Below are 57671 nucleotides of genomic sequence, written 5' to 3' on the forward strand. Positions count from 1 at the left end.
ATTACCAGGAACAACGCCTTCCATGGTTACAGCTTCGGTATTATCTCTTTCTGAATACGTAAAAACGTGCAAATACGAAATATCCATTTCATTCAGGAAATGGTAGGTTTCCAAGAAATGCTCGTCGGTTTCACCCGGAAATCCCACAATCACATCTACACCTATACAAGCGTGTGGCATGACTTCCCGAATTTTGTTCACTCTTTCGGTATAGACTTCGCGCAAATAGCGACGTTTCATCAATTTCAAAATGTCATTACTTCCGGATTGCAGCGGAATATGAAAATGAGGCACAAAAGTCCTGCTTTTCGATACAAACTCTATTGTTTCATTCTTCAATAAATTTGGCTCAATCGATGAAATACGCAATCTTTCAATTCCTTCTACATCATCTAAAGCCTGAACCAATTCCAGAAAAGTATGTTCGTGTTTTTTATTCCCAAACTCTCCTTTTCCATAATCACCAATATTCACTCCGGTAAGAACTATCTCTTTGATGTTTTGCTTTGAAATTTCGTAGGCATTCTTCAAAACATTTTCTAACGCATCACTTCGAGAAATTCCACGAGCCAAGGGTATGGTACAATAGGTACATTTATAATCACAGCCGTCTTGCACTTTCAAAAAAGCACGAGTTCTATCTCCAATGGAATAACTGCCAACATAAAAATCGGCTTCGGCAATCTCGCAAGAATGCACTTCTCCAAAATCATTCTTCGATAAATCATTGATATAATCGGCTAGTTTAAATTTTTCGGTAGCCCCCAAAACCAAATCAACTCCATCAACATCTGCCAATTCTTCTGGTTTTAACTGAGCATAACACCCTACTGCTGCAACAAATGCCTTATCATTCAATTTCATCGCTTTGCGTACGACTTGCTTGAATTGTTTATCTGCATTTTCTGTAACCGAACAGGTATTAATCACGTACATATCGGCAACTTCCTCAAAATCAACACGATCAAAACCTTCATCTTGCAAATTACGAGCTATCGTTGATGTTTCCGAAAAATTCAGTTTGCAACCAAGCGTGTAAAAAGCAACTTTTTTTCTATTTTCCATATTTTAACTTAAACTAATGAAATCGTTGTCAAAAAATTTAAGGTTGCAAATTTACGAACAAAAATCTATACTATAAAGCCGATGATTATTTATATTTAACGCATTTTCAGCAACTGAGTAAAATTGAGTGCATTTTTATTTTCTTTACATAAAAAACGATTAACTCTAATTGAAAATATTTTTCTTTAGAGGGTTTTGTTCTTATTTAATTAAGTATTAATTTCACAACTCCAAAAACAATTAACGATACTTAGCTTTAGTATATACCAAATAAAACTACCCTTTATCGTTATGAAAAATTAAAAGATAATTATTCCAAAAATATTTCAATAAGAACGAAATATTAAATGATTTTATCTGTTTAATACAATAGCGTTAATTCCGTCACAAAAGAATTCGCTATGGGTTTCTTATTTACAAGAGATCAAACTTTTAAAAAAACTATTTTAAAAACTATAAATGGGATTACCGAAAACCATAAAGAGTAGGTCAATTAAATAATATAATAACAAATAAAAAAAAATGAAATCATTCTGCCTCACAATCTCCCTACTATTTATTACACTTTGCTCACAAGCACAAAATGCACCAACAATACCAACTAAAAATCCTTTCCCAACGATTGTTACATTAACTAATTGGGCTAGCTATAATTCTCAAGAAAAATTCAATCTAGACATCAGAAGTCTTGGTTTTAAATTTGAAGAAAAATCAGTTGAGGCTGCTTCTACTTCATTCACTTATATCAGAAAAGTTTCGGTAGACAACATCAATTATACGGATAGAATTGTATATCGAATTGCAAATGATAATTCTGCAAGCATTATTTCATTGGTAACTGCTTCTACCGATTTGGTTTCTCTTTACACGCCACAATTAGCAGGATATAAAACTGGTAAATGTGACAATGAAATGTCAAAAGACAAAAAAACGACTTGTACTTGTTATGATAATGGCAAATTTACCATTGACGTTTGTGATGAAAGAGTAAAATTGACCATGGGTGACGGAAATAATTATTTCATTTCGGTGGCAAAAAAATAATATTTAAAATTTTCATTAAAAAAATGCGTCTCTTTCCAAATAAAGAGACGCATTTTTTTAGGAAACAAAAGTAGAAACTACAAATTCGGATTTCGCATTTCATATTAAGTTACTATTTGTTTTTTATTGGAATATGGTATCGCCATTCTTCATTCAAATTTACGGTTTGGAATCATGGCGATTTCATACCAAACTTCTTCTTCTCCATCATATTCAAAGGAATTCACATAATGCATTCCAAGTTTTTCGAGAATATGTCTAGAATTTACATTTCCAGCATCTGCATAAGCATACAGCTTTTCTACTTTCAATTCATTAAAAGCAAAATCAACAAATGCCAATCCTGCTTCAGTAGCATATCCTTTTCCCCAATGCTTTTGAATAAAACGATACCCAATCTCATAAAAATTTTGATGCTTGTTTATGGTCTGTTTTATTAATTTAATTCCGGACCAACCTAAAAACTCATCCGTATCTTTTAGAATAACTGCCCAACGTCCTATTCCGTTGTCTGCATATTGCTGTCTAATATTCTCAATATAAGCACGACTTTCATCTATATGTTTAACTGGTTTATTCCCAAGAAAACGATGTACTTCGGGATTTGAATCCAATTCGAACATTCCTACCTCATCGGTTAGTTGCAGTTCTCTTAAAATAAGCCTTTTGGTTTCTATAAAGGTTTTCATTGCTTCAAAATATATCGCTTAATCACCTCGGCAACACCATGATTATTATTAGATGCCACTATAACATCTGCTTTGTGCCTCAATTCTGGAGTTACATTATCAACCCAAACCCCCAAACCTGCATATTCAATCATAGTTAAATCGTTACCAGCATTTCCAACAGCAATAATTTCAGTTTGATGAATGTTTAATTTTTCAGCTAATTTTTTCAAACTATACGCTTTGTCAATTCCGTGTTGTGCTACTTCTAGAAAAAATGGTTTTGACATGGATACACTCAAATGTGGCATAGCCAGTTTCAAATCGGCTTCAACCGTTTTGAGGTAAGAAGGTTCTTCTAATAAAATACATTTAACTGCATTAGTTTGTACTGTTTCCTTAAAACTAACCACTTTATTATGTGGCAAACCTGTAATGTGTTTTTCAACATCAATGTATTCCGAATCGGTTTCACTTACAATGGCATCATTAATATAAGTGATAATATGTGTTTTACTTTTCAAACTGTAATCATACAATTCGTGAATTTGTTCTTTCGTCAAGGTTTGTTCAAAAAGAATTTTATCTTCCTTCAGATCGGTAATTACGGCACCATTATAAGAAAGCATAAATGAATTATAGAAATCCATTTTTAATTCTTTGGCATAAGAAGTCATCGCCGAAGTTGGTCGGCCAGAAGCCAAAACCACATAAACCCCCATCTCTTGGGCTTTAAAAATCATTTCAACATTCTCATCAGATATAGTGTGTTCGTCTGTCAAGAGCGTATCATCCATATCTAAAACAATCATTTTGTATTGTGCTTCTTTCATTATAAAAATATTACATTATAAAAAAACCTTGACACTAAACAAGCGGCAAGGTTTTTCAAAAAAATTAAAATCAACTTACTTTAACTAGATACTTAACCTAAATTCCTCTATAACTGGATTAGCTTTTGCAAAATCAGTTTCTTGAATAAACACTTCAACTGCTGAGTCTAAGTTTGGAAAACCAGACATTCTAGCCGATTGAATGTTATTTTTAATTTCAGTTTCCACTCCTGCAGCCTCAATTTTCTCTTGTAAAGCCAGAGCCAAAATTTCACTTCCCGAAAATACTTTCATTAATCCCATGATTCTTTTATTTTTTAAATTATTTTTAACTCAAACCATTAAACTAAAAAGCGTTTAAATCTTGTCTGTTTTCTGAATTCTGCTTCTCAATTTCCCTCAACTCTATTCTTCCTCATCACCATCAATTTCTTCCTCTTCTTCTTCAAAATCATCAATATCATCGTTGTCTATTTCTTCATCAAGGTCTTCCTCATCTTCGTCATATTCTTCATCAAAATCAAACACATACGGTTCTAATAGCATTTTGTCAGCCAAAATTTCAATTCTTTCGGTCATTTGATCCGTAAAAATAATGCGCTGTGTTTTGGCAATACTGTTTGAAATTCGCATGATTTTTGTTTCGTGACGTAATTTCAAAATAGGATCTGCGTCATCAAGAATAAACATTCTCAATCGGTTTACATTATACCCTGCTGTGGTAAACATATCGCTTAATTTATTGGGAGTCCCAATGAGGACATCTATTCCGGTTGAAATATAATTTTTATCATATTCCATATCTCCTTTATCGTGAACACCGTAAACTCTAAGATTGGTAAATCTTCCGAATTTTTCAAAAAGTTCTTCCATTTCAAGTACTTTGGCTTTGTCTTCAACAATAATCAAAGCTCTAGGTGATTCTTCCCCTTCACAAACCAGTTGCTGGATCACATTTATTACAATAGTTGTAGATTTCCCAGAACCAGGAGCAGAAATAATAATTGCATCAGAACCACTTTTAATAGTCGAAAAAGTTTCTTTTTGCATGGCATTAGCCTCTGTTAATCCACAATCTATAAGGGCTTCTTGTAATACTTGATTTATTTTTTTTAGTTTCATCTTATTTAAATTGAAAAAATAAAAAAGGAATAAAGTAATTTACAAACCAATTCACTTTTAAAAATTCCTGCTCTTTTTATTCTTTATATTTTTATTTTTTTTAGCTTTTTCTCTTTATTATTTACTGGCAAAGACTCGTACATCATTTTCAGAAATTTCATTTCCACCAAGTATTATCAATCGTTCAATCACATTTCTTAATTCTCGAATATTTCCAGTCCAATCATATTCTTGTAATAAAACGATAGCTTTTTTAGAAAAATTTTTCACCGTATTCCCGTGTTCCTCAGCAATTTTGCTAGCAAAGTGTTCAATCAATGCAGGAATATCAGTTCGTCTATCATTCAACGATGGCACATTAATCAAAATAACCGCTAATCTATGATATAAATCTTCACGGAAACGACCTTCGGCTATTTCTATTTTTAAATTTTTGTTGGTTGCTGCAATAACACGAACATCTATTTTAATATCGGAATCAGCACCAACTCTGGTAATTACATTTTCTTGTAACGCTCTCAATACTTTGGCCTGTGCAGACAAACTCATATCGCCAATTTCATCTAAAAAAATAGTCCCTTTATTCGCTATTTCGAATTTCCCAGCACGATCTTTAACAGCTGATGTAAAAGCACCTTTGACATGTCCAAAAAGTTCACTCTCAATTAACTCACTTGGAATAGCAGCACAATTCACTTCGATCATAGGAGCACCAGATCGATCACTTTTTTCATGTAATTGATGAGCAACTAATTCTTTACCCGTACCATTAGGCCCAGTAATTAAAACTCTTGCATCCGTTTTTGCTACTTTATCAATCATCACTTTTACTAGATTGATAGCATCGCTTTCGCCAATTATTTGATATTTTTTATTGACTTTTTTCTTTAAAATTTTATTCTCAACTACTAATTTTTTTCTGTCTAATGCATTCCGAACCGTGTTTAATAATCTATTCAAATCAGGTGGTTTCGAAATATAATCGAATGCACCCATTCTCATTGTGTTGATAGCGGTCTCCATATCTCCATGTCCCGAAATCATTACAATAGGAATTTCGGTATCAAACTTTTTTACAGCTTCAAGTAATTCAACACCATCCATTCTTGGCATTTTTATATCGCATAACACTAAATCATAGTCGTTTTCTTTGATTTTTTCAAGTCCTATAACGCCATCCTCAGCTTCATCAACTTCATACGATTCATTTTCTTCTCTAAGTATTTTAATCAATACTCTTCTTATTGAATCTTCATCCTCGATAATTAGAATTTTACTCATATTTTAATATTAATAATCTGAGAATCTAAGTTAGTAAGATTCTATGATTTTTTTAAGTATTTTAGAAATTAAGTTATTAATTATCATTTATTTACAAAACCCAACAACCCATTTTCCAATAATCTAAGAAGCTACTAATATTTGAGCCACTTATATAACTCTTTCCAACTAGGTTTTTTTCCGTACATCAAAATTCCAACTCTGTAAATTTTAGCAGCAAACCAAACTACACCAAAAAAGCTGGCAAACAACAAAGATACGGAAATTGCAATTTGCCACCACGGCACTCCAAAAGGAATACGCATAAGCATTACAATAGGAGAAGTAAGTGGAATCATTGAGAATACAACTGCAATTGTTCCATGAGGATCGTTAATTACAGTAAAAAATCCAATATAAACACTCAACATCAAAGGCATTATAATTGGCAAAAGAAATTGTTGCGAATCTGTTTGATTGTCTACTGCTGCACCAATAGCTGCATAAAAAGAACTATAAAGGAAATATCCTCCTATAAAATAAACCACAAAACCAAATAAAATACTGGCTATAGGTAAATTCCATAATTCTTTGATATACATTTGAGCAGTCCCCGAAAATTCTTGTTGAGCAACTTGCATCATCTCTGGAGACACTCTGGAAGTAGGTCCAATATTTACACCAAAAAAGGCAGAGGCTGCAAACATTAAAGACAAACCAATAACAGTCCAAATCAAAAATTGCAATAAACCAGCCAAAGACGTGCCAATAATTTTGCCCATCATTAATTGAAATGGTTTTACAGAGGATATGATAATCTCAACGATACGATTTGTTTTTTCTTCTATTACAGAACGCATGACCATATTACCATAAATAATAATAAACATCATGATCAGGTAACCAAAAGCTCCTCCTATTGCAATTTTTATTTCGTTAAGTCCCCTGATACTTTCTTCTCCAGAAGCTTTAGAAAGATGTAAAACTACTTCAGCTTTAGCATTTTTTATAGCCAAAGTATCTAAGTGTGCCAATTCTAGATTATCTTTCGTTAACTTATCGGCAATAATCCCTTGTGTTTTTTCGATAAAAATAATACTGGGACTATCATTAGATATCAATTCAATTTTATTTTCTAAACTTTTATTGGTTGCCGCTTTTGGGACATATAGTAAAGCTTCAAAATTTTCTTTAACAATACTATCTTTTAGAAACTGAAGATCAATTTTAGACAAGTCCAAGTATTTGTATTCACTACCTTTATTATTCTGAGTCAAAAATTCATTGACAAACAAACCAGACTCATCATGAATGGCAATACGTTTCGTTTCGGCTTTCATCGAACTTAAATAAGCAACAAAACCCGCAATACCAACAAATAGCAACGGACTTAAGAAAGTCATGACAATAAATGACTTGTTTCGAACTTTGGCAATAAATTCTCTTTTTATGATTAATGAAATAATACTCATTTATATAGATAATTGGATTTTAAATTATTCGATTGTTAAATTTTTAGAAAAGTGGATTATTTAGATTTAATCCAAAATTTTAATTCTCTAAGCATTTTCTTTTGTTACTGTTTGAATAAAAATATCATTCACGCTTGGAATTTTCTCTACAAAATGCATCACCTGACCACGTTGCGACAAAATATTCAGCAATTCATTTGGCGTGGCGTTTCCTAATTGGATTTCTAGTTTTATTTCGTCATTTAAGGATTTAAAATTAGCCTGTCCTACCTTAAATTTTTGAGTAAGATCAAACATCAAACCTTCTACATTATCCGATAAAATACCAACTTCAAAACTGTTAGTTTTAAATTGTCTTTTAACATCAATCAGCTTTCCTTCTATTAACTTATTCGATTTGTGAATTAATGCAATATGATCACATAATTCTTCAACACTTTCCATTCTATGCGTGGAAAAAATAATAGTTGCTCCCTCCTCTTTTAATGCCAAAATTTCATCTTTAATAACATTAGCATTAACAGGATCAAAACCAGAAAAGGGTTCATCAAAAATCAATAATTTAGGTTTATGCAACACACAAACCACAAATTGAATTTTTTGCGCCATTCCTTTAGACAATTCTTGGATTCTCTTATTCCACCAACCTTGAATTCCTAAACGATCAAACCAATATTCGAGTTGTTTTTTGGCTTCAGCTTTAGACAAACCTTTCATTTGTGCCAAATACAAACATTGTTCACCCACTTTCATTGTACTATATAAGCCTCTTTCTTCTGGAAGGTAGCCAATATATTGTATGTGTTTAGGTTGAAGTTTCTCACCATCTAAAATGATTTCGCCTTTATCTGGCATTGTAATCTGATTGATGATTCGAATTAGTGAAGTTTTTCCTGCTCCATTTGGACCAAGAAGCCCATAAATACTCCCTTTTGGAACGGTCAATGACACTTCGTTAAGCGCTACATAGTCTCCATATTGCTTTACGACTTTATTTACTTCAAGTATGTTACTCATGCTGATTTTTTAATTGGCGTAAAAGTAAATAATTTCAAAACGAAATTCTCTTAATTAACCAATAAAAAACCCATCCTTATCGAATAAAGGATGGGTTTGTATTTTTTATTTTTAAAAAAGATTAAGAAAACATATCTTTTACTTTTTCAAAAAATGATTTGTCTGATTTTTCAGGGTTCGGAGTAAAATTATCATCCGTTAAGGCTTTTTCAAAAAACTGTTTTTGTTCTTTGTTTAAGGTTTTTGGAGTCCATACATTTACATGAACTAATAAATCTCCACTACCATAACCATTGATACTTGGAATCCCTTTCCCTTTTAATCGTAGAATTTTACCCGATTGAATACCTTCTTCCAGTTTGATTCTGACTTTTCCATTTACGGCATCAATATCTTTTGAAATTCCAAGAACGGCTTCTGCAAAACTGATGTAAAGATCATAATGAAGATTTTCGCCTTCGCGTTTCAAGTTTTCGTGTTCGATCTCCTCGATAACAACTATTAAATCACCTGGAACACTGTTTCCTGGAGCGTCATTTCCTTTACCGGAAACTTTCAATTGCATACCATCAACCACACCTGCAGGAATTTTTATAGAAACAGTTTCGTCCTCTACCACCATTCCTTGAGAGTCTGCATTGTTTGGTTTTCTGTCCAAAATTTGACCAGAACCTCCACAAGTAGGACAAGTTGAGGCAGATTGCATTCTACCCAAAATCGTATTGGTAACACGCATTACTTGACCTTGACCATTACAAGTCGAACAAGTTTTATAAGAAACTCCTTGAGCTTGAACTTTGCGTTTTACTTTTACTTTTTTCTCAACACCATTGGCAATTTCTTCCAAAGTCAATTTTACTTTGATACGTAAATTACTTCCTTTCACGCGACGAGGACCTCCGCCTCCGCCTCCGCCAAAGCCTCCGAAACCACCACCAAAAATATCTCCAAATTGACTAAAGATATCGTCCATATTCATTCCGCCATGACCGCCACCAAATCCTCCAGAACCATCAAATGCTTGATGACCGTATTGATCATACTTTGCTTTTTTGGCAGGATCACTTAATATTTCATATGCTTCAGCAGCCAACTTGAATTTTTCTTCTGCCTCTTTGTCGCCAGGATTCTTGTCAGGATGATATTTTAATGCATTTTTTCGGTATGCCTTTTTAATTTCGGCAGCATCTGCACTTTTTGAAATGCCTAATATTTCGTAAAAATCTTTTTTCATAATAATTTAAAGTAAATTCCAAATTTTAATCCCAAAATAGTCTGGGAGTCAAACCCAATTGTCACACCAATACGGATTTATGATTTGTAATTTGATTTTTTAGTTGCCAATTACCACTTTTGGAAAACGAATAATTTTATCCCCAAGTTTATATCCTTTTTCAAGAACATCCACAATTTTACCTTTTAAGGCATCAGACGCCGCAGGAATTTGAGTGATAGCTTCAGCAAAATCAGCGTCAAATGCATCACCAGCCTTAACATCAACTACTTCTAAACCTTTACCTACCAAAGTACTTTTGAGTTTTTCATGAATTAACTCTACTCCTTTGGTTAACAACTCATCGTCTGACTTATTAATTTCTACAATAGCTCTGTCAAAATCGTCTAGCACAGGAAGCATCGCTAATAACACTTCTTGATTGGCTGTTTTAAACAATTCAATTCTTTCTTTTGTAGTACGTCTTTTGTAGTTTTCAAATTCTGCAAATAATCTCAAAAACTTATCTTTTTCTTTTGCTAAATCTTGTGTTAACTGCTCTTCAACACTTAATTCTTCAATAATAATTTGCTCGCCATTTGCATTATTTTCTAATGTCACATCATCTATTTCTTGATCGAATTCTGTATTTTCTGTAGTCATATTGCTTTTATTTTTAAAAAAATTCTTAAACATAGTTTTATTCATTAAATTCGATTGCAAAAGTACTGCCAAAACTTATAAATTGTCAAATTGTCATCTTTTTTTAGAAATAAAATTTATAAAAAATTACAAACTGTTATTCTGACCAAAAAATTTAATATAATTTTAAGACTATTACGTTGTAGTTTGTTTATTTTTGACTCAGATTTATATTAAATCCCCTAACGATACAACTCTACAGAATTTGAAATTAAGGTTGTCTTCTATATAATTATTAATTCAGCAATGCCTTATATTAAAAAAAGCTTCGTTTTTCTATCGAAGCTTTTTTTTTGTTTTTATTTTATCCAATTATTTTAATCGCACACTCCATTCAAAATCCATTTCAGAAACTTGGATTCCTTCTTCATTAGTTCCGATTGATTTCATCCAAAACGTTTGGCCTTCGCCATTGGCAATTGTTTTTTGAATTGCTTCTTCTATCAAATGCCCGTCTTGGCAGATAAACGTAATTCTACCCGTTGCTTTTTTAGAAAAATTAGATTTATTATTAGCCACCAACATGGATATTTTCTTGCCACTTTTCTGGATTTTATCAATCACCATTGCTCCTGTTGACAACTCTGCCGCCATTGCTTGAACAGCAAAATACATAGAATTAAAAGGATTCTGATTGATCCAACGGTGTTTTACAGAAACGACACATTTATTATTGTCAATGTGTTTCGCGCGAACTCCACATATAAAAGCCGAAGGCAATTTGAAAAGCACAAATCGATTCAATTTTGATACCGTTAATTCCATATTTAATTATTTTTTTTGCTAAAATACAAAAAATACTATGCGTACATATAAAAATTCAATAATTAAAGCAAATATCCTTTTCTGATTCTTAAAAGCCTAATTATAAAAGCAATTATAAACTAAACCCAAACAATTTCATTTATACAATAGAACCAGTATAACCGATAAATAACAAAAGGAAAAGGCTGAGTTCAAAATTCCTGGACTTTGCCATTATAAACGCGATAAAAAACACTATAAACCATTCAATACGTTTGATATAAAAATTTCAGTATAATAACCAATTGCTATAAACGCATTGCTTTTAGAGGTATTTTCATTCAAACATAGTTGTTTTTGTTAATATTTTGTTAATATATACTACTATGCGATACAAGATACTCTCCTTAAGACATATATTTGCATAAGAAATTACTAGGTAAGTCATTTATTCAATCATCAATCAAAAAATCAAAAAAATCAAAAATGGAAACTTCAACCGAAAGAAACACAGCAGCACTTACACACTTAAGTACTTTTAGCCAATATTTAATTCCGTTTGGAAACTATATTTTTCCAATCATTATTTGGACTTCAAAAAAAGACCAATCACAATTTATCGATCACAATGGCAAGCAAGCATTAAATTTTCAATTAAGTCTATTAATTTATTCGTTGATTTTGGCAATGATTGCTATTCCAATCTTTTTATATACTGTTTTAAAAAATGTGTCTTTCAATGATTTAGTAAACAACAATGACATTATTTTTGAAAATTTTGATTATGGCAATAGCATCGGAATTTTGACAGTTGGAGTTTTGGCGCTTTTTGGATTTGCCTGCATAAAAATAGCCGAATTCTTTTTGGTGATTTATGCTGCTGTCAAAGCATCAAATGGAGAAGAATACAATTATCCATTGACCATTCCTTTTATAAAGTAAATTACAATTCATAAAAGTTCTTATACATTCTAAATATCTCGTTTTACTGGAATCGCGTGAGGGATAGCAATAAGCTACCGAAGTAGCATGGATAGCCCGACCCTGTTGAGAAAAGGGGCTGAATGAGCGGCGCAATAAGTAAGCCCCTTTTCTCAACGGGGTCACGCCCAAATCATCATTATATTAATCAATCATCAATCAAAAAATGAACAGTTTCATCAACAAATCAAATCAACTCAAATTAAAAAATTATGAACATTGAAAACACAAAAGCCCAGATGCGTAAAGGTGTTCTTGAGTTTTGTATCTTATCGGTTTTAAAAGAAAAAGATGCTTATACCTCAGAAATATTAGATACTTTAAAAAACGCAAAACTATTGGTCGTAGAGGGAACCATTTACCCGCTTTTGACACGACTAAAAAACGACGGATTACTCAATTATCGTTGGGAAGAATCCACATCGGGACCACCTAGAAAATACTACGGACTAACCGAAATAGGACAAACATTTTTAAAAGAACTAGATGGCACTTGGACAGAATTGTCGGATGCTGTAAACTTAATAACCAACCAAAAACTATAGTCATGAACAAAACTGTAAATATAAATCTAGGTGGAATGTTCTTCCATATTGACGAAGATGCATACCAAAAATTAACTCGATATTTTGACGCTATAAAACGTTCGCTGTCAAAATCATCTGGACAAGAAGAGATTATCAAGGATATTGAAATGAGAGTTTCAGAATTGTTGACTGAGAAACAAAAAACAGAAAAACACGTAGTTACACTTAGAGAAGTTGACGAAGTGATCGCTGTGATGGGGCAACCAGAAGATTATATCATAGAAGAAGAAGCGGGAACAAATTCTAGTTTTAACAATTATGCTACTCCAAGCGGAACCAAAAAATTATACCGTGACAAAGAAAACGGAATGGTTGGTGGTGTATTGGCTGGATTAGGACATTATTTTGGAATTGATAAAGTTTGGTTACGCATATTCCTTTTAATACTAATTTTTGCATGGGGAACTGGAGTATTAGCCTATATCATCCTGTGGATTGTAATGCCAGAAGCGGTTACTACATCAGAAAAATTGGAGATGACTGGTGAACCAGTTACAATTTCGAACATCGAAAAAAAAGTTCGTGAAGAATTTGAAAACGTTTCAGAAAAGATAAAAAATGCAGATTACGACAAATTTGGAAATCAAGTAAAAACAGGTGCCGAGAAATTGGGAAATAGCTTTAGTGATTTTATCATGACCGTTTTTAAAATTTTTGCTAAATTTTTGGGAGTGATTTTAATAATGTCGGGGTTAGCTGTACTTGTAATGTTACTTGTAGGAGTATTTACATTGGGAACTAGTGTTTCTATGAATTTTCCTTGGCAAAGTTTTATAGAAGCGGGGAACTTTACGGATTATCCTGTTTGGGTTTTTGGACTAATAATGTTCTTTGCTGTAGGAATTCCGTTCTTTTTCATGACATTATTAGGTTTCAAATTGTTGGCTCCCAATATGAAATCCGTTGGAAATATTGTTAAATACACCCTATTAGCACTTTGGTTAATTGCAGTTTCATTGGCAATATCTATTGGAATCAAACAAGCAACTGCATTTGCGGTAAATGGAAGATCGGTACAAAAAGAAACCATTAATTTAAAACCAGCTGATACGCTTTTGATCAAATTCAAGCACAATGATTATTTTGCGAAAGATGTAGATGATAGAGATGAATTTTTAATTACTCAAGATTCCTTGAAAAATGACATCATTTATTCGAATGATGTAAGCATTAAAATCGAGAAGTCGGATGAAAAATATGCTTATATAAAAATTGAGAAAGAAGCTAAAGGAAAATCATTGTCTGAAGCTAAAAACAGAGCCAGCGCCATTAAGTATGGTTATAAAATCGTAGGCAATCAATTGATCTTAGACAATTATTTGATTACCGATTTGAAAAACAAATTTAGAGATCAGGAAGTAGAAATTACATTGTATTTACCTGAAGGAGTACTTTTTAAAACCGACTCAAGCGTTGAAAATTACGATCGATCTGATGATGAGTTTTTTAACTTACATTATAGCTCAGATGATTATGTTTATAAAGTTGGAAACATAAAAGCAAAATGTTTGAATTGTCCAGCCGATGAAAATGAATACAATGATGTTGACACTAATGACAATGAAACTAATGTCACTATTAATGAAGATGGTGTAACGGTTGAAAGTGATTCGACTGTAAAAACTAATAAAAAATTCAAAGAATTGAAAATCAACAAAGATGGTATAATTATTAAAACAGAATAGTCATGATAAAAGTCATCACATTAATCACTCAGTTTCTAATTGTAACGTTAGTGGCTTTATTTTTCGGATCTTGTACTAATTTGAATTCTATTACAGGAAGTGGAAACATAACCAAGGAAAAAAGAACTGTTGAAGGTAATTTTAAAAGCGTTGAAGTAAACAATGCTATAGATCTTGTTATTGAACAATCGGATAAAACAGAGATAATTGTTGAAGCAGATGATAATTTACATAACGAAATTATCACAAAAGTAGAGAATGGTGTTTTGATCATTACGTGTAAATACAGTAACTTTATTAATATTAAATCAAAAAAAGTAATTGTAAAAATGCCCGTAATAGAAGGCCTAGAAGCCACATCTGCAGCGACAATAAACAGCAATAACACTTTGAAAGGTGACAATTTAAGCATTTCTTCTTCAAGCGCTTCCTCTATTAATGTAAGTGCCGAATATGAGGCGATTCAAATTGAAGCTAGTAGTGGAAGTTCTCAAACTATCAATGGAAAAGCAATCCGTTTAGAAAGTCATGCATCAAGTGGAGGGACTATAGATGCCAGTAAACTACTTGCTAATGAAGTGGTAGCTGACGTATCGAGTGGTGGTTCAATTCAAACGCACCCAATAATCAGTTTGAAAGCAGAGGCTTCTAGTGGAGGAAGCATTAACTATGAAGGTACTCCAAAATCGATTCAAAAAGAAGAACATTCTGGAGGAAGTATTCATCAAGATTAAACCATTTAAATACTAAATATTTCAAAAATCATCCATCAAAAGTGGGTGATTTTTTTATATTTGCATCCAACCCAAATTTAACATAATGAAATTTCAACACTTACTTGTATTTTTACTACTGGCAACAAATATTACTTTTGGTCAAAACAAGGAACGCATAAAAGGCTCTAAAATAGTTGTCGAAAAACCGAAAGAAATTGGTGAATTTACAGCACTTGAAATTGAAGATAACTTGACTGTATTCTTGGAAAAAGGTTCTAAAAATGAAATAAAAATAGAAGCTGACGATAATTTGCATGAAAATATTTCTTTTGATTTAAAAGAAAAAACACTTCGAATTTATACTCCTAAAGAATCCAGTAGTTTCAAAAAATTGATAGTACGCATAAAATATACAAATGATTTAAAGTCTGTTGTTGCTAAAAACATTGCTATTGTAAATGCTATTGAAGCCATACAACTGGAAAACATTACCTTTACTTCATTGGATTTTGCTAAACTATATCTGAATGTCAATTCAAAAAATTTCGGATTAATTGCAGATGACAAATCAAAAATTGAATTGAATTTAAAATCCGAAAAAGCAAAAGTTCAACTAAGCAAAAACGCTCAAATAAAAGCATTAATTTCTACTGTAGATTTAGCGTTTGATATGTATCAAAAAGCAACTTCAATTATAGAAGGAGATGCAGTAAATGCCATTATAAGACTAGACAACAACAGCATATTCAATGGTTTTAATTTTACAATAAAAAATGCAGATGCCACTACCGAAAGCAATTCCATTTGCAATATTATGACAGACACTACACTAGTTGTAGATGCAAATGATAATTCTAAAATTAACTTATTGGGAACCCCAAAAATCGAAATACGCAAATTTCTAGGCGAAGCGCAATTGATCAAAAAACTAAAATAAAATCACACCGAGTTTATTTATTTTTTCGTATAAAAAAAAGTCCCAAAATTTTAAAAATTTTGGGACTTTTTTATTTTAAAACAAAAATTAATCTTTAGAAGCTAAATATCTCTCCGCATCTAGTGCAGCCATACAGCCAGTACCTGCAGCAGTAATCGCTTGACGATACACATGATCCGCAGCGTCACCCGCTACAAAAACTCCACTTACATTTGTTTTGGAAGTTCCTGGAGTATTCACAATATAGCCCGTTTCGTCTAACGTTATATATTCTTTGAAAATTTCAGTATTAGGCTGATGACCAATTGCTACAAAGAAACCAGTAGCCGGAATATCAAACACTTCACCTGTTGTTTTGTTTTTGGCTTTTACACCGGTCACTACTTGTTCATCTCCTAAAACATCAACTGTATCGTGGTTCATCAAGATGGTAATGTTTTCGGTTTTACGAACACGTTCTTCCATGATTTTTGAAGCTCTAAATTTTTCGCTCCTTACCAACATGGTAACTTTTTTGCAGAGTTTAGACAAATAATGTGCTTCTTCGCAAGCAGAATCACCAGCTCCAACTATAACTACTTCTTGATTTCTATAAAAGAATCCGTCACAAACTGCACAAGCCGAAACTCCACCACCCATTTTTAGATAATGCTGTTCAGAATCTAATCCTAAATATTTTGCTGAAGCTCCTGTAGAAATAATAACCGTTTCGCAATGCAATTCGATTTTATCATTGATCCAAACTTTGTGAATATCACCAGAAAAATCAACCCTAGTAGCCCATCCATCACGGATATCTGCTCCAAAGCGTTGCGCTTGACTTTGCAATTGCACCATCATTTCTGGACCTGTAACACCGTCAACATATCCTGGAAAGTTTTCAACTTCATTTGTAGTTGTCAATTGACCACCAGGTTGCATTCCTTGATATAATACAGGATTCATATTTGCTCTAGCTGCATATATAGCCGCAGTATAACCAGCTGGGCCAGAACCTATAATAAGACATTTTATTTTTTCAATTGTATCTGACATGATATTTTATTTTTTGATGTACAAATGTACTCTTTATTATAAAAATTTCACGCTCTAATAAATCCTAAAAAGTGATATCGAAATAAATTTTATTTATTTTACAAATTTGCTTTGAAAAGCAGAAATAAACACTATATTTGCACTCGAATTACGGGGTGTAGCGTAGCTCGGTTATCGCGCCTGCTTTGGGAGCAGGAGGCCGCAGGTTCGAATCCTGCCACCCCGACAAAAAAGCCGAACAGCAATGTTCGGCTTTTTTTGTGGAATAAACCGTTTAATACCATCATAAAAAAAACTATTTTTACAACTTCAACAAAACACTTATATTTTATGCTTATCATAGGAATTGCAGGAGGAACAGGATGCGGAAAAACAACCGTGGTACATCAAATCATGAACGAATTACCCGAAGCAGAAGTTGGTATTATTGCTCAAGACTCCTATTATAAAGAAACTCACGATCTGAGTTACGAAGATCGTTCCAACATCAATTTTGACCATCCAAGAGCTATTGATTTTGAATTATTAGTAGAACATCTTAAAGAATTAAAGGCAGGCAATACTGTAAATCAACCCGTCTATTCTTTTGTACAACACAACAGAACCGATGATGTTGTGATCACGCATCCAAGAAAAGTAATGATTGTAGAAGGCATCTTAATCCTAACAAATCCAGAATTAAGAAAACTTTTCGATATCAAAATATACGTTCATGCCGATTCAGATGAACGTTTAATTCGCCGTTTAAAAAGAGACATTGCTGAACGTGGCAGAGATATGAATGAAGTTTTAAACCGTTATCAACATACGTTGAAACCAATGCATGAACAATTCATAGAACCCACTAAAGCTTTTGCAGATATTATAATCCCAAACGACAAATTCAATACAGTTGCTATAGATGTAGTTCGTGCCGTAATTAACCAACGTATTTTATAATTTTGTTGTAATTTTATATCCTGTTAACAAGCGCTTTTTTTTCAATAACATAGAATAGAAGAGATGCTCCATAAATTGACTTCTCCCATTTAATTGGATTAAAAAATATTCCCAATGAAGAACCCATTCAAAGACAAAACATGGTTTAAATTTTTAAGTAACAAATACGTATGGGTTTCTTTATCGTTTTTTACATGGATGGTATTTTTAGATAATTATTCTTATTTTGAACATCGTTTTTTAAACAAACAGATAGATGAACTAGAGGATAATGCTACCTATTACCAAGGTGAAATAAAAAAAGACGAAGAACACATCAAACAACTTAAAAATCCCATGCAAGTTGAAAAATATGCCCGTGAAAAATACTATATGAAAAAAGATAGTGAAGATATTTATATCGTTGAATTTGACAGTGATTCTCTTAAAAAGAAATAATACAACCACATTTTAATTTAATTAAAAAATAAAGATGGCTAAGAATTTATTCGATGATTTCAGCCCTGTTTCAGCCAAACTCTGGAAGCAAAAAATTCAATTTGAACTCAAAGGAGCCGATTATAATGAAACTCTAATTTGGAATTCTCCAGAAGATATCAAAGTAAAACCTTTTTATGATAAAGAAGATTTTACTAAAAAAAATACCGTTTCAACAAAAGCTACTCAATTCAAAATTTGTCAAAATATTTTTGTTTATGATTTGGAGAAATCTATCGAAAAAGGGTTAGATTCAATCCATCGTGGTGCCGAAAGTTTACGTTTTACTATTCCAGAAGAAAATGTGAACATTACAAAACTATTGGACAAACTTCCTCTAGAAAATATTCCAATATACTTTCATTTTACTTTTCTCTCAATCGATTTCGTAAAAAAGATAGATGCTATTGCTAAAGAAAAAAAAGCAACGATATATTGCCTTTTGGACCCCATAGGACAATTGGCAAAAGATGGAAATTGGTATAAAACCCAAGAAAAAAACAATTTCGAGACAATTGAAAAACTTTCAATAGAAACCAATTCACTTTCTATAATCAGTATAAATAGCAGTTTGTATCAAAATGCAGGCGCTAATATGGTACAACAAATTGCCTATAGTATGGCGCATGCCAATGAATATTTCAACAGAATTTCGACTATAAATCACCCAATTGTTTTCCAAATTTCCGTAGGCGGGAATTACTTTTTTGAAATTGCAAAATTAAGAGCTTTCCGAATCCTTTTCACCCTAATAGCTAAAGAATACAATCACAATTTTGATTGTCATCTATTGGTGACTCCAACAAAACGCAACAAAACCATTTACGATTATAATGTAAATATGTTGCGTACCACTACCGAATGTATGAGTGCCATCCTTGGCGGAGCTGATACTATTGCCAATTTACCTTATGATGCATTGTACCATAAGGACAATGAATTTGGCGATAGAATAGCTCGAAATCAATTACTGATTCTAAAAGAAGAAAGTTATTTTGACAAAGTTGACAATCCTGCTGATGGCAGTTATTACATTGAAAACCTTACCAATCAATTAGCCGAAAAAGCATTATTATTATTCAAAGACATAGAGGCTAATGGTGGTTTTTTAAAACAATTGAACGATGGTTTAATTAAGAGAAAAATCCAAGAAAGTGCTGATTCCGAACAGGCATTATTTGATTCTGGAAAAGAAACATTGTTGGGAACCAATAAATACCCCAACAAGAATGATAAAATGAAGGGTGAATTAGAATTATTTCCTTTTATAAAAATAAAACCCCGAAAAACATTGATTACTCCAATAATCGAAAAGCGATTGGCAGAAAAACTAGAACAAGTACGACTTTCAGAAGAGTAATCAGATTGTAGAATTCAGTCTTCACTAAACAATAAAAATCAATTTGGTAATAAGACAACGAAATTGATTAAAGGCTAAAAAAATGAAAAGAAAAGATTTACAACATATAAAGCTTAAAGTAGATTTACAGTCTGCAGACTACAGTTTGCAAACTAAGAACTTCCTAACTGCTGAGGGAATTGAATTACACCAAAACTACACTGAAAAAGATATTGAAGCAATCGAGCATCTTGAATTTGGAGCGGGTTTTGCGCCTAATTTACGTGGTCCATATGCCACAATGTATGTGCGCAGGCCCTGGACAATTCGACAGTATGCCGGTTTCTCTACTGCCGAAGAAAGCAATGCTTTTTACAGACGAAACCTTGCTGCAGGCCAAAAAGGACTTTCCATCGCTTTTGATTTACCCACGCACAGAGGCTACGATTCTGATCATGAACGTGTAGTTGGCGATGTTGGAAAAGCGGGAGTAGCAATCGATTCTGTTGAAGATATGAAAGTCTTATTTGATCAAATTCCGCTTGACGAAATGTCGGTTTCAATGACCATGAATGGAGCTGTTTTACCGATTATGGCTTTTTATATAGTGGCTGCCGAAGAACAAGGTGTAAAACCAGAACAACTTTCGGGAACGATACAAAATGACATCTTGAAAGAGTTTATGGTGCGTAATACCTATATATACCCTCCAACGCCGTCGATGAAAATAATCGCCGATATATTTGAATTTACCAGCAATAAAATGCCGAAATTCAACTCCATATCTATCTCAGGCTACCACATGCAAGAAGCAGGTGCAACCGCCGATATCGAATTGGCTTACACACTGGCCGATGGACTAGAATACATTCGAACAGGACTGGCAACCGGTATGAAAATAGATGATTTTGCTCCTCGCCTATCTTTTTTCTGGGCTATCGGAATGAATCATTTTATGGAAATTGCCAAAATGAGGGCCGCAAGAATGATTTGGGCAAAATTGGTAAAACAATTTGATCCAAAAGACGATAAATCATTGGCCCTGAGAACGCATTGCCAAACTTCGGGTTGGAGCTTAACAGAACAAGATCCTTTCAACAATGTGGCGCGCACTTGTATCGAAGCAACTGCCGCCGCCTTTGGAGGAACACAATCCTTACATACTAATGCTCTTGACGAAGCAATTGCTTTACCTACCGATTTTTCTGCCCGAATTGCACGAAATACCCAAATCTATTTACAAGAAGAGACCAAAATCACCAAAACAGTAGACCCTTGGGCTGGTAGTTATTATGTAGAATCTTTAACCAAAGAAATTGCCGAAAAAGCATGGAAACTCATTGAAGAAGTAGAAGAATTAGGTGGAATGACAAAAGCCATTGAAACCGGAATTCCAAAAATTAGGATTGAGGAAGCAGCTGCCCGCAAACAAGCCCGAATTGATAGTAGCCAAGATATAATTGTTGGAGTCAACAAATACCGTCTTGAAAAAGAAGACCCACTGCAAATTCTAGATGTAGACAACCAAATGGTTCGCCAACAACAACTCGAACAACTTGAACGTATTAAAGCAACTAGAAATACAGACAAAGTAAAAGAATCACTTCAAAAATTAACACTTTGTGCTCAAACAGGCGAAGGAAATTTACTGGAATTTGCCGTTGAAGCTGCAAGAAATCGCTGTACTTTGGGTGAAATTAGTGATGCTTTGGAAACAGTTTTTGGTAGGTATAAAGCACAAATTAAATCTTTTAGCGGTGTGTATAGTAAAGAAATAAAAGACGACAAGAGTTTTGAAAAAGCAAAACAACTGGCTGACACCTTTGCCAAACAAGAAGGTCGTCGTCCAAGAATCATGATTGCCAAGATGGGACAAGATGGTCACGATCGCGGAGCCAAAGTGGTAGCAACAGGATATGCAGATGTAGGTTTTGATGTGGATATTGGCCCACTTTTTCAAACACCTGCGGAAGCTGCCAAACAAGCAGTAGAAAATGATGTCCACATACTTGGTGTTTCATCTCTCGCTGCAGGCCATAAAACATTGGTTCCGCAAGTAATTGAAGAACTAAAAAAATACGGCAGAGAAGATATTATGGTTATCGTAGGTGGTGTTATTCCTACGCAGGACTACCAGTTTTTATTTGACGCTGGAGCGGTAGCCGTTTTTGGTCCCGGAACCAAAATAAGCGAAGCTGCCATAAAAATACTGGAAATTTTAATAGAAGACTAAACAAACAAAAGCGTCCAATTGAAGGAATCAAATGGACGCTTTTTCATTTACCTTTTTAGAATATACAAAGACTATAATACTCTAGCACTACTATCAGGAACGATAAAAGAAGTATCATAACCTCCAAAACGTTTCAAATAACTCCTCAAAGAAGTACCATAAGCATCTTTAAAATAACGCTTGCCTTCATAGCGGAAGTACTTTTTAACAGATCCAACACCAGCAAGGTGTGCAGCTGCCAAAATACCTGATTCAGTAATATGAGTACCGTTTAACACAGTCCCTTCATACTTCTCAATTACTTTTCTCAATTCCCATTTGTTTTTGGATAAAAGAGCAATAAAAGCTTTTTCTTGCATTTTTGGACTATTTAGGAAAGCATTACTATTGTGAACACCAATAGATTTTAAAGTTTCAATACCAAATTGGTATTTTCCTAAATAACCAAGAGAATTAATTTTTTTGTATTTTCCTTGTGACTCTTTGAAGCCGATTGCTTCTTTATAACCAATAAAAAAGTTTCCAGTATAGGGAATCTCAGAATTGGTATAATCGTTCACATTTAATGATGGTAGTAAGTAGGATGTATCATCTGTTTCATCTATTAAAAACCATGGGGTAGTTTCTAATTTGGAGGGTTTAAAACCAGAGCTTAAAAAAGCTACTACAACAATCAAACTTGTGTAAAAATACCATTTTTTTATCATAATTTAGTTTTCTTCAAAACGCTGTCCCGTTAAGAAATTTCTATGCGCAAAGATACGACTTAAAAAATAAAGCTGAAAATCAAGACTTTAAACTTATCAACTTTTCAAAATTAACATTCGTAAGTAACTAGTATTACGGGGTTTCTAGTTTTTAAAAAAAATACCAGAAAATAAAAAAACGACAAAAATCAGTCCATATTTCATAATCTTTATCTTACTTAAAAAATGCAAAAACGTCTTGAAAAAGCAAAATAACACTGCAATGATTACAAAATCTCTGAAAATACGATATCGTTTGATATAAAATTCAATGAATAAATAAATGGGTAGGTCTTTTTTCAAGGGCATATCCCTTAGTCCCGATAGCTATCGGGAGGGCTGTCCATTATATTCCCGATTAACAAAATTTTCGACAAAAAGCCCTGTTTTTCTAAATCGGGAGATGCGATTTCCAATCCTTATGCAATCACATTTTCAGAGTAACCTTTTTGTATAAATTCAATAAAAAAAAGGCTTCAAAATTATCCTTAAAACAATTTCGAAGCCTTTTTTAAATACTTTTTATGGCTATAAAAACCTAACGTTGTACCCCTTGACTATTAATCCAATCGGAATATTTTTTGGCATTTACATTATGTTCTGGCAAAGTAGCAGCAAATTCATGGTACCCAAAACGATCAACACTAGCGCAAAAATAAATGTAATTGTTTTTTTCTGGATTTAAAACTGCTTCCAGGGCCGTGATATCAGGCATTGCTATTGGCCCTGGCGGTAAACCAATATTCACATAGGTATTATAAGGATGCTTCATAATTAAATCATTATAAAAAACCCTCTTAATCACTTGATTAAAATCATTCGATTTCTTTTTCATTGCAAAAATAACGGTCGGATCGGCTTGCAATGGCATTTCTAATCTCATTCGATTCAGATAAACACCTGCAATTCTCGGTCTTTCGTCTTTTTTTACGGATTCTTTATGCACTATAGAAGCCAAAATTGTGGCTTGAATTGGCGTTAGACCTTGAGCAGCAGCTTTTGCCGTTCTTTCTTTATTCCAAAACTTATGATACTCTTTAATCATTTTATCTCGAAACTTCTCCGCCGAAGTATTCCAATAAATATCATAGGTATTTGGGATAAACATTACCAGAACATTCTCTTCAGTAAATCCATTTTCTTTCAAAAAAACAGTATCCTTAAACGTATTCAATAACGCTAAACTATCAGGCTCAATTTGAGAACCTACACGACCAGCAAAATTTTCCAAACGCTCTTGATTGTTAAAAGCCAAACTTACTGCATCGTTAATCCGCATCGTTTTAACCAAATCATAGCTATTCATTCCTTTTTTGAACAAAAAACGTCCTGGTTTTACGTTTTCTGGATAACTTGTTTTTCCGGCTACCATTTCAAAACGTCCCATATCTTCAACATAAGGAGCAATTATTTTTTTTACATCCTCATAATTGGATCCTGTTGGTATATAAACGTACAACTCTTTCTCTTCAAATTTTGTGTTACCACTAAAAATTTGATACATCAAAACAAATCCGTAAATAATTAATACTGAAATTAATGCTACAGATACTAATGATACTATTTTTTTTAGATTCAAAATATAAAAATTTAAAATTACTGCGCCAGTTCGCTGTCGCTCGCATGATTATTAATTAATTGAAAAATAGCTTCGTCTTTGTAAACTCCATTGACAAAAGTCCAATCTTTTTTTACACCTATTTTTTGGAAACCAAATTTAGTAAAAAGAGCGATACTAGCGGTGTTTTCGGTTCCGATATTTGCATATAATTGATGTAAATTAAGATTGTAAAAAGCATACTGAATCAATAAGTCCAATGCCTCGGATCCAATGTTTTGATTTCTGTTCTGTTTTCCTTGAATTACAATCCCCACACCAGCTCTATTGTTCTTTGGATCAAAATCAAATAAATCAATTAATCCTAAAGCTGGAAAATCTTCATCTTGACAAATAGCCAATCGCAATTGCTTGGCTTCATAAATATCCTGATGGGCATTTTCTAAATATTGCTTCACCAAAAAACGACTGTAGGGTGTATGCGTATTACTCACTTCCCAAATACTTTGGTCATTTTCTATGGCATAAATAAACTCCAAATCATTGGGTTCAAGTGCTCGAATGTATATGTTATCGCCTTTTAATGTCCTCATATTAGAATTACGAATTTGAAATTATGAATTACGAATTGATTTTTGAATAGAACCTATTATTTTTAAAATATCTTCTACATCCTTTAATAAATCATCTGACTGTTCTATTGTTAAATAATCCGAATCTCTCAAAAGTCTTATCCAATATTTTGACTCTCTAGCCTCTTTATAAGCAATTGTTAATTTCGCAAAAAAATCAGCTTTTGATTGACCTCCTATTGCTTCTTCAATATTAGCTCCAACAGAAGTTCCACTTCTTAACAACTGTTTCGACAAAACAAATTCTTTTTTCTCTTGACTTAAGTATCTATAAACTTTAACAATCCTCAAAGCGAAATCATAACTTTTATTTTGAACTACATTGTCTGACTTCATTTATATAAATAATTTTGGATTTGAAATGACAAATTATGAATTACAAATTTCGTAATTCATAATTGATAATTCGTAATTAGATCTCTATAGTTCCTTTAAACACAAATTCAGCAGGACCTTTCAAGAAAACATTTGCAAAACCATTTGGAGTTTTATCAAAAGAAACGACTAATTTTCCGCCTTCAACATTTACATTAATACTTGTAGCGTTGGTTTGTCCAGTTGCATTCATTGCGATAGCGACTGCTGTAGCTCCTGTTCCGCAAGCCAAAGTTTCGTCCTCCACTCCTCTTTCATAGGTCCGAAGTCTAAAAGTGGTATCGTCTATTTTTTTTACAAAATTGATATTACTTCCCGCAGCTCCATACAATTCACCATAGCGGATAGCCGAACCATTTTCTTTTACATTGTAGTGTTCCAAATCTTCCACCATTTGCACATGATGTGGAGAACCCGTATTCAAAAAAGAATAATCCTTCTTAATATCGATTTCCGGAACATCAATCATTTGCAAAGAAACCAATCCATTATCTTCAAAAGATGCGTGATGCAAACCATCCGTTGCAATGAAAGTAGTTTCATTTTCAATCACATTCAAATCTTTGGCAAAAGCCACCAAACATCGCCCTCCATTGCCACACATCGAACTTTGATTTCCATCGGAGTTGTAATACACCATTTTGAAATCAGTATTTGTATCATTTTCTAGTAAAATAAGTCCGTCTCCACCAATACCGAAACGTCTGTCACAAAGATGTTCAATCAATTGTGTATTCTCTTTAGGAAAAAAACCAGAACGATTGTCAACCATAACAAAATCATTTCCAGCCCCTTGATATTTATAAAATTCTAATTGCATTTTTATTTTCATTTTAGTGATACAAAAATACAAACTATTAATGAATTGTTAATCATTGTTAAAGAGCGTTAAAGCATATTGCGCGAAAAAAAAAATCCTCTAAATTCGTAATCAAATAACTAATAAAAACTTTATTGCTATGAAACAAATTTCAAAATTATTCTTGGTTTCCTTGTTGAGTGGCGCAACTACACTTGGTGCCTACAAATTATTATTTGACAACAATGGCTATTTTTCGTCCAACAAAAACGGAATTACAACACTTGCCCCTGAATCTTATGCAAGACAAACTAGTTTGGGTGCAGAAAATATCGATTTTACGGTTGCAGCAGACAAAACCATTCATACTGTAGTACACGTAAAAAACGTATCGGTACGAACCATTTCCAATCCTATAATGGAATATTTTTATGGATACGGAGGACAGCAACAACAAGAACAAGTAGGAACTGGATCAGGAGTTATAATTTCAGAAGATGGTTATATTGTTACCAATAATCATGTCGTAAAAGAGGCGAAGGATATCGAAATAACATTAAATAACAAAAAATCATATAAAGCAAAACTAATAGGAACCGATTCTAAAATGGATATTGCTTTGTTAAAAATCGATGCCGATGAAAAATTACCGTATTCCACTTTTGCTAATTCCGATTCGGTTAAAGTAGGCGAATGGGTACTCGCTGTAGGGAATCCATACAACTTGACATCGACTGTTACAGCTGGAATTGTGTCGGCCAAAGCTAGAAATCTGGATACTAAAGGAATTCAATCCTTTATACAAACTGACGCTGCCGTAAACCCTGGAAACAGTGGAGGAGCTCTTGTAAATATTCGAGGCGAATTAATTGGAATCAATACGATGATTTCGTCAATGACAGGTTCTTATGTTGGATATTCTTTTGCTGTTCCTTCTAATAATGCCCGCAAAATAATTGAAGACATTATGGAGTTTGGAAATGTACAAAGGGGTATTCTAGGTGTTGAAGGAGGTGAATTAAATGGTACTGCATCCAAAGAATTGGGTGTTTCTCAAACACAAGGCTTTTACATTAATAAAGTAAGTAAAAACTCTGGAGCTGAGAAGGCTAAATTGCAAAAAGGAGATATTATCATCAAATTAGACAATCAAGATATTGCCACATTTGCGGACCTTTCGGGTTATGTAAATACCAAAAGACCAAACGATAAAGTTCAAGTAACTATTATTCGAGACGGAAAAAATTTAGTTGTTCCAGTCGTTTTAAGCAAAACTGAAAATTTCAATAGTGAATTCAAAGGAATCGAAATAGAAAACATTGATGTTGCGGACAAAAAGAAATTCAAAATAGATTATGGTGTAAAAATCAAATCAATAAACAATGAAAATTTGGCAAAATACAGCGATGAATTAACTGGAAATATCATCTTAAGCATTGATAACGTCAAAGCAACAAACGTGGAAGCAGTTTCTAAACTTTTGAATAATAAAGACGAAAAACAAAGTACCCGTATCGAAATGATAAACAAAAATGGTGAAGTCATCCGAATCATTATCTAAATTGTTAAATCTATAAATCCAAAGTCGGCTTGCAATTGTGAGCCGACTTTTTTTATTCTAAAAAAAACGTAAAAAAAGTTACGAAATCGATTGAAATAAGTACTTTTGCACCAAATTTAAAAAAATTGCACTAAATTACATTTCAAATTTTCAAGATGAATAACATGGATTTATACGAAAAAGAGGTTTCGTTTCAAGCCGAAAGAAGACGTTCAGGAGTAGAGTTAATCAAAACAATTAGTGATTTATGGTATGATAAATCAATCGAATTGGTTTTGTTTCGCAACCAATTAATTGATCGAAACGTAAGCGAAATCATCAACTTACATGAATATGCAGGTAAATTTGTAGGCAAACCCATTTCAGTTTCGGATTCAGTAGAAATAGCCAATGTTATTCTTTCATTAGACTTACCTCCTTCAAAATTAGACATCGGTAAACTTACCTATGAATACCGTTTAGAAGACGAAAAATATCCAGATGCCAGACATTTTGTCTTAGACAAATTGAAAGAAGCTAAATTTTCAGAAGAAATACAACCCAAAGATGTAGTATTATATGGCTTTGGTCGTATCGGACGTTTATTAGCTAGAGAATTAATGTCAAAAATGGGCAAAGGGGAACAAATGCGTTTAAGAGCCATCGTTACAAGAGACAAGAATGACGCTACTAGTTTAGAGAAAAGAGCTTCTTTGTTACGATACGATTCCATTCACGGAGATTTTCAAGGATCTGTTATTGCAGATGCAAAAAACAATGCTCTAATTATAAATGGAACAACCGTTCATATCATTACAGCCAACACTCCCGAAGAAATTGACTATACCAAATACGGAATTGACAATGCACTAGTGATCGACAACACAGGCGCTTTCACTACCAAAGAAGCTTTGAGTCGCCATTTAATCTCAAAAGGTGTAGACAAAGTTTTACTAACCGCACCTGGTAAAGGCGTACCAAATATTGTTCATGGAGTCAATCAGAATGACTATAATCCAGACGAAATCGACATTTTCTCCGCCGCATCTTGTACTACCAATGCCATTACTCCAATCCTAAAAGCGATTGAAGATACTTTGGGAGTAGTAAAAGGTCACTTAGAAACGATTCATGCCTACACAAACGATCAAAATTTGGTCGATAACATGCACAATAAATACCGCCGTGGTAGAGCCGCTGCACTCAACATGGTTATTACAGAGACTGGTGCGGGTACTGCAGTTGCCAAAGCATTACCATCATTAGAAGGAAAATTAACTTCAAATGCCATCCGTGTTCCAGTACCAAATGGCTCATTAGTAGTATTGAATCTTGAAGTAAAAAAACAAACTTCGATTGATGATATTAATGCTATTATGAAAAAATATGCCCTTGAAGGTGAACTTGTAGAACAAATCAAATACTCTTTGAATAACGAATTGGTTTCCTCTGACATCGTAGGAACTTCGGCACCATCGATTTACGACAGCAATGCCACCATCGTTTCAAAAGACGGGAAAAACATAGTCCTTTATATATGGTATGATAACGAATACGGCTACAGTCATCAAGTTATTCGCTTAGCCAAATACATTGCCAAAGTAAGACGTTTTACGTATTACTAGCCAATAATTTACAGGTTGGAATAACTTTTTAAGTTTACTATTAGTTTTTCAGATGACGAATTCATCCAACCTGAATTGAATAAAAATCCGCCAAGTTCTAAAACAAGGCGGATTTTTTATTTTAAATAATCTGAACATGATTACTATTATCTGGAGCAGACACATTAGGCATATTAGGTAATATCGTCCCGCTATCCGTTACAATCTTTGTGTGCTGAACCCCAGCCCACAAAGGATTTTCACTTCTATCGGGGCTAAAAGAAACCATTTTATTTTTTTGTCATCATTCAAAAAAAAAAAAAAAAACATTCTAAAATCCAACTACAGCCAATGGTTTCAACTTAATTAAAAAATAAAAATTGTTTTAAATTGGCAAAACCGTCGTACTCTTTACTTCGGAGATAATAAAAAAACTGTTTATCAAAGACACTTCGGGCAAAATAGATAATTTCATTTGATGAAAATGATGATAACTTTCCATATCCGGTAATACAATTTTTAGCATATAATCAAAACTTCCCGATACAAAATTACATTCCACCACTTCTGGCAAATTCAATATCGCCTGATTGAAACTATCCGAAATATCAAAAGTTTGTTTTACCAAGGTAACTTGACAATAAACCGTCAGATTTTTTCCGAGTTTTTTCTTATTCAAAATAGAAACATATCTTTCGATAATACCCTCTTTTTCAAGACGTTTTACCCGATCATGAACAGGAGTTAACGACAGATTTATTCGATTCGAAATGTCTTTTAATGTCAAGTGAGCATCCTCCTGCAGGAGACGCAATATTTTTCTGTCGGTTTCGTCTAAAATCATAACAAAAAGAGTGATATGGAAATTAATTTATAACAAAACAATCCGATAAATTTTCTTTTTAGAATTAATAAAAGAAAGAAAAAAAGAATTATTTCATGCAAAATTACTAAATAAAAATAATATTTTCTTATTTTAAATTACAATGAATAAAATTTTTCTTTATCCCCTAAATTTGTATTTCAATTTTGAATCAACCACTTAATACAACTGTTATGATAATCGGTGTACCAAAAGAAATTAAGAATAACGAAAATCGTGTTGCTCTAACTCCAGCAGGTGTTGCTGAGATGAAAAATAACGGCCATAGTGTTTATGTTCAAGCAACTGCAGGTGAAGGAAGCGGTTTTGCAGATGAAGAATACGCTGCTGCGGGTGCAGTAATCTTACCTACTATTGAAGAGGTATACAGCATTGCAGAAATGATCATTAAAGTAAAAGAGCCAATCGCTTCAGAATATCCTCTTATTAAAAAAGATCAATTACTTTTCACCTACTTTCACTTTGCCTCATCAGAGCCTTTAACACATGCTATGATTGAGCGTCAAGCAATTTGTTTGGCATACGAAACTGTTGAAAAAACAGACCGTAGCTTACCATTATTAGTTCCAATGTCTGAGGTAGCAGGCCGTATGTCTATTCAAGAAGGTGCAAAATACTTAGAAAAACCATTAAAAGGAAGAGGAATTCTTCTAGGTGGTGTTCCAGGTGTTCCTCCTGCTAAAGTGTTAGTACTTGGTGGTGGAATCGTAGGAACTCAAGCAGCAAAAATGGCTGCTGGTTTAGGTGCTCAAGTTACTATCATGGATGTAAGTTTGCCACGTTTACGTCAGTTAGATGATATTATGCCTGCCAATGTTATGACTCAAATGTCTAACAACTATAACATTAGAAAAGCAATTTTAGATACTGATTTAATTATTGGTGCTGTATTAATCCCAGGAGCAAAAGCACCTCACTTGATTACTCGTGATATGCTAAAATTAATGCGTCCAGGAACTGTCCTTGTTGACGTTGCAGTAGACCAAGGAGGTTGTATCGAAACTTGTACGCCTACAACTCACGAAGACCCAACTTTTATCATTGATGATATAGTGCATTATTGCGTGGCTAACATGCCAGGTGCAGTTCCATATACTTCTACATTGGCACTTACAAACGCTACCCTACCTTATGCTGTGCAATTGGCAAACAAAGGATGGCAAAAAGCGTGTGCTGAAAACGAAGAATTAAAAAAAGGTTTAAACATAGCCAACGGAAAAATCCTTTACAAAGGAGTTGCCGATGCTTGGAACCTTCCTTTAAATGAAGAGTTAGTATTAGAAAACACCGTTTGCTAATATTAAATAAGTGCTTACTACACTAGAAAAACCCGACTTGTATATACTTGTCGGGTTTTCTGTTTTTATAAAAAAAAGAAAACCGTCTCGATTCATGAGACGGTTTTCTTTGTTAAACCTTAAAAAACTAAAACTAGTTATTCATTAAAAAAAAATTATAAAACTTCAAACACTTTTTTTACTGGAAATTTCAAATTAGGAAAAGTAGGGCTTTCTAATTTACTTCCCTCAATAAGTGGTTTTAAACCAATGTATTTATCACCTTGCAAGACATAAATAGCTACGCTTTTAGAAACTGGATTTACAATCCAATATTCCTTAACTCCATTTTCTTCATACAAGTCAAATTTTATATCTATTTCCTTTTTAGAATTCCCAGGAGACAAAACCTCAATCATTAAATCCGGAGAGCCTAAACATCCCTTTTCATCTACTTTTGATTTGTCGCAAATAACACATAAATCCGGTTGAACTACAGTAATTACTTGATTATCGTCAGTACTCTTTTTAAAATCCACAAGACGAACATCAAAAGGCGCAAAAAACATTTTACAATCAGTTTTGTAGAAAACTTTATCTAAGGCTCTAGTCAAATTCATCAAAATATTTTGATGCGAAGTACTTGGAGCTGGGCTCATTTTGAAAACTTTTCCTTTTATAAGCTCAACTCTTTCTTTAAATTCCCAAAGTAAATAATCGGCATAAGTGTACCTCCTTTTTAAATCAAGACTTCCGATATTAGTAATAACAGTTCCCATTGGTATTATTTTATAAACTATTACAAATTTACATTTAATTCTCAAATAATCAATAATGGAAAACTTCGTTACATCCTCAAGAAAACGTATATTATTTATAAAAACAACACCATTCTATTCAGAAATCTAAACAAAATCAGACAACCAATAACCGACAATTACTCTTCCTTAGGTTTTGATAGATAATAAACAGGAATCCCAGTTAGCATTATCAATACTCCCCAACCGCAAGTTGAAAACTTGGTAAGCAATAATCCAACACAAATGGCAATGGCTACAATAATATAAACAAGAGGTAAAAAGGGATAACCAAAAGCTTTGTAAGGTCTTTCTACATCCGGCATTTTCTTTCTAAGAATAAAAATTCCATAAATAGTAAGGATGTAAAAAATTAAAACGATGATGATCACAAAATCTAACAAATCACCGTACTTTCCTGTCAAACACAAAGCCGAAGCCCAAACACATTGAACCCACAAAGCCCATGCTGGCACACCCGCTTTGTTAATCTCACCCGCTTTCTTCAAAAAGAGTCCGTCTTTTGCCATCGTATAATACACTCTCGCTCCTGCCATAATCAAGCCATTGTTACAGGCAAAAGTCGATATCATAATCATCAATGCAATGATAATCGTTCCCATATCACCAAAAGTATATTGCGAAGCTACAACTGCAACACGATCTGACTTTGCGGTGGCAATTTCTTGAAAAGGAATAACAGCCAAATACATCAAGTTTGTTAAGATATAAATTATGGTCACAATTAATGTTCCTAGAAAAAGACTCAACCCAACATTACGTTTTGGATTTTTAATTTCTCCAGCTATAAAAGTTACTCCAACCCAAGCATCACTTGAAAATAAAGAGCCCACCATTGCTGCAGAAATCCCTGTTAATAAAGCAGTTCCGCCTATGGGCATCCAAGAACCACTTTCAGTATCAAAAGCTCTTGAACTCCAGGCATTAGACCAGTTAGCATTCCAAATATCAGCTTTCGCTGCCAAAACAAACCCAAAAACGATCAATCCAAAAAGTGATAAAATTTTAATTATAGTCAAAACCGTTTGCATAATTTTACTATTCTTCACCCCGCGACTATTGATGTAGGTCAACAACACTATAGTTATTATAGAAACAATTTGGGCGGCATTCAATTTAAACGAACCCAATTCATATAATATATTTTCATCACTCAAAGGGGAATACAAATAGGCGGCAAACTTAGAAAATCCAACACCAACAGCTGCAATTGTCCCAGTTTGAATTACGGCAAAGAAACTCCAACCGTATAAAAAGGCAATTAGTTTATTATAGGCTTCTTTTAAATAAACATATTGTCCACCTGCATTTGGAAACATAGCACTCAATTCCCCATAACTTACTGCGGCAATCATAGTTATCAATCCTGAAATCAACCATATTAAAATAAGCCAACCTGCTGACCCAACCTGTCGAGCAATATCAGCACTTACAATAAATATTCCTGAACCAATCATTGACCCTACAACAAGCATAGTACCGTCTAGTAATCCGAGTTCTCTTTTAAATTCTCCTGGTTTGTTTTCTTCCATTTTTATAGGTTTATTTTTTTGGTTGGCTAAAGATATACTTTTTTTTGAAAATGACTAATCACAAACATTTTTTAAGAAACTAAACAAAATGTCATTTAAAAAATAGATTCCAAATAGCACATAAAAAAAACCCTTAAGGTTTCTTAAGAGTTTTTTTATAATTATTTTTTATAGATTTTTTACTTTAAAACCCGATTCACCTGCGCAAAATTTCGGTGGTAATAAGGTTCTTTTGTTGATGAAATAATCACTCCAGCATGTGTAGAAGAGTGAATGAATTTTATTTCATCATCAGCAACTTCTATTACCATTCCTACATGGTTAATATGTCTTCTTCCATTGGTTTTAAAGAAAATCAAATCTCCTTTTTGAACCTTCTCCGTTTCTATTTTTTCACCAAAACTCGATTGCTCAATAGACGATCTGGGTAATTTAATATCAAAACCTCCAAATGTAGAACACATAAATCCTGAACAATCAAAACCGGCAGTTGTGGTACCTCCACTTCTATATCTTGTTCCTATTTTATCTGATGCGGATTCTATCAATTGATTAATCAAATCTTCATTTGCTATAGTAATCGTTGAAGCAACACTGGAAGAGGTTGTATCATTTTTTATTGTTATTTCTTCTTTACTTGGTGCAAGTAAAGTATCATTTGGAACTTGAATACTTAACTTTGATCCAACCAATAATTTTGATTTTATATCGGGATTTTGATTTTCCAATACAGCTACTGATATACCGTATTTCTTAGCAATTCCGTATTTGGTTTCTTTAGGTAAAACCTCATGAACTATTTCAGAAGTCTGAATTGCAGAATCTATATTAATCTCTTTTCCTTTATTTGCGCTTTCAGCAATGGCAGGAACAATTTCTTTATTTTCAATACTAGTTGCTTCTTTTGTTTCCAGATTATTTTCATTAGTAACAACCACATTTTCTATAACTTTCCCATTACTTGGAATCATTATTTCTTGTCCAATACTTATGCCTTTCTTTCCAATTTTAGGATTGGCTTTTTGCAATTCTTTTAATGAAACACCATATGCTCTTGCAATTACATACAAAGATTCTTTTGGTTTGACCTGATGCACTAAAGGTACATTAATATCAATGGAACTTTGCGTGGCGCTTTCAGACTTTATATTAGACAAACTTTCTATTTCTTTTTTGGACAAAGTTGACGGAATAACAATCGTCTGACCAATTTTCAAGCCTTCTGTTTCCAACTTTGGATTGGCTTTATAAAGCAATTCTGGAGTTGTTTTGAATTGTTTTGTAATTCCGTACAATGTTTCTTTTGGCAAAACTTCGTGATTTATTTCAGTAGATTTATCTGAAACTTTACTCGTAAGTTCATTGTTTTTTGAAGATTCAGAATTTGGAATCAATAAAACCTGATTGAGATGTAAGGTTTTTTTAGCTTTAGGATTTAATTTGTAAATAGCAGCAATTGAAACATTGTATTTCTTTGCAATACTCGAAATGGTTTCTCCTTTTATTATGGTGTGTTTTAAACTATTATCTTGAGAAAAAACACTAATACTGGTTAAAAAAAATGTTAAAACAATTACTCTAAAATACTTCATGCTTGGTTGATTTCCACCCCATTTTTAAGAATACATGCAATTTTAAGACAGGGGATTATTAATTTTGCTGTACTTTTCTTCTCAAAATTTATTATTTTTTCGAGATTTACAAATATAAGTTTTTAAGTAGATTGGGAAGTTAAATGATTGCTAAAATTTTAAAAAATGTTATAATTATTTTCATTTCAAGCATAAATGTTATTTTACAAAATCAGCAACTCTCATAAGCTTTCAAGAATAGCCACATAATGAAATACTGTACCTAAAAGCACGAATAAATGCCAAATGACGTGAAAATAATTTTTATGCCCTTTTACGTAAAAATAAACACCAAGGGTATAACTTAGACCACCAGCGAGAATCCATAAAAACACAGACATAGGAATCACTCCCCACAATGGTTTTATGACAAAAACAATCATCCAACCCATCAACAAATACAATAAAACAGAAACAAACTTAAATCGGTCAACATAAAAAACCTTAAAAAAAGTCCCCAACAATACAATAGACCACATTATTCCTAAAAAAAGCAGAGCATTTTCTCTATTCAAATAAATAACCATCAAAGGCGAATAAGTTCCAGCAATTAGATAGTAAATACTGATATGATCTGCAATTTTAAGCAACTGTTTCGTTTTCTCTTTTTGAGTCAAGTGATACAAAGACGAAAAGGAATACACCAACAACATTCCTATTCCAAAAGCAAAAACAGACAAAACCGTTACTAAATTATGATTCCTGTATGCTATTACAATTAAAAATGGCATAGCAAATAAACAAAAAAACACGCCTAGAATATGCGAGATTCCATTGGCTAGTTCTTCGTTGCGGGTTTGTATTCTTACTTCCATTACAGTCTGATTTAATAGTTTTTATTTCATTAAAGATACGATTTCATCATTTAATTTCAACCATTCCGAGGCATAAGCTTTTAAATTTCTGTTCCGTTTACCCCATACCTTTTTTTGATAGTAAGATGCATTGTCGCGATACTTACGAAAATGGCTTTGCCAATCTACTTCCATAATGTTGTCGTTCCAACAGTCAAGCAATCTTTGAAAACCCAATTAAGCCTAAGTTGACCTTTTACACTTATTACAGTGATAAAAAACCCACAACTTAAAATAAACACAATAGCACTTTACCTATATATTTAACAAAATACATAAATAATGAAAGAAAAACACTATGCTAAAAAGTAAGAATAGTTTAGTTTTGATTTTGTAATCTATTATTACAATAACCAATAAAAAACTATTTATGTCAAATTTGCTTAACAATCGCGTAAACGCTACTGCTACGGCAGCACAGGTAACGGCAGTGAAAGCCGCTTTCCAAACTATTCTAACCAATCTTCCTTTTTTGGTGGGTTTAACTGCCGATGAGAGAAAATCATTAATAACTGTTGATGTCAGCAACAAGGCGTTTACCGAAGATGCCATTAATGCGGCGGTAAACAATCCAACGCTTGTTCCTTCCTATCTTTCGGTGGCGAATATGCAAAGTGATTTAACACTTTTTACGCAACTGGATGAAATCTCGGGATTGGCCAACCAGCTTTGTGAGCGTATTGAAGACACCAAAATGCTGACAGGAAGCGAGGCCTACAGTGTGGCGCTGGCGCTGTACAAATCCTTTGGGTCGGCAGCCGATGCCGGAGTTCAGGGTGCCGACAGCATAGTCGAGCAACTCAAAAAACGTTTCCCAAGCAATAGCGGTTCAGGAACTAATACAGCACCTCCTGTACCCGTGCAATAACAACCGTTGCCATGCTAAACTGGCCCCATTATGCTTATGGGGCTTTTTCACCGAAATTGTGAATCAAAAAACGACCTATTCGGGTTGTTTTCTAGTACTAATAGGAGTGCTTTTGGTTACTAGTACACCCACAAAAATACCCTTTGCCCCCTACAAATAAGAGCTAAACCTCCCTTCTTTAGGGAGTATAGCCCCTCTTTTAAGGGAGCAACACCCCTTCTTTATAGTACCCCTACTCCCTATAAATAGCAGTATAGGTACTGCTTTTAGGGAGTATAGGGGTACATAATAGGGTGGTTTGATCACTATTATCGGGTATAAACTATTTAAAAAAAGACTATTATGACAGACAACAATAAAAAACACAGCCTCGACAGAGGCGATCAGTACCCGCTAGTGGGGAATTTTATCAATTATCACATTTCACAGCAGCTTGTAACCAAAGCAGATGTAGCCAGAGCACTGAACATACGCCCCAAAGGACTGACAGCCTATTGCAAAAGAGATACACTGCAGTTTGCCGTTTTATGGAAACTAAGCTTGGCATTGAAACACAATTTTATCGCTCAATTGGGCGAATACCTGCCCTATCGTTTTGAAACCATTCGCGAAAAAGCCCTAAAAGAAGAACTTGACCAGAAAGAGGCGATCATACAAAAAATGGAAATCCAGATGGAGACGATGCGGGAAATGATTAAAAAATAATAACGAATTGGAATTGTGAGAAAATCAATTATATTTGGAAAAATAATGCTGACGAATGTTTCGTCAAGCTAACCAACTGAAGTATGTATAAACGAAGTTTTGTTTCGCATATATATAAGTTGGGCATCATTATAGCTAACCGTACTAAATTAGAAACTAAAAATTAAACTATGGCAAATCCTAAAGATATTTTAGTAATAACAACTTCTTCCGCTGAAGGATTGAAAATAAAAAAACATTTAAAACCAGTTTCTGCTCATATTGTAACAGGAACCAATTTATTTAGTGATTTTTTAGGAGGATTAACAGATGTATTTGGAGGGCGTTCAAGTTCATATCAAAAACAGTTGTCCTCTCTCTATAATGAAGCAATTGAGAGAATAAAATACAACGCGCACGAAATTGGCGGAAATTGTGTTATAGGTTTGAATATTGATATGGATGAAATTTCAGGAAAGGGAAAATCAATGTTTATGTTAACAGCTATAGGAACAGCGGTAATTATTGAAAAAGATGAAAGATTAAATTCATTATCAAACACAAATGAAAAGTTTGAAAATGTTGGCGTTGAAAGAATAAACAATTTAAGACAAAGAAAAAGTATTATTGAAAAAGCTGAAAAGCGAGAATTATATTATGATGATGAAACTTGGAGCTTTATAACATCAAATCAAGTTCAAGAAGTTTTCCCAGCCTTATTAAGAAGACATTCAAGCGTAATTGAAGACTTTGAATCAATGCAAGATGCTTATAATATATTCAATAAAAATTTTATAAGTTATATTGATGCTTTAGAAGAAAGCAAAAAAGTAAATTTACTTTACGACAAAATTGAAACCGAAACTAATCATCAAGTTGCTTTGTATTTATCTAAAGTAATCAAAGAATTAAACTTATTTGATTATGAAAAAAATATGAGTTTACTTAAAAATTCAGATTTCAAAAAACAAAAAATTGGTTTAAGAATAGCAACTTATGACAAATCATTTTATGACAAAGAAGATATTGAAAACTTAAATCAGACCAAAACTTTTATTTCTGAAACTTTTAAAGAAAGAGGCGAAATGTCTACAAAAAAGCAACTTTTATCATCGAAAGAAAAAGAAGTTTGGAATTGTGAATGTGGAAATAAATCTGTTGAAATTGGAGAATATTGCGGAAGTTGTAAAAATGATATTTTTGGATTCAAAGAATCTGAAATGAAACCAACCGAAATTGTGAAATACATTGACCAAAAAATTGAACTAATAAACGAGTATATAAAATAACGATGCCCAACAGCCACTACAACGGATTTGGGCATTTGGCTTAATGGAAAAATGGTTTTGTATTTGGGATGATTTGGCAAATCCGAAAATAGGGCTTAATTTAGTCCCAAACCCACTGTAGTGCCAGAACGTTGGCAGTAAGTGTACGAGAAACCACATAAATAACTATGGACAAACCCGAATTTGAACCAATTTTTCCACCAGGATTTCACACAATTGATCTAAATCAATTAGATAATTTGTTTGTTACAAATTTTGAAAGCAACTCAAAAAGACAAATTCTAGTAAATCAATTAAGGAATTTTTTGGATGAGTTATCTAAATTAAACACTAATTTTGAAATATGGCTTGATGGATCTTTTACAACATTAAAAGTTGAACCTGAAGACATAGATATTTTAATTGTTTACAATATTGATTCATTAAATGCATTGTCTGACGAGAAAAAAGCGATTGTTAATAGCTTATTCAATAGACCACTAACTAAAATAAGATATAATATTGACATTTTACTTTGTCCAGATGATGATGTAAATAATAGAAGTTATTGGCGCGGTTGGTTTGGATATTCGCGAAGTGAACAACCAAAGGGAATAGCAAAATTTAATTATGGCAACAATTAGTAATTTACAAGAAAACATAATCTATCTTCAATCCCAAATTGAAGAACTTAGTTCGTTACTTTCAAGCGAACCACAAAATTTTGCCGTAAAAATCCAAATAGAAAATTACCAATCAGAAATAACAAATTTACAAAGTTATCTCTATACTGAAAATTTAAAACGTAACAAAGAAATAATAGCATTACGGTTAATTGGAAATATTGCAAAAAACGGAACTTTTCCATTAGGTTCTGTTGGAGGCATTACAAATTCATTTTCAAATGCTCTTTATAAGACTTCCCAATTTCTACAATTTGGAAAAAAAGGTGGTAAAAAAATTGAAGCCTTGATGAAAAATTCTTTAGACATTCGTTTAGAAGGTTTAGGAGTAGGTTCTACAATATTCTATGTTTCAGCAAAAACAAGTCCAGATATTTTCGGGAATAGTATTGTTCAAAATTCGCTTGAAAACACTTTTGAATTATTTTCTTCAAATGATGAATCTGAATTAATGGAAAATATTGAAAAAGTTGGAACTAAAAATTCTAAATATTTTTCAGCATTTTTAGAAGAATTAATTCACGATAATCTAGAAGTTGAAATTACTTGGGAAAGCCCAAATTACGAAACGAAAAAATGGTTTGGAACCTCTGAAAAAATTTCAATGTTCTATAATACTTTTAAAAGTATAGAAATCTTAGAACCCGAAACACTAAGTTTTGAATCTGAAATAATTACTTTAAGTTTAAAAAATAAAATTGAAGTATTTGATCGAAGTAATAATCATACCTATACAGTAAAATATCCAAATTCTATAATGACTTTAATTAAAGAATTGCACGTTGGCGAAGTTTGTAACATAGTAATCACAAAAACAACTATTATAAATACTCTCTCCCAAAAAGAAAAATTTGAATATAATCTAGTCGAAATAAACTAGAAAACACCTACTGCCAACACACGTTACAAGCAATTTGGGTATTAGGCACCCCGATAGCGCGGATTTGCAATCCGTGCCCACCACAATAAGCCACAATAAAAATCATATATAAATACAATTTACATTTATTTTGATATACGTTGTCGGCACGGATTGCAAATCCGCCTATCGGTTTGGGAAGTTAAATGATTGCTAAAATTTTAAAAAATGTTATAATTATTTTCATTTCCTGATCTTATGTTATTTATTTTAAATTCTTTTTAGTTCTCTCACAAGCTTTTCAAAATAGCCAGCTCTACGAAGTCTCCCGACTTCGTACATTTTTTAAAAGTTCTTGAAAGCCTTAAACATGTCAAAAGTCTCCCGACTTTTAACGAATAGACCTTTGCAACAGCATATTTTTTTTTAAAATCATCATAAAAAGAACAAAACCATTATTTTGTAATTATATCTTAATTTCGAAATACAAAATCTAAAGCATTTTTAATAATAAAGGTATTCACGGTAAAAGTCAGGAGACTTTTAGTAGATTTACATTTTACAAGAACATTTAAAAAAGTTCGAAGTCGGGAGACTTCGAAGAGCTGAGGTCATAATATTAAAAATGACGTTATTCGCAGAAGATACAAGAATGGGATAAAAAACTTATTTGAAATTTATCTTTCAATTGTTGACGAAGTTATGATTTTTGACAATTCAGCGGGAAAACCTGAATTAATAGCGGAAAAAACATTGGAATCAGAAGTGAATATTTTGAATGAAATTAAATTCAATAAACTAAAAAATTACTATAATGAAAACTCATAAAAGAACACAAAACCAAACTAAAATATTGGAAGGAATGGACAAAGTTTATGAAAAATTAATTGAGTTCAAAAAGAAAATGAATAGTGATTTGATTATATTGAAAGATAATCAAATCATACGAATTAAACCATAAAGAAAGCACTATTGCCAACACACGCTACAAGCAATTTGGGTATTAGGCTTAATTTGAAAATGGTTTGTATTTGGAAGATTTGGCAAGTCCGAAAATAGGGCTTAATTTAGTCCCAAACCGCTTGTAGCGCGGAAACGTTAGGCGTAAGCAAAAGACACACTAAGAACATACGACAAATAAGAGATGTCAGAATTTACAAAATATGTGAACAAAGTTTCTCAGCTTTCAAAAGAAGCCGAAGAAGACCTTTTGCCCAGACTGAAATCAAAGTCTTTTAGAAAAGGACAAGTCATAAACACAGAAGGACAAATTTGTAAAAATCTATTCTTTATTGACAAAGGTTTGGTAAAGCATTACTATCATCATAAAGACAGAGTTTTTATTCTACGGTTTTTTTTAGAGACTAATTTCTTTACGGTTCTAGACAGTTTTACTAATCAAACACCATCGCAATTCATTACAATTGCTTTGGAGGACACTGAAACCAGCACTATTGATTATGCTGATTTTGACGAATTGTGTAGAAAACATCATTCATTTGAAACCTTTTCGAGAAAACTATTTACAATGGCAGCCGTTGTAAATTTAAAGCGTATTAAAGAAATGTTTGACGCAGATGCAACAGAACTTTATAAAGAGTTTATAAATGAAAACCATCATTTATTGCAGAGGATAAGTTTGGGAGAGACCGCAAGTTATTTAGGGATTTCACAAGTAACTTTAAGCAGAATAAGATCTAAGAAATGATTTTTTAACTTAGGTAAAAAAGTATTCAGTTTTATAGTTGCAATTTTGTACCATTGATTAATTAAAATTTAATAAAAATGGACAATAGCAAAATTGAAAATCAAAAAAGACTTAACAATGCAATTAAAATCGGGTCAATAGCATATGTTATTTGGGGTGTTCTACACATTTATGTAGGTTTCATAGGTGTTAGCCAATACATTACCGACCCAAATAAAGGTTTATGGAGTGCATTACTTGGTGGAGACAAAATGCCAGCTGACAAATTCCAATTTGCCACAGACCCGATGACACTTAAAGTAACTGCAAACTTTATTTTGAATTTTTGTTTAGACGTTGCTGGTTATGGAATGCTAGGTATTTTATTAGGTGTAATGTTATGGAAAAACAGCAAACCTTGGCTAGCATATTTTATAGGATTTTTCATTATAGGATTAGCCGATTTGTCATTTTTGTTTCTACAGGTAACACCAGGACATATTAAGGGTGACTGGGGTACTTATGGCGGACCAATCTTATGGTTTATTGCAATTGTTGCTTTACCTTTTGGTTTACCAAAGTTTAAATTGAAAGAACTTTTTTAATTAAGCAGGCGACTGAATAGAATTGCCTACGCCTAACAGCTAGGGTTTCGTTGCTTGCGCAGCTCTACGAAGTCTCCCGACTTCGTACATTTTTTAAAAGTTCTTGAAAGCCTTAAACATGTCAAAAGTCTCCCGACTTTTAACGAATAGACCTTTGCAACAGCATATTTTTTTTAAAATCATCATAAAAAGAACAAAACCATTATTATGTAATTATATCTTAATTTCGAAATACAAACTCTAAAGCATTTTTAATAATAAAGGTATTCACGGTAAAAGTCAGGAGACTTTTAGTAGATTTACATTTTACAAGAACATTTAAAAAAGTTCGAAGTCGGGAGACTTCGAAGAGCTGGTGAATATGTGTGATAGTGTTACACATATATATTAGTTAGCGGTCAGGCTAAATCGACACGGACAGTAAACAGAAACTATGACAGACATAAACATATACAAAGGCGAGTTTTGCATTTCAACCGACAAGGTAAAATTAGACCTTGACGCCATTCACGAATTTTTATCAACCAGAGCGTATTGGTGCATAAATATTCCGAAAGACAAGGTGCAAACTGCTATTGAAAATTCATTCTGCTTTGGTGTTTACCAAGACGAAAAACAAATTGGCCTTGCAAGAATCATTACCGATTTTTCAACGATTGCCTATTTGGGCGACGTATATATTTTAGAAGAATACAGAGGATTGGGGCTTTCTAAATGGTTAATGGAAACGGTTATGAACTATCCGAGTCTACAAGGTTTAAGACGTTGGATTTTACTCACAGGAGACGCACACGAGCTATATCGTAAATTTGGGTGGATAGACATTGCAGATCCAACCAAATGGATGGAACTTCATAATAAAAACGTTTATTCAAAATAACAATGACAGGATATAAACCGAGCCCGAAATAAGCCCGAACCGCTAACACACGCTACAAGCAATTTGGGGAATTGGCTTAATGGAAAAATTGGTTTGTATTTGGAAGATTTGGCAAATCCGAAAGATAACGCTGATTTAACCCCAAACTGCTTGTAGCGCGAGAACGTTGACAGTAATTTTAAAAAATGAAAAAAATATATTTATTTATCTTAATTATTATTTGCAGTTGCAGTAATGATAATTCTGAAGATAATAATGAAAGTTTGAATAAAAACTATTTAAAATCATACACCTTAGATGGGGAAAGTTCTACTGAATTTGAATATCATAAAGGCCTCTTAACTAAAGAAACTTCCCAGTATCTTGATCTCCCAAAACAAGAAACCACTTATCTCTATAATGATGAAGGAAAACTTATATCGGAACAATTTGGATTACATAAATTTTCATATTTATATGATAATCAAAATAGATTAATTAAAAAGGTTAGAAATGGGACCAACGATTTTTCTACATTAGAATATTTAACCAATAAAATTATTGTAACAAACTTTTACGAGAATCCAAAAGGCACAACAAATACTATAGTTTCGGAAGTTCACATTGATGATAAAGGTAGAATTACTAAAACAGTTCAAAATACATCGACTTATTCTAATCAATTTTTAATTCATGAATTTAAATATGATAGCAATAATAATGTAGTACAGCTAGCCTTTAAATCAAATATTGATAATACTCCTGATGTAGTTGTAAATTATAAATATGATGCCAAAAAAAATCCACTTTATTATTCCTATAAAAATTTATATAAAAGTATTTATTATTTTATACTTAGCAGTGAAGTTTTATTAGGTCCTATTGTGCCAAACAATATTATTTCTGTCTCAACATCAACTGGAGCTACCACAACTAACCTAACTTACAATATCGAAAACTACCCAATAAAAGGCGTATTTTCAAAATATCAAGATGGTTCAACTAGTCCATTAATAGGTACAATTTCCTATGAATATTACTAAAAAAACCCAGCTCTACGAAGTCTCCCGACTTCGTACATTTTTTAAAAGTTCTTGAAAGCCTTAAACATGTCAAAAGTCTCCCGACTTTTAACGAATAGACCTTTGCAACAGCATATTCTTTTTTTAAAATCATCATAAAGAGAACAAAACCATTATTTTGTAATTATATCTTAATTTCGAAATACAAACTCTAAAGCATTTTTAATAACAAAGGCATTCACGGTAAAAGTCAGGAGACTTTTAGTAGATTTACATTTTACAAGAACATTTAAAAAAGTTCGAAGTCGGGAGACTTCGAAGAGCTGAAATTCCATTGGCCAACTCTTCATTGCGATTCTGAATCCTACTTTCCATATTCTATTTATTCTGTTAACTTAATCAACCTATTTTCATTTAAAAATAAAACTTATGTTGATACCAATTTTTCAAAATAAAGATACTATTTCAAAACCAAATTTAACTCCTCTCCTTCTACAATTTTTTTATTAATAATTGCAAACCAAAGCGGTGGTATCAATGCCAAAAGCATACTTCCAGGATATCCCAAGGGCAATTGCAAACTATCGTCCATGTGACGTAATATTTGATATTTACGCGTTGATTTATAATGATGATCACTATGCCGAGTAAGTTCAAATAATAAAATTCTTCCCAGCTCTACGAAGTCTCCCGACTTCGTACATTTTTTAAAAGTTCTTGAAAGCCTTAAACATGTCAAAAGTCTCCCGACTTTTAACGAATAGACCTTTGCAACAGCATATTTTTTTTAAAATCATCATAAAGAGAACAAAACCATTATTATGTAATTATATCTTAATTTCGAAATACAAACTCTAAAGCATTTTTAATAATAAAGGCATTCACGGTAAAAGTCAGGAGACTTTTAGTAGATTTACATTTTACAAGAACATTTAAAAAAGTTCGAAGTCGGGAGACTTCGAAGAGCCTTTAGATTTGCATAATAAATTATTATTAGAAGTCAAAGGTTTATCTGGAAAAAAATTAGCAATTGAATTAAGTCCAAATGAATTTTATCAATCTCAAGTTGAAGAAAAATATAGAATTTGTATTGTTACAAATGCTTTAACTTCTCCAACGTTTAATATCTTTAGATTCGAAGTCGAAACAAATAAGTGGACAAGTGAAAACGGTCATACATTGTTGTTAGAAAAAGTAATTGGTGCGAGACTGAAACTTGACTAATGCACTATCGCTAACAGCTACTCCTATGTAAAGCATCATAAAGTTATTCACAACTTTTGAGAGGGTTATATGTTGGTTGTTTTTCGAGTATAAAATGCCGTCCCAACGGCTTGTTGAAAAAGTTGGAAACAACTTTTTGTCTGCCGTAGGCTTAGACTGAAAAAGTTATTCTAACTTTTTCAATAATACCACGTATTTTGATCCCCGTTGGGTGAAATTAGTATTTGAATTTTAATACTATTTATTGGTCCACTAAAGATAAAATCATTGATAAACTGAACTGGAGTATGCCATTATTTTCCCCGAAACTCAAGTATTACACTTAATCTTAATTTGTTCCTCAGTAGTATTTTGAAAATTATTACACACAAAAATACAAATTATAATGAACAAATGTTCGTTATAATTTGTATTTTTGCATCACAACAAACTGTATTAATTATAACAACAACAAAAAATGCCAAGACCAAAGCGAAATAGAACTATTGTAAACCCGCCAATAATGGAAGGGTTTAAACCCTTTGGAATTGCTATGACAGATTTGGAACCTGTTATATTGTTGTATGAAGAGTATGAATCATTGCGACTTTCAGATTACGAGGGATTGACACAAGAACTGTCCGCCGAGCAAATGAACGTTTCAAGACCAACTTTTACCAGAATATATGAAAAAGCAAGAAGAGCAATTGCAAAAGCTTTTGTAGAAGGCAAAGCAATATTTATTGAAGGTGGCAATTACCATACAGACGATTGCTGGTACAAGTGCGAACAATGTTTAAAATTGAATATCAGTAAAGAGGAAACTGATACTTGCAATTATTGTCACTCAAATTTATTACGAAAATTAAACAAAAAAATCGAACCAAATGGAAGGAAATGATAGTGACGGATATTGTATCTGTGTAAATTGCAATACACGGATACCGCATACTAAGGGAAAACCCTGTCGAGAAAATGATTGTCCGCATTGCAGAAAGAAAATGATGCGAGAAGGAAGTTATCATCATCAACTATATTTATTAAAAAAAGGAGAAATAAATCAAAATCCTATCATATCCAAATCATGCAAATAAAATGGGCTTGATGTCGAATTGGGAATTTAACACACTTTATAAAAACTAAATTATTATGATAAAATTAGCAGCACCTACAACCGGAAATATGGTCGATGACCATTTTGGACATTGTGATGCTTACACAGTATTTACAGTAGACATAAATAAAAAGGTTGTAGAAACAGAAATATTGCCGTCACCGCAGGGTTGCGGTTGTAAAAGCAATATTGCAACTATATTAAAAGAAAAAGGCGTTAGTGTAATGCTCGCAGGAAACATGGGAGATGGGGCATTGAATGTGCTAAAAAATCATGGCATTGAAGTTTATCGGGGTTGCTCTGGCGATGTTCGTCAACTAGCCGAGAACTTTTTACAAGGCCAAATAGGGGATTCGGGCGAAACTTGCCACCATCACGAAGATCACGTTTGTAATCATTAATAATATCAAAAAAAGAATTATAAATTACATAACAGTCGTTCGCTTGAAATAATACGAATGGCTCAAAATTTCTTGAAGAGATAGTTGCTGTGCATAAGAAATGAAAAAAATATGCGTTTTGTCAAAAATAAAAAGTGGGACCGTTGCTCGTGTTTCGTTTTCGAAAGTAAGCGAAGTACTAAAACAATTCATTTCATTTGCTAGCCTTTGGTCTTGCGCTTTGACTAATGTGCAGCCGAATTTTTAAATAAATCAACTCTAAAATCAGGCTGATTTAGATTAATTTTAAAGTTTTAATTTCAACACAAATGACAAATAATATACTTATTGAAGATCAATATAAAAGAACCCGTTTATTTGAAAAAGAAAATGTGAATTATTTGGTTAGAGTATTAAAGAGATTTAATACTGTCCCAAAAATAAACAACATAAACATTATTACTTCAAATAATGAACCCAATCTATTTAAAATTGTCCCTAACAAATCAATAATAATTGGTTCGTCATTTTTAGACAAACCCGTTTTAGCGTTAATTTATTTGAGATATGGAGTTGAATGGCAACTTTGGTATAAAGCTTTAGGGAAAGATAAATCGGATACACTTTTATGTGATATAGCGGCTCTAAAAGTCACTAAAATATTTTATGAAATATTGCCAAAAGAGGATAAGGAAAAATTAGAAAAAATCAATCATTTTTTAATTAATATGATTAAAAATGTGGATACTTTAGATGTCGAATCTTTATTAAAAAATTCTGAGCTTCAATCTATACATGGAATAAATGATTCAAAAAAAGTATTTGAAAAGTCTTGGGAACCAATACTTGAAAATCTAGCAAAACCAACAGAATATTTATTAATGTCAGGTGGCGATCTTAGATTGAATATTGACGAAATTGAACTGTTAAACAAATATGGCTGTCGACCATTTCCAAGACCCGACGCTTTTACTTTCGCCTCATCTACTGCAACAAGTATCTCTAATTTTGCTTTTGATAAAACAGACAAAGTTAGACGTATATTAATTCAAAATAGCCTAAAAAAAGGTTTCAAAAATACAACCATTGCATTTTCAGAATTGCTAAAAAACAACCTCAGAAAAACCCTTAAAATTAATGAGGAATGTCAAATAATCTTTTCTCCATCTGGGACTGATTCTGCCCTACAAATAGCAGCCATTACTCAAATTATCTCCGACAAGGAAATTACACATATTTTAGTAGCTTCTGATGAAACTGGCAGCGGCGTGCCTGCCGCACTAAAAGGATGTCATTTTGAAAACACAACAGCTTTAAATTATCCAGTTACAAAAGGAGATAAAATTACAGGATTTAGAGATATCGATCTGATTAAAGTTCCTTTAAGAGAGGAAAACGGTGAATTAAAATCAACATTACAATTGGATACAGAGATTTTTACTGCAATTTCAAAGACTAATGAATTAGGAAGGCATGTTGTATTGCATGTAATGGATCAATCAAAATTAGGCTATCAATCACCTAGTGAAGAGTTGATACAAAGCCTGAATGCACTTGGCAATTTATCCATGCAAATTATTGTCGATGCTTCGCAACTTAGATTAGATCCAAAAGACATTCAAAATTATTTAAATAAAGGATACATTATTACAATAACAGGAAGCAAATATTTTACGGGACCTCCTTATTCAGGTGCATTAATCTTGCCTAAAAGGGTTAGTAAATTCATTAATTCTGTAAAAACTACATTGCCAAAAGGTTTGACCACGTATTACAACCATTCCGATTGGCCAACATCCTGGTTCTGTTCGAAAAATTTATCAGATGGATTTAATTATGGCTCTAATATGCGCTGGAATGCGGCCATAGTTGAAATGGATCGCTATTACAAAACACCTGTTTTATATAGAAATATGGGAATTGAGATGTTCTGCAATTTTGTTGAAGATTCTATTGAAGACGCTCCCTTTTTAGAACTCCTTTTTGGAGATAAAACAAAAACGAATACTTATGACAGTAAAGAATTTGGGCTAAGGAATATTTGTACAATTTTCCCTTTCTTTGTTCTTAAAAATGAGAAAGTACTATCTACTGATCATGTAAAAAAACTTTACACACTTTTGAATTCCGACATATCCGACAAATTTTTGGATTCCCCAATAGAAATCATTAGGCTTGCAGCTCAAAAATGTCATATTGGGCAACCTGTAGATGTAAAATACAGCAATGATTGTCAAACTGCGGTTTTGAGAATTAGTTTGGGTGCACGTGTAATTTCTGAAAGTTGGGCTAATAGAGACATTAGCCTCTTTTTTAGAAACATAGAAGCACAAATGAATCAGATTACCATAATTATAAAAAAGATAGAATTAATCCTTAACAATTCTGAATTGTTGAATTAAATAAGGTAAGAAGAATTCTAACATACAATCAGGTTTAATTTTACCCAAAAGTTGGTTCCTTTTAAAAAAAAATATTTTAAAATTTCAATGCACCAGATTACGAAGTCTCCCGACTTCGTACATTTTTTAAAAGTTCTTGAAAGCCTTAAACATGTCAAAAGTCTCCCGACTTTTAACGAATAGACCTTTGCAACAGCATATTTTTTTTTAAAATCATCATAAAGAGAACAAAACCATTATTTTGTAATTATATCTTAATTTCGAAATACAAACTCTAAAGCATTTTTAATAACAAAGGCATTCACGGTAAAAGTCAGGAGACTTTTAGTAGATTTACATTTTACAAGAACATTTAAAAAAGTTCGAAGTCGGGAGACTTCGAAGAGCTGAGGTCATAATATTAAAAATGACGTTATTCGCAGAAGATACAAGAATGGGATAAAAAACTTATTTGAAATTTATCTTTCAATTGTTGACGAAGTTATGATTTTTGACAATTCAGCGGGAAAACCTGAATTAATAGCGGAAAAAACATTGGAATCAGAAGTGAATATTTTGAATGAAATTAAATTCAATAAACTAAAAAATTACTATAATGAAAACTCATAAAAGAACACAAAACCAAACTAAAATATTGGAAGGAATGGACAAAGTTTATGAAAAATTAATTGAGTTCAAAAAGAAAATGAATAGTGATTTGATTATATTGAAAGATAATCAAATCATACGAATTAAACCATAAAGAAAGCACTATTGCCAACACACGCTACAAGCAATTTGGGTATTAGGCTTAATTTGAAAATGGTTTGTATTTGGAAGATTTGGCAAGTCCGAAAATAGGGCTTAATTTAGTCCCAAACCGCTTGTAGCGCGGAAACGTTAGGCGTAAGCAAAAGACACACTAAGAACATACGACAAATAAGAGATGTCAGAATTTACAAAATATGTGAACAAAGTTTCTCAGCTTTCAAAAGAAGCCGAAGAAGACCTTTTGCCCAGACTGAAATCAAAGTCTTTTAGAAAAGGACAAGTCATAAACACAGAAGGACAAATTTGTAAAAATCTATTCTTTATTGACAAAGGTTTGGTAAAGCATTACTATCATCATAAAGACAGAGTTTTTATTCTACGGTTTTTTTTAGAGACTAATTTCTTTACGGTTCTAGACAGTTTTACTAATCAAACACCATCGCAATTCAATACAATTGCTTTGGAGGACACTGAAACCAGCACTATTGATTATGCTGATTTTGACGAATTGTGTAGAAAACATCATTCATTTGAAACCTTTTCGAGAAAACTATTTACAATGGCAGCCGTTGTAAATTTAAAGCGTATTAAAGAAATGTTTGACGCAGATGCAACAGAACTTTATAAAGAGTTTATAAATGAAAACCATCATTTATTGCAGAGGATAAGTTTGGGAGAGACCGCAAGTTATTTAGGGATTTCACAAGTAACTTTAAGCAGAATAAGATCTAAGAAATGATTTTTTAACTTAGGTAAAAAAGTATTCAGTTTTATAGTTGCAATTTTGTACCATTGATTAATTAAAATTTAATAAAAATGGACAATAGCAAAATTGAAAATCAAAAAAGACTTAACAATGCAATTAAAATCGGGTCAATAGCATATGTTATTTGGGGTGTTCTACACATTTATGTAGGTTTCATAGGTGTTAGCCAATACATTACCGACCCAAATAAAGGTTTATGGAGTGCATTACTTGGTGGAGACAAAATGCCAGCTGACAAATTCCAATTTGCCACAGACCCGATGACACTTAAAGTAACTGCAAACTTTATTTTGAATTTTTGTTTAGACGTTGCTGGTTATGGAATGCTAGGTATTTTATTAGGTGTAATGTTATGGAAAAACAGCAAACCTTGGCTAGCATATTTTATAGGATTTTTCATTATAGGATTAGCCGATTTGTCATTTTTGTTTCTACAGGTAACACCAGGACATATTAAGGGTGACTGGGGTACTTATGGCGGACCAATCTTATGGTTTATTGCAATTGTTGCTTTACCTTTTGGTTTACCAAAGTTTAAATTGAAAGAACTTTTTTAATTAAGCAGGCGACTGAATAGAAACCCGATAGCGGATTTGCAATCCGTGCCCGCCACAATAAGCCACAATAAAAATCATATATAAATACAATTCACATTTATTTTGATATACGTTGTCGGCACGGATTGCAAATCCGCGCTATCGGTTTAATTTAGTCCCAAACCACCTATTGCCAGAACGTTACCAACTATATTATGAAAAAACAAACGATACTAATTGCAATCTTTACTTTATTCTCACTGATAAGTTTTGGACAGAAAAAAATGATCGAAAAAGCTAAAAAAGCATTCGAATACTATGAAAATGGGGAAAAATTAAAAGCAGTAAAAATTTTCGAAGAGCTTATTGTTGAATATCCAAATTCGGAACAGTATGGAAGAAATCTTTATAATATTCCGACCATTTATCAAGAATTAAATGATAATGAACTAGCGATAAAATGGTTTTTAAAAGTCCTAGATGATAAAAGTGTAAATGATTCAGAAATAGATAACTCTCGGGGCATTTTTGAAACGAATACAAATTTCAAACATTATGCATCAACAAATATCGGAGTTTTAAACTATAATATTGGGAACTATAATGAAGCCTTAAAATATTATCTATTAGCAGATTTAAAATATAAATATTATAACACGTCGGGAACTGACATAAAATTAAACAAAATAAAACTAGCTTTAAATATTTCTGACTGTTACCAAAAACTTAATATGATTAACAATGCAATTGCTGTATTACTTCCTCATGCGTTGACCGAATCTCCACAATTTAATAACCAAGCTGCAGATAAATTATCTAATCTTTTGAAAGAGAAAAACAAGGAAAGTGAATTTAAACTTGAACTTGAAAAAAGTTTTAATACTTTAGAAAAAATTGGCAATGGAATAAGGTTAAATGTGTACAATATTCCAATTTTTATTAAACCATATTCTAATGAAGAATTAAATGTTAATTATCTCAAAGAAAAAGAGTTCTATAAAAAGTTGAATTAACAAATACAAGCTGGTAGCACACGCTACAAGCAATTTGGGTATTTGGCTTAACTTAAAAATGGTTTTGTATTTGGAAATATTTGGCAAATCCGAATAATGGGCTTAATTTAGTCTCCAGCTCTACGAAGTCTCCCGACTTCGTACATTTTTTAAAAGTTCTTGAAAGCCTTAAACATGTCAAAAGTCTCCCGACTTTTAACGAATAGACCTTTGCAACAGCATATTTTTTTTTAAAATCATCATAAAGAGAACAAAACCATTATTTTGTAATTATATCTTAATTTCGAAATACAAACTCTAAAGCATTTTTAATAACAAAGGCATTCACGGTAAAAGTCAGGAGACTTTTAGTAGATTTACATTTTACAAGAACATTTAAAAAAGTTCGAAGTCGGGAGACTTCGAAGAGCTGAAATTCCATTAGCCAACTCTTCATTGCGATTCTGAATCCTACTTTCCATATTCTATTTATTCTGTTAACTTAATCAACCTATTTTCATTTAAAAATAAAACTTATGTTGATACCAATTTTTCAAAATAAAGATACTATTTCAAAACCAAATTTAACTCCTCTCCTTCTACAATTTTTTTATTAATAATTGCAAACCAAAGCGGCGGTATCAAAGCCAAAAGCATACTTCCAGGATATCCCAAGGGCAATTGTAAACTATCATCCATGTGACGTAATATTTGATATTTACGCGTTGATTTATAATGATGATCACTGTGCCGAGTAAGTTCAAATAATAAAATTCTTCCCATTTCATGATCGCTATTCCAAGAATGTTTAGGCAAAACACGTTCTGGACGACCCGAAGGCAAAATTTTACGTTGCAAACCGTAATGCTCTATATAATTGATTATTTCTAAAAGCAATACTCCAACAAAAGCAATTGCTACTGCAAAAGGAACTAATGCGAATCCAAAAAGCAAACCTACAACCAAAAGATAAAGCATTTCATAAATTGAGAACCGAATCATTTCATTGTTCCAACTCCAAATTGTTTTATTTTCCCGTTTCAATCTGTCGTTTTCCAATTTCCAAGCGTCTAAATATTGTCCTATTATTGATCGAAAAAAGAAAGCATAAACCATTTCATTTTTTCTGGCAGTAGCAGGATCGACCATAGTTGAAACATTTTTATGATGCCCGCGATTGTGTTCTATAAAAAAGTGTTGATACAAAACGAATAGCAAACCTGCTTTGGCAAAAAACTGAGAAACTTGATCCGTTCTATGTCCCAATTCATGCGCCACATTAATTCCAGTAGCACCCAAAACAACACCAATACTCAAGGTCAAGCCAACCAATTCTGAAGTTGTTAAAGCTTTAGTCTGAACTGTGTATAAATAGTAATACGTCAAAAACAAACAAATAGGTGCACAGATAAATAAAAGCAAATCAAAAAATACTTTTTTGGAACGATTCTCTTCTTCCTCAACGGGCACATTTTTTTCAGAAGCAGGTATAATGGCATCCAAAATCGGAATAATACCAAAGGCTAAAATAACGGTTGCCCAAGACCAAATTCCTCTATTTTCCAGTGCTATCCAACCAGAAAAAGGAATTATATAAGCTAGTATGTATTTCAAATCTTTCATACTAATTTGTTTTAGAATTTCGCCAAGACTGCCAAGCACCAGTTGACCATAAAGCTATTATTATAAGTAAGGGTTGAAACGGAAGTCTAGCCCAACGAGCTGCTTCGGTATCTAAACCAAAAGCATTTCTATGTTCCACCAATTGAGCAATATTTCCTGGAAAAACCAAAACAAAAAATAAAGCTACTATCCAACCCACTTTTACTCTTTGCCTCAAAACAAATAGCAAAGACAATCCCAAAATCATCTCGACAAAACCAGAAAGCAAAACTACCCAGTCAGGATCTATGGGTAACCAAGGCGGAACTTGAGCCAGAAATTCTGTACGACTCCATGTAAGATGGCTGATTCCTGCCAAAAGCAAAAAACATCCTAAAATAATTCTACCCGCATTTTGATAAATTGAAGGTTTCTGATTTTGAACTGTTGTTGAATCACTTTTCATTTTAGTTGTTTTTTAGTAGTAAGTACACAAAGAAAAATGAAAAAAAACGGTAAAACAATAACAAATGTTATCAAAATGTTAGGCATTTTTCAATCTACTCAAATGAACCGATGAAACATTAAGATACGATGCAATATAATGCTGAGAAACTCTATTAACTATACCCGGAAAAATAACATTCATCTTGTTGTATCGCTCTAAAGGAGTTTCTGTATAAAGTGACTGAATCTTATTGCTAAAAATAAAAAAATAATCCTCGGCCAATCTTCTCCCTAACTTTTCTCCTTGCTCGAGAATTGAATAGCCTTCATGAAGTGTTGCAAAAGACATCACAACCACTTCCGTTGCTTCCAATGCTTGAATCGAATAATTGGAAGCTGTCTTTTTGAGGAAGCTTTCATAATCTGCAGAAAAAGTATTTTCTAAAGAAAAATGAAAGGTATGTTCTTCTTCTTTTTGATCTACAAAAAACACTCTCAACAATCCGCTATTGACAAAATAAATTTCCTTACAAACACTTCCAGGAGAAAGAACCATTTGATTTTTCGTAAAATGCTTGATAGTAAATTTTGGCGCATACAAATTCCATTCGGCTTCTGTAATTGTAATATAAGAAGACAAAACTTGATGTATTTGTTGCAGTTGATTTTCGAGCATAAAACAGTGATTCTAATAAATAATCATGAACAAATTTTGAGTTACAATTTCTATAACATTTCCAAATTTACACTTTTATTGACGATTCCTGCTTTTTTGAATTTGACCTACTATTTCTTTTCTCAACCAAAGCTAATTATAAAAACAACTGCCCTAGCCCTGATGGGAATGGAAAGCCTTGCGAAACAGACTTGATTTTTTTCTGGATATAAAAGAGCGACCAAAGGAAGCTCCTTTTATATCCTAGAAAAAACAAGGATGTGAGCAAGCTTGAAATGACAGCAGGATTTGCTCCCTCTAAAAATTTTGAATACTACAAAAAAACTCCCAAGTTGCCTTGAGAGTTTTTAATATGAAATATTTTAATGCTTATGCGTTACTAGCAGCCGCAATTAAATTTAAAGCTGAACCGGCTTTGTACCAACCAATTTGCCCTTCGTTGTAAGTGTGGTTTGCCAAGATAACATCTTTGGTTCCATCGGCATGAACGAATTCAATCGTTAATGGTTTGCCTGGCGCAAAATCAACTAAATCTATGAAGTTGATAGTATCGTCTTCTTGGATTTTGTCATAATCAGCTTCGTTAGCAAATGTCAATCCTAAGAGACCTTGTTTTTTAAGGTTGGTTTCGTGAATACGGGCAAATGATTTCACCAATACCGCTTTTACTCCCAAGAAACGAGGTTCCATAGCAGCATGTTCACGAGAAGATCCTTCGCCGTAATTCTGATCTCCAACAACAACTGAAGGAATTCCAGCCGCTTTGTAGGCACGAGCTACTGCAGGAACTGCATCGTATTCCCCTGTCAATTGATTTTTAACCGAATTTGCTTTTTGGTTGTATGCATTCACGGCACCAATCAACATATTGTTTGAGATATTATCTAAGTGTCCGCGGAAACGCAACCATGGTCCGGCCATAGAAATGTGGTCGGTAGTACATTTTCCGAATGCTTTGATTAACAATTTGGCACCAGAAATATTTTCACCATCCCAAGCATCAAATGGAGCCAATAATTGCAGACGATCTGAAGTTTCGCTTACCACAATCTTAACGCTTGATCCATCTTCGGCTGGCGCTTGAAAACCGTTGTCCTCAACATCAAAACCTCTTTTTGGCAATTCGTCACCAAATGGAGCCGTTAATTTTACTTCCTCTCCATTGTCATTCAACAAAGTATCCGTTAGTGGATTAAAATCTAATCTTCCTGAAATAGCCAATGCAGCTACCATTTCTGGTGATGTTACAAAAGCGTGTGTATTTGGGTTACCATCTGCTCTTTTGGAGAAGTTACGGTTGAATGAATGCACGATTGTGTTTTTCTCTCCTTTGTCTGCCCCTGCTCTATCCCACTGTCCAATGCAAGGTCCGCAGGCATTGGTAAATACTTTGGTTCCCATTTTCTCAAAAGTAGCGATGATACCGTCTCTTTCGATAGTGTACCGAATTTGTTCCGAACCTGGATTGATTCCAAACTCCGCTTTAGGAGTGATTCCATGCTCTACTGCTTGGTTTACGATTGAAGCCGCACGAGCCATATCTTCGTAAGATGAATTTGTACAAGAACCGATTAAACCCCATTCTACTTTTAATGGCCATCCATTTGCTGCAGCTTCCGCTTTCATTTTTGAAACTGGAGTTCCGCGATCTGGTGTAAAAGGTCCATTAATATGTGGCTCTAATTCTGATAAATTGATTTCGATAACTTGGTCAAAATACTGTTCTGGATTTGCATATACTTCTGGATCTCCAGTTAAATACGAAGCCACTTTGTCGGCGGCATCCACAATATCCTGACGATCTGTAGCGGCTAAATACCTGCGCATGGAATCATCGTAACCAAATGTTGATGTGGTAGCGCCAATTTCGGCACCCATATTACAAATAGTTCCTTTTCCTGTACAAGACATATTCAAGGCACCTTCGCCAAAATATTCGACAATAGCACC

59 protein-coding genes and 1 tRNA gene (2 of these 60 running past the window's edge) are annotated in these 57671 nt (G+C 32.9%); 32 read left to right on the forward strand and 28 right to left on the reverse strand.

Features of this window, described 5'->3' with window-relative positions; translation table 11 throughout:
- Positions 1–1065, reverse strand: the 5' portion of a protein-coding gene (mtaB, locus tag OYT91_RS08930; RefSeq protein WP_281237685.1) for a tRNA (N(6)-L-threonylcarbamoyladenosine(37)-C(2))-methylthiotransferase MtaB. The gene continues 264 nt to the left of window position 1, outside the view; only the first 1065 of its 1329 coding nucleotides appear in the window; the start codon lies at positions 1063–1065; its stop codon lies off the left edge, out of view.
- A gap of 522 nt (positions 1066–1587) precedes the next feature.
- Here mtaB and OYT91_RS08935 point away from each other — a divergent pair.
- Positions 1588–2109, forward strand: coding sequence for a hypothetical protein (locus OYT91_RS08935; RefSeq protein ID WP_281237686.1), 522 nt, complete (start codon positions 1588–1590; stop codon positions 2107–2109).
- A 149-nt stretch (positions 2110–2258) separates the two neighbouring features.
- Here the strand turns inward: OYT91_RS08935 and OYT91_RS08940 are convergent, their stop codons facing one another.
- The 10 genes from OYT91_RS08940 to OYT91_RS08985 all read right to left on the reverse strand — a co-directional run bounded on the left by OYT91_RS08940 (position 2259) and on the right by OYT91_RS08985 (position 11161).
- Complete coding sequence (locus tag OYT91_RS08940) at positions 2259–2798, reverse strand: GNAT family N-acetyltransferase (protein ID WP_281237687.1); 540 nt, start codon at positions 2796–2798, stop codon at positions 2259–2261.
- The gene (locus OYT91_RS08945) at positions 2795–3610 is read right to left on the reverse strand and encodes a Cof-type HAD-IIB family hydrolase (RefSeq protein ID WP_281237688.1); all 816 of its coding nucleotides are present in this window, start codon (positions 3608–3610) and stop codon (positions 2795–2797) included. Before OYT91_RS08945 ends, OYT91_RS08940 begins: the two co-directional genes overlap by 4 nt.
- Positions 3611–3694: 84 nt before the next feature.
- A complete protein-coding gene (locus OYT91_RS08950) occupies positions 3695–3913 on the reverse strand; it encodes a putative signal transducing protein (RefSeq protein WP_269222083.1) in 219 nt (72 codons plus the stop codon).
- Positions 3914–4015: 102 nt separating this feature from the next.
- The gene (locus OYT91_RS08955; RefSeq protein WP_269222082.1) at positions 4016–4732 is read right to left on the reverse strand and encodes a DEAD/DEAH box helicase; all 717 of its coding nucleotides are present in this window, start codon (positions 4730–4732) and stop codon (positions 4016–4018) included.
- Positions 4733–4849: 117 nt separating this feature from the next.
- Complete coding sequence (locus OYT91_RS08960) at positions 4850–6013, reverse strand: sigma-54-dependent transcriptional regulator (RefSeq protein WP_281237689.1); 1164 nt, start codon at positions 6011–6013, stop codon at positions 4850–4852.
- A gap of 134 nt (positions 6014–6147) precedes the next feature.
- Positions 6148–7464, reverse strand: coding sequence for an ABC transporter permease (locus OYT91_RS08965; protein ID WP_281237690.1), 1317 nt, complete (start codon positions 7462–7464; stop codon positions 6148–6150).
- An 87-nt stretch (positions 7465–7551) separates the two neighbouring features.
- Entirely contained in the window at positions 7552–8481 is a 930-nt protein-coding gene (locus OYT91_RS08970; RefSeq protein ID WP_281237691.1) for an ABC transporter ATP-binding protein, read from the reverse strand.
- A 121-nt stretch (positions 8482–8602) separates the two neighbouring features.
- A complete protein-coding gene (gene dnaJ, locus OYT91_RS08975) occupies positions 8603–9715 on the reverse strand; it encodes a molecular chaperone DnaJ (protein ID WP_281237692.1) in 1113 nt (370 codons plus the stop codon).
- Between the two features lie 99 nt (positions 9716–9814).
- The gene (locus OYT91_RS08980; RefSeq protein ID WP_432419411.1) at positions 9815–10390 is read right to left on the reverse strand and encodes a nucleotide exchange factor GrpE; all 576 of its coding nucleotides are present in this window, start codon (positions 10388–10390) and stop codon (positions 9815–9817) included.
- Positions 10391–10708: 318 nt separating this feature from the next.
- On the reverse strand, positions 10709–11161 hold the full coding sequence (locus OYT91_RS08985; protein WP_281237693.1) for a DUF4442 domain-containing protein: 453 nt from the start codon (positions 11159–11161) through the stop codon (positions 10709–10711).
- A gap of 465 nt (positions 11162–11626) precedes the next feature.
- Between OYT91_RS08985 and OYT91_RS08990 the strand changes: the two genes are divergently transcribed.
- The 5 genes from OYT91_RS08990 to OYT91_RS09010 all read left to right on the forward strand — a co-directional run bounded on the left by OYT91_RS08990 (position 11627) and on the right by OYT91_RS09010 (position 16046).
- Positions 11627–12082 carry a DUF4870 domain-containing protein gene (locus tag OYT91_RS08990; RefSeq protein ID WP_281237694.1) on the forward strand — a complete coding sequence of 152 codons (456 nt, stop codon included), beginning with the start codon at positions 11627–11629 and terminating at the stop codon, positions 12080–12082.
- Between the two features lie 251 nt (positions 12083–12333).
- Positions 12334–12666, forward strand: coding sequence for a PadR family transcriptional regulator (locus tag OYT91_RS08995; protein ID WP_269222076.1), 333 nt, complete (start codon positions 12334–12336; stop codon positions 12664–12666).
- 2 nt (positions 12667–12668) lie between these two features.
- A complete protein-coding gene (locus OYT91_RS09000) occupies positions 12669–14393 on the forward strand; it encodes a PspC domain-containing protein (protein ID WP_281237695.1) in 1725 nt (574 codons plus the stop codon).
- Between the two features lie 2 nt (positions 14394–14395).
- On the forward strand, positions 14396–15127 hold the full coding sequence (locus tag OYT91_RS09005; RefSeq protein ID WP_269222075.1) for a head GIN domain-containing protein: 732 nt from the start codon (positions 14396–14398) through the stop codon (positions 15125–15127).
- Positions 15128–15212: 85 nt separating this feature from the next.
- Positions 15213–16046 (forward strand): GIN domain-containing protein, encoded by an 834-nt coding sequence (locus OYT91_RS09010; RefSeq protein ID WP_281237696.1) that lies wholly within the window; start codon positions 15213–15215, stop codon positions 16044–16046.
- An 87-nt stretch (positions 16047–16133) separates the two neighbouring features.
- On the opposite strand, the gene trxB is transcribed toward OYT91_RS09010, so the two are convergent.
- On the reverse strand, positions 16134–17081 hold the full coding sequence (gene trxB, locus OYT91_RS09015) for a thioredoxin-disulfide reductase (RefSeq protein ID WP_281237697.1): 948 nt from the start codon (positions 17079–17081) through the stop codon (positions 16134–16136).
- Between the two features lie 151 nt (positions 17082–17232).
- On the opposite strand from trxB, the gene OYT91_RS09020 reads away from it, so the two are divergent.
- The 5 genes from OYT91_RS09020 (at position 17233) to scpA (ending at position 22069) form a co-directional block, all read left to right on the forward strand.
- Positions 17233–17307 (forward strand) — tRNA-Pro (locus OYT91_RS09020).
- Between the two features lie 104 nt (positions 17308–17411).
- On the forward strand, positions 17412–18020 hold the full coding sequence (gene udk / locus OYT91_RS09025; RefSeq protein WP_269222072.1) for a uridine kinase: 609 nt from the start codon (positions 17412–17414) through the stop codon (positions 18018–18020).
- 114 nt (positions 18021–18134) lie between these two features.
- On the forward strand, positions 18135–18458 hold the full coding sequence (locus OYT91_RS09030; RefSeq protein ID WP_281237698.1) for an FtsB family cell division protein: 324 nt from the start codon (positions 18135–18137) through the stop codon (positions 18456–18458).
- A gap of 34 nt (positions 18459–18492) precedes the next feature.
- Positions 18493–19857 (forward strand): methylmalonyl-CoA mutase subunit beta, encoded by a 1365-nt coding sequence (locus OYT91_RS09035; protein ID WP_281237699.1) that lies wholly within the window; start codon positions 18493–18495, stop codon positions 19855–19857.
- An 82-nt stretch (positions 19858–19939) separates the two neighbouring features.
- On the forward strand, positions 19940–22069 hold the full coding sequence (gene scpA / locus OYT91_RS09040; protein ID WP_281237700.1) for a methylmalonyl-CoA mutase: 2130 nt from the start codon (positions 19940–19942) through the stop codon (positions 22067–22069).
- 71 nt (positions 22070–22140) lie between these two features.
- On the opposite strand, the gene OYT91_RS09045 is transcribed toward scpA, so the two are convergent.
- The 5 genes from OYT91_RS09045 to dapF form a co-directional block, all read right to left on the reverse strand.
- Positions 22141–22776: a peptidoglycan-binding protein LysM gene (locus tag OYT91_RS09045; RefSeq protein ID WP_269222070.1), complete on the reverse strand. Its 636-nt coding sequence runs from the start codon at positions 22774–22776 to the stop codon at positions 22141–22143.
- A gap of 577 nt (positions 22777–23353) precedes the next feature.
- Positions 23354–24394: an endolytic transglycosylase MltG gene (mltG, locus tag OYT91_RS09050; protein ID WP_281237701.1), complete on the reverse strand. Its 1041-nt coding sequence runs from the start codon at positions 24392–24394 to the stop codon at positions 23354–23356.
- A 17-nt stretch (positions 24395–24411) separates the two neighbouring features.
- Positions 24412–24966, reverse strand: a complete 555-nt coding sequence (locus OYT91_RS09055) for a GNAT family N-acetyltransferase (protein WP_281237702.1) — start codon at positions 24964–24966, stop codon at positions 24412–24414.
- A 21-nt stretch (positions 24967–24987) separates the two neighbouring features.
- Positions 24988–25341 carry a four helix bundle protein gene (locus tag OYT91_RS09060; RefSeq protein ID WP_281237703.1) on the reverse strand — a complete coding sequence of 118 codons (354 nt, stop codon included), beginning with the start codon at positions 25339–25341 and terminating at the stop codon, positions 24988–24990.
- 76 nt (positions 25342–25417) lie between these two features.
- Positions 25418–26200 carry a diaminopimelate epimerase gene (gene dapF, locus OYT91_RS09065; protein ID WP_281237704.1) on the reverse strand — a complete coding sequence of 261 codons (783 nt, stop codon included), beginning with the start codon at positions 26198–26200 and terminating at the stop codon, positions 25418–25420.
- 139 nt (positions 26201–26339) lie between these two features.
- Between dapF and OYT91_RS09070 the strand changes: the two genes are divergently transcribed.
- Both OYT91_RS09070 and OYT91_RS09075 read left to right on the forward strand, forming a co-directional pair.
- Positions 26340–27740, forward strand: a complete 1401-nt coding sequence (locus tag OYT91_RS09070) for a trypsin-like peptidase domain-containing protein (protein WP_281237705.1) — start codon at positions 26340–26342, stop codon at positions 27738–27740.
- Between the two features lie 155 nt (positions 27741–27895).
- Positions 27896–29344, forward strand: coding sequence for a glyceraldehyde-3-phosphate dehydrogenase (locus OYT91_RS09075; protein ID WP_281237706.1), 1449 nt, complete (start codon positions 27896–27898; stop codon positions 29342–29344).
- A 121-nt stretch (positions 29345–29465) separates the two neighbouring features.
- On the opposite strand, the gene OYT91_RS09080 is transcribed toward OYT91_RS09075, so the two are convergent.
- Positions 29466–29612 (reverse strand): hypothetical protein, encoded by a 147-nt coding sequence (locus OYT91_RS09080; protein WP_269222066.1) that lies wholly within the window; start codon positions 29610–29612, stop codon positions 29466–29468.
- 96 nt (positions 29613–29708) lie between these two features.
- Positions 29709–30167 (reverse strand): Lrp/AsnC family transcriptional regulator, encoded by a 459-nt coding sequence (locus tag OYT91_RS09085; RefSeq protein WP_269222065.1) that lies wholly within the window; start codon positions 30165–30167, stop codon positions 29709–29711.
- Between the two features lie 212 nt (positions 30168–30379).
- Here OYT91_RS09085 and ald point away from each other — a divergent pair, with 212 nt between their 5' ends.
- A complete protein-coding gene (gene ald, locus OYT91_RS09090; RefSeq protein WP_269222064.1) occupies positions 30380–31504 on the forward strand; it encodes an alanine dehydrogenase in 1125 nt (374 codons plus the stop codon).
- Between the two features lie 155 nt (positions 31505–31659).
- Here the strand turns inward: ald and OYT91_RS09095 are convergent, their stop codons facing one another.
- The 4 genes from OYT91_RS09095 to trhA all read right to left on the reverse strand — a co-directional run bounded on the left by OYT91_RS09095 (position 31660) and on the right by trhA (position 36279).
- Positions 31660–32262 (reverse strand): Uma2 family endonuclease, encoded by a 603-nt coding sequence (locus tag OYT91_RS09095; RefSeq protein ID WP_269222063.1) that lies wholly within the window; start codon positions 32260–32262, stop codon positions 31660–31662.
- A gap of 158 nt (positions 32263–32420) precedes the next feature.
- Positions 32421–33833 carry an APC family permease gene (locus OYT91_RS09100; protein ID WP_281237707.1) on the reverse strand — a complete coding sequence of 471 codons (1413 nt, stop codon included), beginning with the start codon at positions 33831–33833 and terminating at the stop codon, positions 32421–32423.
- 179 nt (positions 33834–34012) lie between these two features.
- Positions 34013–35425 (reverse strand): C40 family peptidase, encoded by a 1413-nt coding sequence (locus OYT91_RS09105; RefSeq protein ID WP_281237708.1) that lies wholly within the window; start codon positions 35423–35425, stop codon positions 34013–34015.
- A 221-nt stretch (positions 35426–35646) separates the two neighbouring features.
- Entirely contained in the window at positions 35647–36279 is a 633-nt protein-coding gene (trhA, locus tag OYT91_RS09110) for a PAQR family membrane homeostasis protein TrhA (RefSeq protein ID WP_281237709.1), read from the reverse strand.
- Between the two features lie 409 nt (positions 36280–36688).
- On the opposite strand from trhA, the gene OYT91_RS09115 reads away from it, so the two are divergent.
- The 10 genes from OYT91_RS09115 to OYT91_RS09160 all read left to right on the forward strand — a co-directional run bounded on the left by OYT91_RS09115 (position 36689) and on the right by OYT91_RS09160 (position 44874).
- Positions 36689–37186 carry a hypothetical protein gene (locus OYT91_RS09115; protein ID WP_269222058.1) on the forward strand — a complete coding sequence of 166 codons (498 nt, stop codon included), beginning with the start codon at positions 36689–36691 and terminating at the stop codon, positions 37184–37186.
- Between the two features lie 342 nt (positions 37187–37528).
- Positions 37529–37891 carry a hypothetical protein gene (locus tag OYT91_RS09120; protein WP_281237710.1) on the forward strand — a complete coding sequence of 121 codons (363 nt, stop codon included), beginning with the start codon at positions 37529–37531 and terminating at the stop codon, positions 37889–37891.
- A gap of 170 nt (positions 37892–38061) precedes the next feature.
- Positions 38062–39159 (forward strand): YbjQ family protein, encoded by a 1098-nt coding sequence (locus tag OYT91_RS09125; RefSeq protein ID WP_281237711.1) that lies wholly within the window; start codon positions 38062–38064, stop codon positions 39157–39159.
- A gap of 167 nt (positions 39160–39326) precedes the next feature.
- Complete coding sequence (locus tag OYT91_RS09130; RefSeq protein ID WP_281237712.1) at positions 39327–39782, forward strand: DUF6932 family protein; 456 nt, start codon at positions 39327–39329, stop codon at positions 39780–39782.
- On the forward strand, positions 39769–40701 hold the full coding sequence (locus tag OYT91_RS09135; RefSeq protein WP_281237713.1) for a hypothetical protein: 933 nt from the start codon (positions 39769–39771) through the stop codon (positions 40699–40701). The genes OYT91_RS09130 and OYT91_RS09135 overlap by 14 nt, the downstream gene beginning before the upstream one ends.
- 793 nt (positions 40702–41494) lie before the next feature.
- Complete coding sequence (locus OYT91_RS09140; RefSeq protein WP_269222053.1) at positions 41495–41641, forward strand: hypothetical protein; 147 nt, start codon at positions 41495–41497, stop codon at positions 41639–41641.
- Between the two features lie 183 nt (positions 41642–41824).
- The gene (locus OYT91_RS09145; protein ID WP_281237714.1) at positions 41825–42388 is read left to right on the forward strand and encodes a Crp/Fnr family transcriptional regulator; all 564 of its coding nucleotides are present in this window, start codon (positions 41825–41827) and stop codon (positions 42386–42388) included.
- Between the two features lie 77 nt (positions 42389–42465).
- Positions 42466–42972: a hypothetical protein gene (locus tag OYT91_RS09150; RefSeq protein ID WP_281237715.1), complete on the forward strand. Its 507-nt coding sequence runs from the start codon at positions 42466–42468 to the stop codon at positions 42970–42972.
- 433 nt (positions 42973–43405) lie between these two features.
- Entirely contained in the window at positions 43406–43852 is a 447-nt protein-coding gene (locus OYT91_RS09155) for a GNAT family N-acetyltransferase (protein ID WP_281237716.1), read from the forward strand.
- Positions 43853–44037: 185 nt separating this feature from the next.
- Positions 44038–44874, forward strand: a complete 837-nt coding sequence (locus OYT91_RS09160; protein ID WP_281237717.1) for a hypothetical protein — start codon at positions 44038–44040, stop codon at positions 44872–44874.
- 439 nt (positions 44875–45313) lie between these two features.
- Here the strand turns inward: OYT91_RS09160 and OYT91_RS09165 are convergent, their stop codons facing one another.
- Positions 45314–45445: a hypothetical protein gene (locus OYT91_RS09165; protein ID WP_281237718.1), complete on the reverse strand. Its 132-nt coding sequence runs from the start codon at positions 45443–45445 to the stop codon at positions 45314–45316.
- 383 nt (positions 45446–45828) lie between these two features.
- Here OYT91_RS09165 and OYT91_RS09170 point away from each other — a divergent pair, with 383 nt between their 5' ends.
- The 8 genes from OYT91_RS09170 (at position 45829) to OYT91_RS09205 (ending at position 53017) form a co-directional block, all read left to right on the forward strand.
- Entirely contained in the window at positions 45829–46077 is a 249-nt protein-coding gene (locus tag OYT91_RS09170; protein ID WP_281237719.1) for a protein NO VEIN domain-containing protein, read from the forward strand.
- Positions 46078–46534: 457 nt separating this feature from the next.
- On the forward strand, positions 46535–46957 hold the full coding sequence (locus tag OYT91_RS09175) for a DUF134 domain-containing protein (RefSeq protein WP_281237720.1): 423 nt from the start codon (positions 46535–46537) through the stop codon (positions 46955–46957).
- A gap of 248 nt (positions 46958–47205) precedes the next feature.
- Positions 47206–47571, forward strand: a complete 366-nt coding sequence (locus OYT91_RS09180) for a NifB/NifX family molybdenum-iron cluster-binding protein (RefSeq protein ID WP_281237721.1) — start codon at positions 47206–47208, stop codon at positions 47569–47571.
- A gap of 308 nt (positions 47572–47879) precedes the next feature.
- The gene (locus OYT91_RS09185; protein ID WP_281237722.1) at positions 47880–49952 is read left to right on the forward strand and encodes a hypothetical protein; all 2073 of its coding nucleotides are present in this window, start codon (positions 47880–47882) and stop codon (positions 49950–49952) included.
- 595 nt (positions 49953–50547) lie between these two features.
- A complete protein-coding gene (locus tag OYT91_RS09190) occupies positions 50548–50694 on the forward strand; it encodes a hypothetical protein (protein WP_269222053.1) in 147 nt (48 codons plus the stop codon).
- Between the two features lie 183 nt (positions 50695–50877).
- Positions 50878–51441 carry a Crp/Fnr family transcriptional regulator gene (locus OYT91_RS09195; RefSeq protein ID WP_281237723.1) on the forward strand — a complete coding sequence of 188 codons (564 nt, stop codon included), beginning with the start codon at positions 50878–50880 and terminating at the stop codon, positions 51439–51441.
- Between the two features lie 77 nt (positions 51442–51518).
- The gene (locus OYT91_RS09200; RefSeq protein ID WP_281237715.1) at positions 51519–52025 is read left to right on the forward strand and encodes a hypothetical protein; all 507 of its coding nucleotides are present in this window, start codon (positions 51519–51521) and stop codon (positions 52023–52025) included.
- A 194-nt stretch (positions 52026–52219) separates the two neighbouring features.
- Positions 52220–53017, forward strand: coding sequence for a tetratricopeptide repeat protein (locus OYT91_RS09205; protein ID WP_281237724.1), 798 nt, complete (start codon positions 52220–52222; stop codon positions 53015–53017).
- A gap of 546 nt (positions 53018–53563) precedes the next feature.
- Here OYT91_RS09205 and OYT91_RS09210 read toward each other — a convergent pair.
- The 4 genes from OYT91_RS09210 to OYT91_RS09225 form a co-directional block, all read right to left on the reverse strand.
- Positions 53564–54619: an alkane 1-monooxygenase gene (locus OYT91_RS09210; protein ID WP_281237725.1), complete on the reverse strand. Its 1056-nt coding sequence runs from the start codon at positions 54617–54619 to the stop codon at positions 53564–53566.
- Position 54620: 1 nt separating this feature from the next.
- Complete coding sequence (locus OYT91_RS09215; protein ID WP_281237726.1) at positions 54621–55064, reverse strand: DoxX family protein; 444 nt, start codon at positions 55062–55064, stop codon at positions 54621–54623.
- A gap of 78 nt (positions 55065–55142) precedes the next feature.
- Complete coding sequence (locus OYT91_RS09220; protein WP_281237727.1) at positions 55143–55721, reverse strand: Crp/Fnr family transcriptional regulator; 579 nt, start codon at positions 55719–55721, stop codon at positions 55143–55145.
- Positions 55722–56090: 369 nt separating this feature from the next.
- Positions 56091–57671, reverse strand: the 3' portion of a protein-coding gene (locus tag OYT91_RS09225; protein ID WP_281237728.1) for an aconitate hydratase. Its footprint extends 687 nt past the window's final position; 1581 of the gene's 2268 nt are visible here — the last part of the coding sequence; the start codon falls outside the window, past its right edge — the gene reads right to left on this strand; the stop codon is at positions 56091–56093.

The sequence above is a fragment of the Flavobacterium praedii genome, assembly GCF_026810365.1.
GTDB lineage: Bacteria > Bacteroidota > Bacteroidia > Flavobacteriales > Flavobacteriaceae > Flavobacterium > Flavobacterium praedii.

Excerpts from the sequence above, each read along its gene's own strand:
- OYT91_RS09205 (WP_281237724.1), top strand. The coding sequence starts at position 52,220 with ATGAAAAAACAAACGATACTAATTGCAATCTTTACTTTATTCTCACTG.
- OYT91_RS09180 (WP_281237721.1), top strand. The coding sequence starts at position 47,206 with ATGATAAAATTAGCAGCACCTACAACCGGAAATATGGTCGATGACCAT.
- OYT91_RS09075 (WP_281237706.1), top strand. The coding sequence starts at position 27,896 with ATGAATAACATGGATTTATACGAAAAAGAGGTTTCGTTTCAAGCCGAA.
- OYT91_RS08960 (WP_281237689.1), bottom strand. The coding sequence starts at position 6,013 with ATGAGTAAAATTCTAATTATCGAGGATGAAGATTCAATAAGAAGAGTA.
- OYT91_RS09030 (WP_281237698.1), top strand. The coding sequence starts at position 18,135 with ATGAAGAACCCATTCAAAGACAAAACATGGTTTAAATTTTTAAGTAAC.
- OYT91_RS09200 (WP_281237715.1), top strand. The coding sequence starts at position 51,519 with ATGGACAATAGCAAAATTGAAAATCAAAAAAGACTTAACAATGCAATT.
- OYT91_RS08980 (WP_432419411.1), bottom strand. The coding sequence starts at position 10,390 with ATGTTTAAGAATTTTTTTAAAAATAAAAGCAATATGACTACAGAAAAT.
- OYT91_RS08955 (WP_269222082.1), bottom strand. The coding sequence starts at position 4,732 with ATGAAACTAAAAAAAATAAATCAAGTATTACAAGAAGCCCTTATAGAT.
- OYT91_RS09085 (WP_269222065.1), bottom strand. The coding sequence starts at position 30,167 with ATGATTTTAGACGAAACCGACAGAAAAATATTGCGTCTCCTGCAGGAG.
- trhA (WP_281237709.1), bottom strand. The coding sequence starts at position 36,279 with ATGGAAGTAAGAATACAAACCCGCAACGAAGAACTAGCCAATGGAATC.
- OYT91_RS09145 (WP_281237714.1), top strand. The coding sequence starts at position 41,825 with ATGTCAGAATTTACAAAATATGTGAACAAAGTTTCTCAGCTTTCAAAA.
- OYT91_RS09140 (WP_269222053.1), top strand. The coding sequence starts at position 41,495 with ATGAAAACTCATAAAAGAACACAAAACCAAACTAAAATATTGGAAGGA.
- dapF (WP_281237704.1), bottom strand. The coding sequence starts at position 26,200 with ATGCAATTAGAATTTTATAAATATCAAGGGGCTGGAAATGATTTTGTT.
- OYT91_RS09045 (WP_269222070.1), bottom strand. The coding sequence starts at position 22,776 with ATGATAAAAAAATGGTATTTTTACACAAGTTTGATTGTTGTAGTAGCT.
- OYT91_RS09130 (WP_281237712.1), top strand. The coding sequence starts at position 39,327 with ATGGACAAACCCGAATTTGAACCAATTTTTCCACCAGGATTTCACACA.
- OYT91_RS09195 (WP_281237723.1), top strand. The coding sequence starts at position 50,878 with ATGTCAGAATTTACAAAATATGTGAACAAAGTTTCTCAGCTTTCAAAA.
- ald (WP_269222064.1), top strand. The coding sequence starts at position 30,380 with ATGATAATCGGTGTACCAAAAGAAATTAAGAATAACGAAAATCGTGTT.
- OYT91_RS09155 (WP_281237716.1), top strand. The coding sequence starts at position 43,406 with ATGACAGACATAAACATATACAAAGGCGAGTTTTGCATTTCAACCGAC.
- OYT91_RS09105 (WP_281237708.1), bottom strand. The coding sequence starts at position 35,425 with ATGAAGTATTTTAGAGTAATTGTTTTAACATTTTTTTTAACCAGTATT.
- OYT91_RS08970 (WP_281237691.1), bottom strand. The coding sequence starts at position 8,481 with ATGAGTAACATACTTGAAGTAAATAAAGTCGTAAAGCAATATGGAGAC.
- dnaJ (WP_281237692.1), bottom strand. The coding sequence starts at position 9,715 with ATGAAAAAAGATTTTTACGAAATATTAGGCATTTCAAAAAGTGCAGAT.
- OYT91_RS09080 (WP_269222066.1), bottom strand. The coding sequence starts at position 29,612 with ATGGTTTCTTTTAGCCCCGATAGAAGTGAAAATCCTTTGTGGGCTGGG.
- OYT91_RS09150 (WP_281237715.1), top strand. The coding sequence starts at position 42,466 with ATGGACAATAGCAAAATTGAAAATCAAAAAAGACTTAACAATGCAATT.
- OYT91_RS09215 (WP_281237726.1), bottom strand. The coding sequence starts at position 55,064 with ATGAAAAGTGATTCAACAACAGTTCAAAATCAGAAACCTTCAATTTAT.
- OYT91_RS08985 (WP_281237693.1), bottom strand. The coding sequence starts at position 11,161 with ATGGAATTAACGGTATCAAAATTGAATCGATTTGTGCTTTTCAAATTG.
- OYT91_RS08965 (WP_281237690.1), bottom strand. The coding sequence starts at position 7,464 with ATGAGTATTATTTCATTAATCATAAAAAGAGAATTTATTGCCAAAGTT.
- OYT91_RS08995 (WP_269222076.1), top strand. The coding sequence starts at position 12,334 with ATGAACATTGAAAACACAAAAGCCCAGATGCGTAAAGGTGTTCTTGAG.
- OYT91_RS09115 (WP_269222058.1), top strand. The coding sequence starts at position 36,689 with ATGTCAAATTTGCTTAACAATCGCGTAAACGCTACTGCTACGGCAGCA.
- OYT91_RS09175 (WP_281237720.1), top strand. The coding sequence starts at position 46,535 with ATGCCAAGACCAAAGCGAAATAGAACTATTGTAAACCCGCCAATAATG.
- OYT91_RS09035 (WP_281237699.1), top strand. The coding sequence starts at position 18,493 with ATGGCTAAGAATTTATTCGATGATTTCAGCCCTGTTTCAGCCAAACTC.
- OYT91_RS08945 (WP_281237688.1), bottom strand. The coding sequence starts at position 3,610 with ATGAAAGAAGCACAATACAAAATGATTGTTTTAGATATGGATGATACG.
- OYT91_RS09210 (WP_281237725.1), bottom strand. The coding sequence starts at position 54,619 with ATGAAAGATTTGAAATACATACTAGCTTATATAATTCCTTTTTCTGGT.
- OYT91_RS09100 (WP_281237707.1), bottom strand. The coding sequence starts at position 33,833 with ATGGAAGAAAACAAACCAGGAGAATTTAAAAGAGAACTCGGATTACTA.
- OYT91_RS09160 (WP_281237717.1), top strand. The coding sequence starts at position 44,038 with ATGAAAAAAATATATTTATTTATCTTAATTATTATTTGCAGTTGCAGT.
- OYT91_RS09005 (WP_269222075.1), top strand. The coding sequence starts at position 14,396 with ATGATAAAAGTCATCACATTAATCACTCAGTTTCTAATTGTAACGTTA.
- OYT91_RS09000 (WP_281237695.1), top strand. The coding sequence starts at position 12,669 with ATGAACAAAACTGTAAATATAAATCTAGGTGGAATGTTCTTCCATATT.
- OYT91_RS09120 (WP_281237710.1), top strand. The coding sequence starts at position 37,529 with ATGACAGACAACAATAAAAAACACAGCCTCGACAGAGGCGATCAGTAC.
- OYT91_RS09095 (WP_269222063.1), bottom strand. The coding sequence starts at position 32,262 with ATGGGAACTGTTATTACTAATATCGGAAGTCTTGATTTAAAAAGGAGG.
- OYT91_RS08990 (WP_281237694.1), top strand. The coding sequence starts at position 11,627 with ATGGAAACTTCAACCGAAAGAAACACAGCAGCACTTACACACTTAAGT.
- OYT91_RS08940 (WP_281237687.1), bottom strand. The coding sequence starts at position 2,798 with ATGAAAACCTTTATAGAAACCAAAAGGCTTATTTTAAGAGAACTGCAA.
- trxB (WP_281237697.1), bottom strand. The coding sequence starts at position 17,081 with ATGTCAGATACAATTGAAAAAATAAAATGTCTTATTATAGGTTCTGGC.
- OYT91_RS09135 (WP_281237713.1), top strand. The coding sequence starts at position 39,769 with ATGGCAACAATTAGTAATTTACAAGAAAACATAATCTATCTTCAATCC.
- udk (WP_269222072.1), top strand. The coding sequence starts at position 17,412 with ATGCTTATCATAGGAATTGCAGGAGGAACAGGATGCGGAAAAACAACC.
- scpA (WP_281237700.1), top strand. The coding sequence starts at position 19,940 with ATGAAAAGAAAAGATTTACAACATATAAAGCTTAAAGTAGATTTACAG.
- OYT91_RS09190 (WP_269222053.1), top strand. The coding sequence starts at position 50,548 with ATGAAAACTCATAAAAGAACACAAAACCAAACTAAAATATTGGAAGGA.
- OYT91_RS09185 (WP_281237722.1), top strand. The coding sequence starts at position 47,880 with ATGACAAATAATATACTTATTGAAGATCAATATAAAAGAACCCGTTTA.
- OYT91_RS09070 (WP_281237705.1), top strand. The coding sequence starts at position 26,340 with ATGAAACAAATTTCAAAATTATTCTTGGTTTCCTTGTTGAGTGGCGCA.
- OYT91_RS09125 (WP_281237711.1), top strand. The coding sequence starts at position 38,062 with ATGGCAAATCCTAAAGATATTTTAGTAATAACAACTTCTTCCGCTGAA.
- OYT91_RS09055 (WP_281237702.1), bottom strand. The coding sequence starts at position 24,966 with ATGAGGACATTAAAAGGCGATAACATATACATTCGAGCACTTGAACCC.
- OYT91_RS09165 (WP_281237718.1), bottom strand. The coding sequence starts at position 45,445 with ATGGACGATAGTTTGCAATTGCCCTTGGGATATCCTGGAAGTATGCTT.
- OYT91_RS09010 (WP_281237696.1), top strand. The coding sequence starts at position 15,213 with ATGAAATTTCAACACTTACTTGTATTTTTACTACTGGCAACAAATATT.
- OYT91_RS08935 (WP_281237686.1), top strand. The coding sequence starts at position 1,588 with ATGAAATCATTCTGCCTCACAATCTCCCTACTATTTATTACACTTTGC.
- OYT91_RS09060 (WP_281237703.1), bottom strand. The coding sequence starts at position 25,341 with ATGAAGTCAGACAATGTAGTTCAAAATAAAAGTTATGATTTCGCTTTG.
- OYT91_RS09220 (WP_281237727.1), bottom strand. The coding sequence starts at position 55,721 with ATGCTCGAAAATCAACTGCAACAAATACATCAAGTTTTGTCTTCTTAT.
- OYT91_RS08950 (WP_269222083.1), bottom strand. The coding sequence starts at position 3,913 with ATGGGATTAATGAAAGTATTTTCGGGAAGTGAAATTTTGGCTCTGGCT.